48 protein-coding genes (1 of these 48 running past the window's edge) are annotated in these 57,671 nt (G+C 54.8%); 24 read left to right on the top strand and 24 right to left on the bottom strand.

Annotated features, from left to right (window positions below):
- The 3 genes in view from ABIK48_04610 to ABIK48_04600 are tightly spaced (at most 10 nt apart) and all read left to right on the top strand, a layout consistent with a single transcriptional unit that may run on beyond the window.
- On the top strand, positions 1-628 hold the 3' portion of the coding sequence (locus ABIK48_04610; protein MEO0021436.1) for an ABC transporter permease. Its footprint begins 209 nt before the window's first position; the window shows 628 of its 837 coding nt (coding positions 210-837); the start codon falls outside the window, past its left edge; its stop codon occupies positions 626-628.
- A 5-nt stretch (positions 629-633) separates the two neighbouring features.
- A complete protein-coding gene (locus ABIK48_04605) occupies positions 634-1,488 on the top strand; it encodes an ABC transporter permease (GenBank protein MEO0021435.1) in 855 nt (284 codons plus the stop codon).
- 10 nt (positions 1,489-1,498) lie between these two features.
- On the top strand, positions 1,499-2,413 hold the full coding sequence (locus ABIK48_04600) for a 4-hydroxythreonine-4-phosphate dehydrogenase PdxA (GenBank protein MEO0021434.1): 915 nt from the start codon (positions 1,499-1,501) through the stop codon (positions 2,411-2,413).
- A 234-nt stretch (positions 2,414-2,647) separates the two neighbouring features.
- Here ABIK48_04600 and rtcA read toward each other — a convergent pair whose 3' ends face one another.
- Positions 2,648-3,694, bottom strand: coding sequence for an RNA 3'-terminal phosphate cyclase (gene rtcA / locus ABIK48_04595; protein ID MEO0021433.1), 1,047 nt, complete (start codon positions 3,692-3,694; stop codon positions 2,648-2,650).
- The gene (locus ABIK48_04590; protein ID MEO0021432.1) at positions 3,681-4,391 is read right to left on the bottom strand and encodes a DUF72 domain-containing protein; all 711 of its coding nucleotides are present in this window, start codon (positions 4,389-4,391) and stop codon (positions 3,681-3,683) included. Before ABIK48_04590 ends, rtcA begins: the two co-directional genes overlap by 14 nt.
- A 150-nt stretch (positions 4,392-4,541) precedes the next feature.
- Between ABIK48_04590 and ABIK48_04585 the strand changes: the two genes are divergently transcribed.
- On the top strand, positions 4,542-5,786 hold the full coding sequence (locus ABIK48_04585; protein ID MEO0021431.1) for an aspartate--ammonia ligase: 1,245 nt from the start codon (positions 4,542-4,544) through the stop codon (positions 5,784-5,786).
- 174 nt (positions 5,787-5,960) lie between these two features.
- Here the strand turns inward: ABIK48_04585 and ABIK48_04580 are convergent, their stop codons facing one another.
- From ABIK48_04580 to ABIK48_04540, 9 genes are all read right to left on the bottom strand, one after another.
- Positions 5,961-7,262, bottom strand: a complete 1,302-nt coding sequence (locus ABIK48_04580) for a hypothetical protein (GenBank protein ID MEO0021430.1) — start codon at positions 7,260-7,262, stop codon at positions 5,961-5,963.
- 299 nt (positions 7,263-7,561) lie between these two features.
- Positions 7,562-8,890, bottom strand: a complete 1,329-nt coding sequence (gene dnaA, locus ABIK48_04575) for a chromosomal replication initiator protein DnaA (GenBank protein ID MEO0021429.1) — start codon at positions 8,888-8,890, stop codon at positions 7,562-7,564.
- 215 nt (positions 8,891-9,105) lie between these two features.
- On the bottom strand, positions 9,106-11,310 hold the full coding sequence (hypF, locus tag ABIK48_04570) for a carbamoyltransferase HypF (GenBank protein ID MEO0021428.1): 2,205 nt from the start codon (positions 11,308-11,310) through the stop codon (positions 9,106-9,108).
- 89 nt (positions 11,311-11,399) lie between these two features.
- A complete protein-coding gene (locus ABIK48_04565) occupies positions 11,400-12,536 on the bottom strand; it encodes a hypothetical protein (GenBank protein ID MEO0021427.1) in 1,137 nt (378 codons plus the stop codon).
- A 17-nt stretch (positions 12,537-12,553) separates the two neighbouring features.
- On the bottom strand, positions 12,554-12,682 hold the full coding sequence (locus tag ABIK48_04560) for a hypothetical protein (GenBank protein ID MEO0021426.1): 129 nt from the start codon (positions 12,680-12,682) through the stop codon (positions 12,554-12,556).
- 32 nt (positions 12,683-12,714) lie between these two features.
- Positions 12,715-14,277 (bottom strand): M28 family peptidase, encoded by a 1,563-nt coding sequence (locus ABIK48_04555; GenBank protein MEO0021425.1) that lies wholly within the window; start codon positions 14,275-14,277, stop codon positions 12,715-12,717.
- Positions 14,278-14,505: 228 nt separating this feature from the next.
- Complete coding sequence (locus ABIK48_04550; protein MEO0021424.1) at positions 14,506-17,601, bottom strand: N-6 DNA methylase; 3,096 nt, start codon at positions 17,599-17,601, stop codon at positions 14,506-14,508.
- 136 nt (positions 17,602-17,737) lie between these two features.
- Positions 17,738-18,007, bottom strand: a complete 270-nt coding sequence (locus tag ABIK48_04545; protein MEO0021423.1) for a UPF0758 domain-containing protein — start codon at positions 18,005-18,007, stop codon at positions 17,738-17,740.
- A gap of 334 nt (positions 18,008-18,341) precedes the next feature.
- Positions 18,342-19,715 (bottom strand): hypothetical protein, encoded by a 1,374-nt coding sequence (locus ABIK48_04540; protein MEO0021422.1) that lies wholly within the window; start codon positions 19,713-19,715, stop codon positions 18,342-18,344.
- Between the two features lie 124 nt (positions 19,716-19,839).
- Between ABIK48_04540 and ABIK48_04535 the strand changes: the two genes are divergently transcribed.
- The 4 genes from ABIK48_04535 (at position 19,840) to ABIK48_04520 (ending at position 26,961) form a co-directional block, all read left to right on the top strand.
- A complete protein-coding gene (locus ABIK48_04535; protein ID MEO0021421.1) occupies positions 19,840-21,447 on the top strand; it encodes a sigma 54-interacting transcriptional regulator in 1,608 nt (535 codons plus the stop codon).
- Positions 21,448-21,762: 315 nt separating this feature from the next.
- Positions 21,763-23,127, top strand: a complete 1,365-nt coding sequence (locus tag ABIK48_04530; GenBank protein ID MEO0021420.1) for a TldD/PmbA family protein — start codon at positions 21,763-21,765, stop codon at positions 23,125-23,127.
- Positions 23,128-23,147: 20 nt separating this feature from the next.
- A complete protein-coding gene (locus ABIK48_04525) occupies positions 23,148-24,449 on the top strand; it encodes a TldD/PmbA family protein (protein ID MEO0021419.1) in 1,302 nt (433 codons plus the stop codon).
- 10 nt (positions 24,450-24,459) lie between these two features.
- A complete protein-coding gene (locus tag ABIK48_04520) occupies positions 24,460-26,961 on the top strand; it encodes an AAA family ATPase (GenBank protein ID MEO0021418.1) in 2,502 nt (833 codons plus the stop codon).
- On the opposite strand, the gene ABIK48_04515 is transcribed toward ABIK48_04520, so the two are convergent.
- The 4 genes from ABIK48_04515 to ABIK48_04500 are packed head-to-tail and all read right to left on the bottom strand — an operon-like array spanning position 26,869 to position 30,638.
- On the bottom strand, positions 26,869-27,513 hold the full coding sequence (locus ABIK48_04515) for a DUF502 domain-containing protein (protein ID MEO0021417.1): 645 nt from the start codon (positions 27,511-27,513) through the stop codon (positions 26,869-26,871). The genes ABIK48_04520 and ABIK48_04515 overlap by 93 nt on opposite strands.
- Before the next feature lie 12 nt (positions 27,514-27,525).
- Positions 27,526-28,650, bottom strand: coding sequence for a histidinol-phosphate transaminase (gene hisC, locus ABIK48_04510; GenBank protein MEO0021416.1), 1,125 nt, complete (start codon positions 28,648-28,650; stop codon positions 27,526-27,528).
- Positions 28,651-29,682 (bottom strand): lysylphosphatidylglycerol synthase transmembrane domain-containing protein, encoded by a 1,032-nt coding sequence (locus tag ABIK48_04505; protein MEO0021415.1) that lies wholly within the window; start codon positions 29,680-29,682, stop codon positions 28,651-28,653.
- Positions 29,679-30,638, bottom strand: a complete 960-nt coding sequence (locus ABIK48_04500) for a glycosyltransferase family 2 protein (GenBank protein ID MEO0021414.1) — start codon at positions 30,636-30,638, stop codon at positions 29,679-29,681. The genes ABIK48_04505 and ABIK48_04500 overlap by 4 nt, the downstream gene beginning before the upstream one ends.
- A gap of 188 nt (positions 30,639-30,826) precedes the next feature.
- On the opposite strand from ABIK48_04500, the gene ABIK48_04495 reads away from it, so the two are divergent.
- On the top strand, positions 30,827-32,104 hold the full coding sequence (locus ABIK48_04495; GenBank protein ID MEO0021413.1) for a lamin tail domain-containing protein: 1,278 nt from the start codon (positions 30,827-30,829) through the stop codon (positions 32,102-32,104).
- Here the strand turns inward: ABIK48_04495 and ABIK48_04490 are convergent.
- Positions 32,077-32,940: a M23 family metallopeptidase gene (locus tag ABIK48_04490; protein ID MEO0021412.1), complete on the bottom strand. Its 864-nt coding sequence runs from the start codon at positions 32,938-32,940 to the stop codon at positions 32,077-32,079. The two genes, ABIK48_04495 and ABIK48_04490, sit on opposite strands and share 28 nt — an antisense overlap.
- 113 nt (positions 32,941-33,053) lie before the next feature.
- Between ABIK48_04490 and ABIK48_04485 the strand changes: the two genes are divergently transcribed.
- Complete coding sequence (locus ABIK48_04485; protein MEO0021411.1) at positions 33,054-35,783, top strand: S8 family serine peptidase; 2,730 nt, start codon at positions 33,054-33,056, stop codon at positions 35,781-35,783.
- A 51-nt stretch (positions 35,784-35,834) separates the two neighbouring features.
- Here ABIK48_04485 and galE read toward each other — a convergent pair whose 3' ends face one another.
- Positions 35,835-36,809, bottom strand: coding sequence for a UDP-glucose 4-epimerase GalE (gene galE, locus ABIK48_04480; protein MEO0021410.1), 975 nt, complete (start codon positions 36,807-36,809; stop codon positions 35,835-35,837).
- Positions 36,810-37,283: 474 nt separating this feature from the next.
- On the opposite strand from galE, the gene ABIK48_04475 reads away from it, so the two are divergent.
- Positions 37,284-37,928, top strand: a complete 645-nt coding sequence (locus tag ABIK48_04475) for a hypothetical protein (protein ID MEO0021409.1) — start codon at positions 37,284-37,286, stop codon at positions 37,926-37,928.
- A 70-nt stretch (positions 37,929-37,998) separates the two neighbouring features.
- Here ABIK48_04475 and ABIK48_04470 read toward each other — a convergent pair whose 3' ends face one another.
- Positions 37,999-38,478 carry a CHRD domain-containing protein gene (locus ABIK48_04470; GenBank protein MEO0021408.1) on the bottom strand — a complete coding sequence of 160 codons (480 nt, stop codon included), beginning with the start codon at positions 38,476-38,478 and terminating at the stop codon, positions 37,999-38,001.
- 147 nt (positions 38,479-38,625) lie between these two features.
- Between ABIK48_04470 and ABIK48_04465 the strand changes: the two genes are divergently transcribed.
- Together ABIK48_04465 and ABIK48_04460 are read left to right on the top strand one after the other, a co-directional pair.
- Positions 38,626-39,270: a hypothetical protein gene (locus tag ABIK48_04465; GenBank protein MEO0021407.1), complete on the top strand. Its 645-nt coding sequence runs from the start codon at positions 38,626-38,628 to the stop codon at positions 39,268-39,270.
- Between the two features lie 59 nt (positions 39,271-39,329).
- On the top strand, positions 39,330-41,138 hold the full coding sequence (locus ABIK48_04460) for a T9SS type A sorting domain-containing protein (GenBank protein ID MEO0021406.1): 1,809 nt from the start codon (positions 39,330-39,332) through the stop codon (positions 41,136-41,138).
- 43 nt (positions 41,139-41,181) lie between these two features.
- On the opposite strand, the gene recO is transcribed toward ABIK48_04460, so the two are convergent.
- The 5 genes from recO to ABIK48_04435 are packed head-to-tail and all read right to left on the bottom strand — an operon-like array spanning position 41,182 to position 45,532.
- Positions 41,182-41,952 (bottom strand): DNA repair protein RecO, encoded by a 771-nt coding sequence (gene recO, locus ABIK48_04455; protein ID MEO0021405.1) that lies wholly within the window; start codon positions 41,950-41,952, stop codon positions 41,182-41,184.
- Positions 41,953-41,954: 2 nt separating this feature from the next.
- Positions 41,955-42,866 carry a CNNM domain-containing protein gene (locus ABIK48_04450; GenBank protein ID MEO0021404.1) on the bottom strand — a complete coding sequence of 304 codons (912 nt, stop codon included), beginning with the start codon at positions 42,864-42,866 and terminating at the stop codon, positions 41,955-41,957.
- A complete protein-coding gene (locus ABIK48_04445; GenBank protein MEO0021403.1) occupies positions 42,866-44,083 on the bottom strand; it encodes a hemolysin family protein in 1,218 nt (405 codons plus the stop codon). The genes ABIK48_04450 and ABIK48_04445 overlap by 1 nt, the downstream gene beginning before the upstream one ends.
- Before the next feature lie 59 nt (positions 44,084-44,142).
- Entirely contained in the window at positions 44,143-44,559 is a 417-nt protein-coding gene (gene ybeY, locus ABIK48_04440) for an rRNA maturation RNase YbeY (protein ID MEO0021402.1), read from the bottom strand.
- Positions 44,534-45,532: a PhoH family protein gene (locus ABIK48_04435; protein ID MEO0021401.1), complete on the bottom strand. Its 999-nt coding sequence runs from the start codon at positions 45,530-45,532 to the stop codon at positions 44,534-44,536. Before ABIK48_04435 ends, ybeY begins: the two co-directional genes overlap by 26 nt.
- Positions 45,533-45,562: 30 nt before the next feature.
- Between ABIK48_04435 and ABIK48_04430 the strand changes: the two genes are divergently transcribed.
- The 11 genes from ABIK48_04430 (at position 45,563) to ABIK48_04380 (ending at position 57,380) form a co-directional block, all read left to right on the top strand.
- Positions 45,563-46,207 carry a nitroreductase family protein gene (locus tag ABIK48_04430; protein ID MEO0021400.1) on the top strand — a complete coding sequence of 215 codons (645 nt, stop codon included), beginning with the start codon at positions 45,563-45,565 and terminating at the stop codon, positions 46,205-46,207.
- Positions 46,207-46,455 carry a hypothetical protein gene (locus ABIK48_04425; protein MEO0021399.1) on the top strand — a complete coding sequence of 83 codons (249 nt, stop codon included), beginning with the start codon at positions 46,207-46,209 and terminating at the stop codon, positions 46,453-46,455. The genes ABIK48_04430 and ABIK48_04425 overlap by 1 nt, the downstream gene beginning before the upstream one ends.
- A gap of 184 nt (positions 46,456-46,639) precedes the next feature.
- Positions 46,640-48,082 (top strand): ATP-binding protein, encoded by a 1,443-nt coding sequence (locus tag ABIK48_04420; GenBank protein ID MEO0021398.1) that lies wholly within the window; start codon positions 46,640-46,642, stop codon positions 48,080-48,082.
- 108 nt (positions 48,083-48,190) lie between these two features.
- On the top strand, positions 48,191-48,460 hold the full coding sequence (gene rpsO / locus ABIK48_04415; protein MEO0021397.1) for a 30S ribosomal protein S15: 270 nt from the start codon (positions 48,191-48,193) through the stop codon (positions 48,458-48,460).
- Positions 48,461-48,464: 4 nt separating this feature from the next.
- On the top strand, positions 48,465-50,678 hold the full coding sequence (locus ABIK48_04410) for a polyribonucleotide nucleotidyltransferase (GenBank protein MEO0021396.1): 2,214 nt from the start codon (positions 48,465-48,467) through the stop codon (positions 50,676-50,678).
- A 51-nt stretch (positions 50,679-50,729) separates the two neighbouring features.
- Positions 50,730-52,004 carry a pitrilysin family protein gene (locus ABIK48_04405; protein MEO0021395.1) on the top strand — a complete coding sequence of 425 codons (1,275 nt, stop codon included), beginning with the start codon at positions 50,730-50,732 and terminating at the stop codon, positions 52,002-52,004.
- Positions 52,005-52,021: 17 nt separating this feature from the next.
- The gene (locus tag ABIK48_04400; GenBank protein MEO0021394.1) at positions 52,022-53,236 is read left to right on the top strand and encodes a pyridoxal phosphate-dependent aminotransferase; all 1,215 of its coding nucleotides are present in this window, start codon (positions 52,022-52,024) and stop codon (positions 53,234-53,236) included.
- Positions 53,237-53,291: 55 nt separating this feature from the next.
- Positions 53,292-54,452, top strand: coding sequence for a glycosyltransferase family 4 protein (locus tag ABIK48_04395; GenBank protein ID MEO0021393.1), 1,161 nt, complete (start codon positions 53,292-53,294; stop codon positions 54,450-54,452).
- The gene (locus tag ABIK48_04390; GenBank protein ID MEO0021392.1) at positions 54,436-55,806 is read left to right on the top strand and encodes an MFS transporter; all 1,371 of its coding nucleotides are present in this window, start codon (positions 54,436-54,438) and stop codon (positions 55,804-55,806) included. The genes ABIK48_04395 and ABIK48_04390 overlap by 17 nt, the downstream gene beginning before the upstream one ends.
- Before the next feature lie 21 nt (positions 55,807-55,827).
- Positions 55,828-56,934 (top strand): aminopeptidase, encoded by a 1,107-nt coding sequence (locus ABIK48_04385; protein MEO0021391.1) that lies wholly within the window; start codon positions 55,828-55,830, stop codon positions 56,932-56,934.
- On the top strand, positions 56,931-57,380 hold the full coding sequence (locus ABIK48_04380; GenBank protein ID MEO0021390.1) for a GAF domain-containing protein: 450 nt from the start codon (positions 56,931-56,933) through the stop codon (positions 57,378-57,380). The genes ABIK48_04385 and ABIK48_04380 overlap by 4 nt, the downstream gene beginning before the upstream one ends.
- Positions 57,381-57,442: 62 nt before the next feature.
- Here ABIK48_04380 and ABIK48_04375 read toward each other — a convergent pair.
- Positions 57,443-57,671, bottom strand: a 229-nt coding sequence (locus tag ABIK48_04375) for a FlgD immunoglobulin-like domain containing protein (GenBank protein ID MEO0021389.1), incomplete at its 5' end; no start/stop codon positions are given.

The following is a 57,671-nucleotide window of genomic DNA, read 5'->3' as shown; positions in this document are numbered from 1 at the left end:
CCTGGCGTTTGTCCTGATCGGTGCGATGATCTCCACCTTTGTCTTCTCCGCCCTCTGGGGTGTCGGCAACTCGCTCCGCGAAGAAACCTACTGGGGGACGATGGAGTACATCATCGCCTCACCTACCCATCCCCTGGTAATTCTCATCGGCAAGACACTCGCCGAATGGACCTGGTCCACGGTCATGGTCCTGTTTCAGGCCCTGATCATTGCCCTGTTCTTCGGGGTCCAGTTTACACTGGCGAAGATCCTGCCCGTTCTGCTCCTCGTGATTCTGCTGATGATCGGCTTCTACGGATTCGCCATTGCCTTTGCCGGTTTCACGCTGCTGATTAAAGAGGTTCACGGCTGGGTTCATACCCTGGAATGGATTTTCTTCCTCTTTTCTCCCATCCGCTATCCGGTGCAGGTCAACCCGATTACCGCTGCGGTCTCCACGCTGATCCCGCTCACCTGGGCGCTGATCGCCATCCGGGGCATCATCCTGCTCAACCGGTCGGAAGTAAATCTGTATCAGACGGTTCTTGTTCTCACCCTGATGGACATCGCCCTCTTGACCGCCGGGTACTTCCTGTTCATCTATCTGGAGCGCAAGACCCGGCGCGACGGCACCGTCGGGATGCATTAACAGCGATGAACCGGTTGCCCCGCTGGTGGTCAAGGCTGCGTCACTATGCCGGTGCGGTCTGGGCGGAAAACATCAAGGAGTGGAAACTGGAGCTCACTTACAAGGCCGATTTTGCCCGCGGGCTGATCGATCCGGTGGTTTACCTCCTGCCTTACCTGCTTTACGGCGTGGCACTGGTCGGGGGCAGAAGCTCGGAAAATCTCCAGCGTCTGGTCGGCACCTCAGATATCATCACCTTCATTACCCTGGGCTATGTCTTCATCGGTTTTCTGAATATGGCGCTCTGGGCAATGGGGTTCAGCCTGCGCAAGGAGCAGTTCTACGGCACCCTGGAATCGGTTTTTGCCGCACCGGTTCCCCGCTGGGTCTTCACCATGGGCATGTCCCTCCATTCCATCCTCCACCAGCTGCTGATGATTGCGGTCCAGATCATATTCATCCTGGCGATCTTCAGCATCCGGATCAACCCGCTCGGTCTGCTGCCGACCCTGCTGGTGATTGCGCTAATGCTCGTCGCCCTCTACGGCATCGGCATGTTCATGGCCAGCTTCACCCTGATCTTCAAGCAGGGCTGGCTGGTCAGCGAGGCGCTGTCAAGCATCCTGATGATTCTGACCCCGATCGCCTATCCGCTGGCGGTCCTGCCGGCTTTCATGCAGAAGGCGGCCCTCTTTGTTCCGACCACCTACGGGATCCTCACCGCCCGCCACTTTCTCATGGGGGAAAAGATCAGTTTTACCCTGCATGATGCCCTCATCCGGCTGGCGCTGCTTTCCCTGCTCTGGGTGGCATTCGGTCTGGCAGTATTTGCCCTGATTGAGCGCCAGACCCGGCGCGCCGGCACACTGAGCCATTACTGAGGATTTCCTGATGCGGCCGCCGGTCGGTATCACCCTCGGTGACCCTGCGGGGATCGGCCCGGAGATCGTGATCAAGGCGTTGCAGCAGGTTGCTCACCGCCGGCTTTTGCTGATCGGTCCGGCTGAAGTGCTGAAAAGGGAGGCGGCGCGATTGAAGGTTTCGCTCCCTCCGGTTGCACTCTATGATACCGGAGCGGTCGGCGATTATCAGTACGGCCGGGTGCAGAAAAATTGTGGCGTTGCGGCACTGCAGGCGCTGGAGGCGGGCGCGACCCTGCTGAAGCAGAACCGCATCTCCGCACTCGTGACTGCGCCGGTTTCCAAAAGTGCGCTCCGGCTTGCCGGATTCCGGTTTCCGGGCCAGACCGAATTTCTTGCCCACCGGTTGCACGCCCGGCGCTATGCCATGCTTGCCTGGTCACCGCAATTCCGGGTAATCTTTGTCACGATTCATTTGCCACTTGCCCGGGTGGCACGGCAGATTACCCCGGCGCGGGTGCGGGAAAAAATTATCCTGCTGAATGAATACCTTCAGCTGGAAGGAATTGAGCAGCCGGCAATCGGCGTACTCGCCCTCAACCCTCATGCCGACGAGTTTTCGCTGGGAGAGGAACAGCGCATCCGTCAGGCAATAATTCAGGCACGGCGAAAAAAGATCCGGGCTGAAGGGCCTCTGCCCGCCGATTCCATCTTTGTCAATCTTGACCGGTTTCACGGGTTTGTCGCGATGTATCACGATCAGGCAATGATTCCCGCAAAACTGCTCGCCCGCGGTGCGGGGGTCAATGTGACGCTCGGACTGAACAGAATCCGCACCTCTCCCCTGCACGGCGTGGCATTCGATATCGCCGGACAGCACCGGGCTGACCCCGGTTCAATGCTCGCTGCCATCCGCCTGGCGCTGAAACTGAGCGCCCGTTTTTAGGTCCAATTTCAAATTTATCTGAAATTAACGAACCGCAGCCTGAATTAAAAATGTGAGGTGAAGACGGCCAGGGCTGGTTTCAGGCGAGGCTTTTTGGTGGGATTGGAATGCGAGGGCATTCCTTTGGGCTTTTTGAGGAGGTTGAGATGCCGTTCCGTCGCCTGAAACAACCGCCTCCACCTCACCATTATTAATTTAACAAATTTTTTACCCTTGTCAAATAAATTTTTGAGTTCACCTGCTGCATCCTGCCCGCACCACCCCGGTCCGGTCCTGATTAACCTGCAGTTCGATCTTCCGATCCGGCAGAAAACAGTTGAGCAGCCAGATGTTGGTCTCAAGGTGGTCGGTCACCCGGCTCGTCGTGAAGGTGAATGGTAAATTCCGCAGCAGCAGAAAAATCAGGCACTGGTCTGCAAGGTGCGGGTCAAGGGCACAGCCGGTCTGCTCGTGGGCAGCAAACTGCTCATAAACCTCGTCCGCCACCGCCTCAGCCGGCTTTCCCTTTCTGCCCAGCGCCGAAAAACCGACGGTAATCCGTTCGTATTCCGCCTCCAGATACAGATAGGTCCCGGGACTGTCTGCCGGCACCTCCCGCACCTCAGCCTCCAAGGCTGCCTTTTTCAACCGCATGCCCAACCGTTTAAGCTGACGCTCGGCGATGCTTACCGGCAGCCGGCTTACCGCCGAGACAACCCTTAGCCCTTTCAGCCTGCCCGGTTCAGCAAGGACAATACGGTCTGTGCCCGGTGGTTGCGCCGGCATGGTCCTGAGCAGAACCTCGCCACCCCCTGCCGGATAAAATCCGGCCCGGCACAGCCGGGCTTCAGCCCGGTAGCCCAGATTTCCGATAAACGGAATCAACACTCGCGCAAGGTATTCATAAACCGGACTGAACGGAACATGAGTCCCACCCCGCAAAGTTGCTGTGCAGGGTTGGGAAGCAAAAAGCATGATTGGCATAACTGTCTGGGCAACCAGGGTTACTGCACCGGCACTCCCCCTTTCTCCGGCAACATCCACGGCCAGATTCCCCGCCTGAATTGAGCCGGGCTCGAAATCGAGCTCGGTTGAACCGAGCACGCCGCCCCGGACCCGGGCGTTACACAGCCCGGCTGCCGCCCGGACTGAAGCGAGGTGCTGAGGCATCAACCCGGGCCTGGGACGCCGTGCCCGGATATTGCTGATACTGAAACCCCTGCCCAGAATTGCACTCAGGGCGAGTGCGGTCCGCAAAATCTGGCCACCGCCAGAACCATAACTGCCGTCAATCTCGAGCATGGCGCTTAAGGATGCTTAACATCTGCCTTGCATTCGCCAGCATGTGTTGATCGTTATTGAAAAAAACATAAACCGCATCTGGTGCTGCAGACACAATCCGTCCGGCGATCTCCCTCAACTCCGCTGGAGTATAGTTGTGCTGATACCATCCGGTCCGGCCGTGCAGGCGCAGATAAACCGCTCTGCTGGTGCAGAATACTGCCGGCGGCAACCCGCTTGCTGCCGGTGCATCAACTGAAACCAGAGTAATTCCCAGCTCCTGTGCCCATATGCTGGATTCCGAGGTGAACCATTCCCTATTGCGGAACTCCAGCGCCAGCCGGCTGCCGAGGCCGGCCTGCTGAATAAATTTTTCAATCCGGTTTCTTGATCGCGGGGTGAGTGCCGGCGGTAACTGAAACAGATAGAAATCGATCCGCCGGTCCAGCGGTGCAAAAATGTCGGCAAAGCGGTGCCAGACCTCAAGGGCTGCGGCATTGAACTGATGGACATGGGTCACCAGCCGGCTGACCTTGACCGCCCAGCGCAACGCCGCACCCTTCCTTGCCCAGGATTTGATCTGATTGGGAAACGGGAAGCGGTAAAAGGAGGCATTCAGCTCCACCGCATTCAGTCCCGAATTTGCCGCATACCAGTCAAGGGTGCGTTCAGGGTTCCAGCTGTAAAACCAGCCTGATGTGCCCACCCGGATCTGCACAGCAGATTTTAAACCGGTGATCTGCAAGTGTCAAGCCATAAATCGGAATTGCGTCAATGTTTGTTTTCTTGACAGCTTGACCGGTTTGGATAAGATTTAGTCATAGTCATCATACCCGTGTAAACTGCACAAAAACAAAGGAGTTATGCTATGTTGAAGAAAAAGGCAAAAAAGACGGTCAAAAAAGTGGCAAAAAAACCGGCGGCGAAAAAGGCGCCGAAGAAAACCGCCGCCCGAAAAAAACCGGGCCGCAAGGTAAACCTGCTCGACCAGAAGCGGGCAGACCTCGCCGGTCCCGGTGTCGGCACATATGAAGAGGTGGAAAAGGTTCTGCCGAACGACTACCGGCCGCTACTGCCACCGCTGCAGCGGATGGATGCCCTGTTTGCGGTCAAGGAGTATATTGAGAAAAACCTGTGCCGCGAGCTCAATCTTCATATGGTGCAGGTGCCGTTGATTGTGGAGCGGGAGTCCGGGGTCAATGACTACCTGGACCGCGACGGCTCGCGCACTCCGGTTGAATTCCCCTGCGGACTCGGCATCTCACCGCGCATCAACGCCCAGATTGTTCAGGCAGCCACCAAGTGGAAGCGGCTTGCCCTTGCCCAGTTCGGCTGCAGGGTTGGCGAAGGGATCTGCACAGATATGCGGGCGGTACGCAAGGACTACTTCCTTGATCACGATCACTCCTCCTATGTTGACCAGTGGGACTGGGAGAAAGCAATCACCGCCGAAGACCGCAATCTCGAATATCTCAAGGACACCGTAAGAAAAATCTGGAAGGTGATTGTTGGTGCTGCGCACCTGGTGCAGGAAAAATTTCCGGCACTGCGGACTGATAAATATCCGCCAATTCCGGAAGAGCTGATGTTCATCCACGCCGAGGAAATCCTTGAGCGCTATCCGGACCTCCCCCGCAAACAGCGGGAGACCAGACTGCTGCAGGAAGTGGCGCCGGCGGTCTTCATCATCGGTATCGGCTATCCGCTCAAGGATGGTCTGCCCCATGAAATGCGGGCGGCCGATTATGATGACTGGATCACCGACACCTCCCACTGGACCGGCAAGGAGACCCACGGACTGAACGGCGACATCCTTGTCTGGAACCCGGTTACCCGGCGCCGGCATGAACTGACCTCAATGGGCATCAGGGTGACCAAGGAAACGCTGGTCAAGCAGCTGAAAATGGCAGGACAGGAACATTTCCTGAAACTCCCCTATCATCAGGCGATTATGAACGACCGGGTACCGCTTTCAATCGGTGGTGGTATCGGTCAGTCGCGCACCTATATGTATCTGCTGCGCACCGCATCGCTGGGCGAGGTTTCGGTTACCGTCTGGCCCAGGGTGCTCAAGGAGATGTGCGCCAAGCGCAACATCATCTTCCTGGAGTAACACCGACCTAAAAACAGTGAGCCGGCACCTGTGTGCCGGCTTTTCTTTAAATTTGGTGAGGGTCACGGTAGGTCCAGTTACGCGGCAATTCTGTTGACCGAGCCGTTGTAGTGTACCGGGCCTACGTGCCCTCAATAATTAGACTACCAAAAATTTTTCAAGTTTCAAGTAAGTTCAACCGGTTATTATGAGCCGGGAAAACCGGCGGAAGCGACCGGTAGTAATCTCAAGATTGTAAACCCCGGGCTCAACCGGCTTCAGCTCCAGCCGGTGAATGCCGCAATCCATTTGACCGCAGTCCAGCGCCTGAACGACCCGGCCGGCAGGGTCAATAAGCCGGAGCTTAACCGGCGCCGGTCGGACAAGCCTCACCATCAGCCCGGTCCGTCCGGAAGCAAGGATCGGGACGACATTAAAGACCGGCGGTACATCGACCCCGGCCAGCTCATTAACGCCGACGCCATTCCGGGTGTGGACAAGCATGGAGTCAACAGTAATATTACCCGCAACATCGGCCGCCCGCACAATCACCCAGTAGCCGGCATCACCGAGCAGGGCGGTTGACCACCGGCCCGCAGTGTCAGTTGCTTCGATAACTGAATCACCGTCGGTATTGGTAATAATAAAATAGTACTGGCGTGAGGAATAATCACCCCGGGATCGGCAGACATTATCAGTTTTATAAACAACATTGACCAGTCCGCCGTCAAGCAGATTGGAAAACTGCACCGATAAAGTCCAGGGTACAACCACCAGCCCGTCCTCGCGGCGGATCATGTATTCAATCTGATAAGGTGCCAGCCGGTCCCAGATCTGACTGCCTGAAGAAAAACCGGTGCGGTCAAAAATCCGGGCAATGATATCCACATCACCATTGAGCGAATCCGGGTGAAGATAACGGTTGTTCTGATTGTCCCGGCAGAAGGCAAAGCGCCAGCCGGCACGGGCATTTTCAAATACCGGCGGTTCAAGATCGGTATTGGGATTCAACACCAAAAGTGGATTCTGCACAAACCACCAGGTCGGGCTGGGAAACCGCTGCCAGGTCGCTCCGGTATCAGAAATCCGCGCAAAGTGAATGTGGTCAAAAGATGAGTCAACCGGCCAGGCAACCAGATAACCGATAATATCCCCTGCCGCAACCGGATCACCGAGATTCTTGTGGTAACGGTTGGGGTCAATATGAGCATAAAGCCAGCCTTCCGCCCTGCCGGTAAAGGTCAGGGGTGAATCACAAACCGCAATCCGGTAATGCAGTTCCGCCTGAATTGTGCCCCACGCCTTGACCCAGCCCGGAGCCACCGCCCGCACTTCAACCCCGGAGGTGTCCGGTGTCAGGATGTCAATCCCGTTATGAAAATAGGCACCACCGCCATAATCCTGGAACTCACCCCAGTTGTTTCCCAGCGGATGTACCTGATTCTCTGGTGGCACGGGCCAGAATACAGTGATAATGAGCAGAAACAGGTGAGTCATATTATTATATTATACAAAAACAAAATACAGCTGTCAACAAAAAACATCGTAATTTAATGTATATTTAAAAATAGATGTCTTATAAAAAATATACAACAGCTTATTTGTATTTTATTATCTGTTGTATATGTTGTGGTTGTGGATTTCGGGTTCAATGATTTAATATATAATTATTTCAGATAATTAGCTAAATCTGGTTATGTGGATTATATGAGAGTGGAAATGTTGTTTAATGTTAATAGATAGCAGACACTTTCTTTTTCAACCATGTTGTCCACCGGTTTTTCCCCGGTAGGGTTTTAGCTGCTCAGTTCGCGGCAGAGCTTATCAAGAGTTGAGGCAAAGGCGGGATCACGGTTTTTCAGCTCGGTGATTTTTTCCAAGGCGTGCATTACGGTCGTGTGGTCCTTCCCCCCGATGAGGAAACCTATATCCTTAAGCGAGAGGTTCAGAAGATGGCGCAACAGATACATTGTGGTCTGCCGGGCAAGTGCTACCCGCTTGGTGCGGATCGGGCTCTTGATGTCTGCGACCGGCACCTGAAAATGTTCTGCGACGGCGTTGATGATCCGCTGGGCATCAAGCGGCTGTTCAGGCAGGACCAGATCCTTAAGCGCCTCATCGGCAAGCTTGGTGTCCAAGGCTCTGCCGGTCAGTGAATGGAGCGCGATCAGGCGTACGAGCGTTGCCTCAAGGGTGCGGATATTGGAACGGACCCGGGCAGCAATATAAACCGCAATCTCCTCGGACAGGTTGAAGTTCTCCAGTTTTGCCTTCTGCAGCAGAATTGCCACCCGGGTTTCCAGATCCGGTGGCTGGATATCAACAACCAGCCCGCTGCCGAGCCGGGAAATCAGGCGCTCCTGGAGCGTGGGGATGTCCTTGGGCGGTCGGTCACTGGTAAATACAACCTGACTGCCCGCATCCTGAAGCGCATTAAAGGTATAAAAGATTTCTTCCTGGAGACTTTCCTTGCCCACGAGGTAATGGATGTCATCAAGCAGCAGGAGGTCCAGCCCGCGGTATTTGTTCTTAAACTCCACCCGGGTGTTTTTCCCGATCGCCTGAATCAGCTCCAGAAACAGGGCTTCGGCAGGTGTGTAGCAGAACCTGAGGCCCGGATAGATTGTCAGTGCGGCATTGCCGATTGCCTGCAGCAGATGGGTCTTGCCCAGTCCGACTCCGCCGTAAATAAACAGCGGGTTATAAGCCCGCCCCAGGTTCTGGGCAACATTTTTTGCTGCGGCGCAGGCAAGACGGTTGCCCTCGCCCACAATGAAGGTATCAAAGGTGTAGCGCGACCGCAGCCGGTAGGGCGGGGTTTGAACTGGTGACGACAGCTGCTCTGGTGGTTTTGCCGGCGGTTCAGATGCCGGTTGCCCGGTAACGACAAATTCAACCCGGAGGCTTCTGCCGGTAATCTCTTTTAATGCCAGGAGCAGATCAGCGAGGTAATGGTGCTGAAGCCAGTCACAGAAAAAGCTGTTGGGCACGCCAATCCGGACAACCCCATCAGCCCACTCAACAAGGGTCGTCGGTTTCAACCAGGCGTCAAACGCCTCGGGCGCAACCCTTGTTTTCAGCAAATCAAGAACCGATCCCCAAATGGTTTCAACTCCTGCACTCATAGACCAGAAAACCACAAATTTTCTTCATATTTATCCACATGTTTTTCCACACATACCCACTTCGTAAAATGCGGACATAAAATAACATAGAAAGCAGGTGCTCAAAGTTTCCACAGCAATCCGCCAGTTTTACTTCAGATTAGTAAATATACTATCTCTGCTCCTGCTGGTGTCAAGAATTTTAACGCCAAAATTGATAAAATTTTTCAAAAAATTCAATCAAGAGCAACCGCCTGACCCAGGGCAATGCCGCCATCATTTAAGGGAAACTCCTGGTTGTGATATACGCTGAAACCGGAAGCGCGCAATTTGTGCACCAGCTCCTGACGCAACAGCCGGTTTTGAAAACTGCCGCCGGAAAGACAGATCGTCCTGATCTGATTAAGCTTTGCCAGCCGGGTCAGTGCCTGATGAAATGTCCGGACCAGTGTCTGATGGAACCACAGCGACACCTTTCCTGCCGGAATTCCTGAGCAAATCAGCTGAAAGACCGTTCTAATTATAGGACAGGGATCGACCAGCAGCATCTCCTGGTCAAAACTCAGCGGATCAATTTCTCCCAATTTTAATCCGGCTGTAGTGCCTGCAGTTAATGCCTCACTCTCCAGGGCAATTGCCGCCTCACCTTCAAATGTCGCCTGCCGGCAGACACCGGTAATTGCTGCTACCGCATCAAACAGACGCCCCAGACTTGAGGTTATAACCGGTGCATGTGCAGGCGCCGATGAAACTCGCAGCCCCAGGCTCCGGAGCGCACCCATTTCAATTCCGGACTGAAGGAGATAGCTCGCCGCCACCTGAACCGGGTCAGCCAGATAGCCGGCGCCCGCACCATGACGCAGGTAGGCGAGATGGCCCAGCCTTTTCCAGGTCCGGTCCGGGTTTATCAGCAGAAACTCACAACCCCAGATTGCCCGGTCCAGCCCGTAGCCGGTGCCATCAGCTGCCAGCCCAAGCACCGGACCGCGCAGACCATGTTCTGCCATTACCGAAAGGATATGGGCATAATGATGCTGAACCCGTTTGAGCGGGAGCTGGAATCTTCTGCTTAGAGTTTCTGCCAGCCGGACCGAGCTGTAATCCGGATGCAGGTCGCAGACCACCCTTGCCGGTTTGATTCCGGTCCACTCGATGAGCCGTTTCAGTGCCCCGAGAAAAAAATCCTCTGCTGCAGCAGTTCCCAGTTCTCCGATGTGGGGTCCGGCATAAACCCTTTCTCCGGCAGCGAGGACAAAGCTGTTTTTGCTGTCCGCACCTATCGCCAGTGTCGGGTGTTTCACGTGAAACATCCGGCTCAGGTGTAACGGCTTGGGGGTGTACCCGCGCGAACGGCGGACCATGATTGAACCGGCAGTTTCAGCCTGGAGCACTGAATCGTCACACCGGTTGGCAATTTCCCGGTTGTGCGTGAGCACAAAGTCAAACAAGGGTTCGCTGCGACTGAAAAGCTCATCCTCGGATGCGGCAATGGGCTCTTCACTGAAATTGGCGCTGGTCATGATCAGCACCGGCAGTTTAACATGATATTTTTTCAATGATTTAAAGATCAGAAGGTGCAGTGGTGTATAGGGCAGAAACACACCATAGGCTGGGTTATGAGGTGCAATCAGTGGTGAGAGTCTGGTTTTTGTATGCTTGCGCTTTGGTAAAAGGACGATCGGCGCTGCCGGAGAGCGCAGAAGCCTGGCAGCACCGGCCGGGAGATGGCAGATTTTTTTTACTGCGGTCAGGCTTTCCACCATCAAAGCGAATGGTTTTCGGTCTCTGCCCTTCAGCCGGCGCAGGCGCCGGACCGCACGATCGTTTCCAGCGTCACAGCACAGGTGGAATCCGCCTAATCCTTTGATTGCCAATATCTTACCGCTGAGAATCAGACGGGCGGCCTCGTCGATCGGGTCGCCAGCAACCGGTTTTCTCTTTTTGTTCAGGAGTTGAACCGCTGGTCCACATTTCGGGCAGGCGATTGGCTCGGCGTGGAAGCGGCGGTTTTTTAGAGACAGATACTCCTGCCGGCACTCTTCGCACATCTGGAAACTGCGCATCGTGGTGCGTTCGCGGTCATAGGGAAGCTGAAGTATTATCGTATATCTGGGACCGCACTGGGTGCAGTTGATGAATGGGTAGAAGTAGCGGCGGTTATGCGGGTCGGCGAGCTCGCGCTTGCATACTGAGCAGGTTGCAAGGTCGGGCAGGACCTCAACCCCGGGCTTTCCCGGGGTGATTGAACTGGGAACGATGTTAAACCCTGAAAAGGGCGGTTTCCTGACGGTCCGGGCACGGATTTCGGAGATGAGCGCCAGCCGGGGTGGATGTTTTTTAAGGTGTTCGAGGAGCCGAGCTGCCCCTTTTCCCTGAGCAAGGATGGTTACACCGGCGCGGGTGTTGGTGACCGTTCCTCTGATGCCCAGCCTTTTTGCCAGGCGGTAGATATAAGGCCGGAATCCGATACCCTGGACCTGACCGGTTACGGTTATTTCCAGGGTGGCAAAAAGTTGGTTGCCGATAATGCTTACTGGGTTTTATCCTGAGGCTCCAGCAGTTCCGGCTCCTCTTCGCTCAATTCATAAATGTTTTTGTCGTCCTTCTTCTTGATCAGAACGCCGAGAATGATAACATTGCCGGAGAACCAGACCGAGAGCCCGTATGCCAGAACCATCAGCGCAATGCCGTAGATACAGACACTGAAGAGCACCGCACCTAGATAAATACCCCAGCCCGGGCTTTCCCAGAAGAGCGGGCTGAGATAGCTGTTAAGTCCGTACAGAGCTGTTTCCCAGACAATCATCTTGTGGAGCGGAGCAAACACCCCCCATTGCGGAACCGAGATTTGAAAGATGAAACCGGTGCCGTTGAGCATTTCACTCAGGGTTTCGCCCATAAACACCGAAAGGATGAGCGTGCCGATTCGGACTGCGATACTGGATGCCATTCCCAGGAGTAATGAGCCGAGTTTGCCCAGAAAGGCGATCACCGCAGTGAACCAGAAGAGCCGTGCCGGCTGTTCATTGATACAGGAGAACACCTCAAACAGGGTGTCAAAGGTGTCGTTTCCCAGCGCACCAACAATGGCTGGTCCCAGAAACAGGGTCCAGATCAGCACTATCAGCAGATATACGATAAAGAGGGCAGCGAAGAACGCCGGGACCGCAAAGATACCGGTAATCACCGGTCCAATGTAAGGTATTGAGCCTAAAGCACTTAATATCAAACCCGCAATTACCAGTATCAGAATAAAGGCGATGATGAGCAGAGGGCTGCCCAGAATTGCGCCAAGATTCTGGAATGCGAATCTGAAGGCTTCGCCCGCCTCAAAAAATTCATTCCCGCGGAGCTGTTCGTAGGTAACCTTGGCGACCGCACTGCCGGTGACGAGCATGACAATCAGAAACCAGATAACACCCAGGCCATAAATCAGCCAGGAAATCCAGGGAAAGGGGAGATTGGGTGCGGGAAAGGGGAGAAGCCGGTAGGTCTCCCAGATTGACACCCAGTCGTTTCCGGCAATCAGGTGGGCAAGGTAGGTAAGTAATGAATAGCCGGCAAAACCGAATAAAAGACCCAGCATGGTCATGCCGACCTTCTTGGCGGAGAAACCCAGGCGCAATGCCCGGAAGATGTCTTTGTAGTTAAAATTTAACGCCCCCATCTTCAACTCCTCTCTTTTTATTTAAGCCAATGCCGTAAAATCCAGAAAAGAAAAACCAAAAGCCCGCCCCAGAGCAGCCAGAAGAGCCAGCGGAGTGGAAATAGATAACGGCGCTCGGGAAACAGGCGGCGGCGAAATCTGAGCATCAGGTTTTATTTTCCACATGGGTAGTCATTTGTCAAGGGCTGACGAGCAGGCAGCAGGTGGTGCGGCTGCCGGACCGGAGGAAGTAGATTCCGGGCGCAACCGGACTCCCGCGACTGCTGCGACCATCCCAGACCGGGCTCGCGCCGGTTGTTACCAGCGCGCCCCGGGCATCATAAACTGCCCAATGTTGTTCGCCCGCGCGCACCGGCAGGTGAAATGGCGGCTTGCCGAGGAGGGCAGGGCGGACAGTCAGCAGCGCTGACCGGTCAGCGGATTCAGTGTTTCCGGTCGGCTCCATTGCACCGGCGAGCTTGGCAATGGTGGCAACCGCCGCCTTGATCGCCTCAGTTGCCATCAGCCAGTTGTTCGTGCCGCAGTTCACATAATAAAGCGGGCCGATCGTGTCCCCAATCGTATGATACATCGGGGTGAAGTCATGTTCAATCCCGCACAGGGCAGGATAACCCCGCTGCCAGAACGAATGATGGTCCGAATAGGGGGCAGAGGTGACAAGCCGGCGCACCGGCTTGAGCGCGGTATAGGTGCGGGCGCTGGCGATGAATGAGTCCACGAGCCAGGCGCAGGCAGGGTTGGAGGTTTTACCGATCACCTCAAAGGAGTCCAGGTTCTGCCGGCCATAGGAGATCATGTCAAAGTTCAGCGCCGCCTTGATTGAGTCCCCGCGCCGGGCCGCCCGGCGGCAGAAGCTGTCCGAGCCGACAAGACCCTGCTCCTCGCCGGTGAAGCCGATGAAATAGACTGAATAGGCAAAGTTTATGTCCTGAAATACCCGCGCCGCCTCGATTACCGCTGCGGTCCCGGAGGCGTTGTCATCTGAACCCGGGCAGTGTTCAGGTGCATAGTCTGAGGTGTTGTCAATATGCCCGCAGATCACATAGATCGGCCTGGGGTTGACTCTGCCCAGCTTGACGCCGATGACATTCGGGGCGTAACTGGTGCGGTAGGTCTCAAGTGCGGTGGAGTCACAGCCGTAACCGGCAAGCCTTTCCCGCATCCATTCGACCGCCGCCCGGCAGGATTCGGTCGTGGAGTAGCGGGTGTAGAAATCCTGCAGCCGCCGGATATGGGTAAGCACCGAATCGGGATTCACCCGCGCAACCAGTGCGGTAATCAGGCTTTCTGAGACGGAAACCGGTGCGGGCAGCGGACCTGCGGGCTGAAGGTTAACCGGCTCAAGGGGCAGATGGCACAGCTCAACCGGCAGGCGGTTGAGACCGATAATTGCCGTCTCATCGGTTGCCAGCAGAACTCCGCCGGGTGTTTCACCGGCAACGAGGCCGAAGCGGGCAAGCTGCTGCCGGTCAAATCCGGCCGGGGTCTTGACATAGAACAGCTGTTTGTCTGCGGGCAGATTCAGAATGCGCAGCGCGCCGGGCAGGTAGTTCAGTGCGGGCAGTCGGGCTTCGTCCACCCTGAGCAGGTAGCAGTCCTCCAGCTCGGCAACCACCGGAAAATGACTGACCACAGTCAAATCGTAATCAGCCCCGGGACACCACTGGACCAGCAGTTCGCGGGCGCCAAGCGGCAGGATAAAGACACTTACTAAAAACAAAACGGTTACACCCTTTTTCACTTTTTGCTCCTGTTTTGATTATTATAAAATAGCTTAGGCATCTGCCTTGAAAAGTCAAAATCAGTTACTAGAAGCTAAACTTAAATTATAGCAGTTATTTCTGAGTCAAAAACTGTTCAAGCAGCAGGTCGTGGTAGGCTTTAATATCGTCAAGAATTTTTGCGCTCACTGGCGAAAGTTCTGCAATTCCAAGGAAAGCATAAGAAGGCGTCAAAGTTTGCCCTTTAATCAACCCAGCAATTTTTGCACCAGCTGATCGATTTCGGCGAGTTCCGGGGCGAGGAGCTGGCGCACCAATGCCCGCAATCGGCCGATATCCTTGATACCCTTGGCACCACCCTGGTCAAGCCATTGTCTGACCTTCTCAGTGCATTTCTCGCCTAGTTCGGATAGGCGGAGATGAATTGGGTTTCTTTCATCAAATTTAGGAATTGGAAATTCAAGCGGTTTCTTGTGGAGATGCCTTGGCCCCCATAGTCCCCGACTCTGCATCGGTTTTATTAAATGGTCTAGATATGGTGAATTAAGTATTGCCGCAAGCGAATAGGCCGATTGTTTATCATTAGTTTCGTAACAATAGGTTACTGTATCTGCAATAAACCCTTGAGCTCTAACTTCTTGGTTGCCAAATTTAAAAGAAATATTTTCATTTTCAACTACCGCTGCGGTTAAAATTGTTCCAGATGTGTTATATATCACTCTATATCTTGCTTTTGGATTCTGGTTGGTCAGGTTTTTTCGGTAGTCCAGCCATTGTAAGACGGTAAAACTCCTTGCCTTTACCGATCGCCTTTTTTCCCACTCCTTTTCAACTTTCTCCAGCCACTGGGCAAGATGGAGAAACCCCCGTTTGCGGGCTTCGCCAGCATCAATGAGTTTGTAATGGTCGTCTGCCGGTTCAATTGGCAGGACAACAAGGCGATAGTCAAGGTGTCCGAAGGGCAGAAGGTCGGTTGAAAGGAGGCTGGCATAGAGAAACCGGCTTTCTACCGTGCCTTTCAGAACAAGCCCTTTATAAGCATCTTTTGCCTCTTTCTTCGCCCGCTCAGCGGTTTCAAGTGGTGGCAGGTCAGGGTTAAAGCCTAATGGTGAAGGCTTGACTTCTACAAACCAAAAAGGACGCGGATCAAGCTCGGCACCCCTAAGGAATTTCTTTATGTAATAAGATTGTCCCTTTAACTCAACAGCCTTATCAACTGCCCAAAATGAGCGTTTGCCGCGGATATGCAGATAGAACCGGGTTTTTGTTACCTTTAATTCGTATTCAGCCTCTTGGAGTGAGGCGTTTTTGCGGGATAACTCACCCTCAAGAATTTCGCCCGCAAAAGGGGAGGGAGAACTGGGGGTTTTTATCACTTCTCTTTTTTCAGCAATCAGAACACAGGCAGGGACATTAAAAAGGGGTGTGACATTTTCACAGTCCCACACCTCCTGCCAGTAGAGCTTTTCCCCGCTTCCGGTTAATTCAAATGTGCGCCGGCGCAAGCCGTCGTGCTGGTCAGCACTGAAGATGCTTTTTGGCAGGACAAAGGCGATTGTGCCACCGAGCTTAAGATATAGGTCCGAGGCACGAATAAAGAAGAAAGTTCCGACCTCAAGATTAGGAATATTTTCTGGTGCCCCAGTAGTTAATTTGTAGATATTAGTTATACGGGTTTTGAGATATTTTTGGTGATTGGGTTCAAGAGCACGAAAGGCAATCCATGGCGGATTACCGATAACAAAGTCAAATTTATTTAAAAGGAAGTGCGGTTTGTAAATGTTTTTCAGGACGAACGCCCAGATGGTGTCGCGGTCTTTATCAATAAATACCTTGAGGGTTTCAACAAGCTTAAAGATTGAGTTGACAAGAGTTTCATTGTGGGCATAGGGAAAATTCTGGGCGAGGAGGAAGTTATGAAATGCTTCTTCAGAGATATTTTTGCCCTTGTTCTGCCGGGCGAACTCTTTCGCCAGTTCTACGCTCTGGTCGTAAAGGCTGGTATCTTGTAACAACTCCTCCGGTATGGGGAACTCCTGCCCTTCAAGGGGCAGGATGAATAAAGGACTTCCCATCATCCGCTCTGGCAGCCTTAATGTGTTGGCAAGGTATACCGGAATGACGATGTGCCCTTTTCTTTTCTGGAGCAGGTCGCCAAGGGCAAGGATAAAGTTGGTCTTGGCGATGATCACCGCCAGAGGGTGGACATCAACACCGCAGACCGAGTTAAGGATGTGATAAAGCGTCTTCTGGGTGTTGCCCAATCTTCGCCGTTTTTCCTTAATCGTGAGATAGAGAAATGTGCCCGAGCCGCAGGCAGGGTCAAGGACGCTGCCTGCAGGATTTTTATTGAGGAGATAATTGACCATCCGGTGGGCAAGCCAGTCTGGGGTATAGAATTCACCCAAATCGTGGCGGGTTTCAGGATCAACAAGTTCCTGATAGAGCGATTTCAGAACATCTTCAGATAATTCCCTTAAATTGTAGTTCTGTAAAAGGCTGAAGAGCCGGCGGACAACCCCAACCCCGACCTTCTGGGCATTGGGGCGCGCCACCCAGGAGAAGAAGTCCTCTTCAATAAAGTTTTCAATTCCATGCTTTTTGAATAACAGACCTTCGAGCATTTCGATAATCTGGGCATCATCCGGCAGACTGGTGCTTTGGGTTAGGCGCATCCAGGCAAGTAGTTTTGCCAAGGTGGCGAGATAGGTGTGGCGGATAAACAGTTCATCATCGGCTACCGTGCTGCCGTAAACAATTCGCAGGTATTTGTTCCAGGTTTCATATATTACTGCCGATTCGCTCTGAGATTTAATCTTCTGCCAGAGGTTGAGAAGGGCAGTAGTTGCGGTCTGATAGGCATGGCTTTTTATCCCGAAGTCCCGGACGATAAATTCGGTTGTTGGATTGAGATCTTCCTGGCGCAGGAAATGGCGGTCAAGCCAGTAATATATCTCATCAGAATTGAGGCGAGTCCAGTCTACCTCCCCGAGGAGATTGAGACGAACATCCTCCGGTACTATCTCCTGCTGATTTGAGTCCGCTATTGCCGGTGTGTAAGTGAGAAAGCGAATGCCATCAGTGGCAATGCAGAGATAGGGGCGACGAGACTCTGGCTTTTCCTGAGACCAGGCGATGGCAACATATCGCCGCAACTGGCTTTCGGCTTCAGGGCGTTTTTTGGTGATGTCTGACTCAAACTCAATTATCACATTGCCGAATAAATTGTCCGCCTCACCCCTGAGAATTCCGTCCCTCTGTTTGACTCTCAGGTATTTCTCAATTCCGGCAAGGTATTCTTCAATAAAGCCGGGCTGAGTGCCAAGCAGGTCTTTTACCAGCATTATGAAACAATGAGAGCGGGCGGATTCACTTGCCAATTCTTTCACCTGCTGGAGGTATTGATTAATACTTTCATCCCAGCGGGAGGTTTTCCGGATGTCCGGTATTCGCGCCGGCTTTTCGGTTAATTTTGTATTCTTATTTCCTTCTGGGCTCACAGGACTTTCCTTTCTCCATTAACCGTCGGGCTAATTCATATGCCGCAGCGATGCGGATGATTTTCCGATCACCCAGACCTTTAATTTGTAGCAACCCTTCAAGCGGCTGGTTTGCTAAGCCTTCAAGCGAGCCGTATCTCTCAAGAAGCTCATTTGCGATTTTTTCCGCGCTTTTTCCCTTAATTCCTGATGAAATGAGAATCGCCAACAGTTCGGCATCGGTAAGTTTATCAGCCCCAATTTCCCGCAACTTGCCACCCGGATGTCGCCAATAATAATCCTCATACCCTGACCCGCAATTACAGCAGCTCATTTTATAAACCTTACATTAAATATGCTAAGTGCTATAATAAAGTCAAGCTGTAGTAAATTTGTAAGCAACATGCGGGTGTAAACCCCGGAAGACAGGTCAGCCATTTATTATTTGAGCACATGCGGACCGGAGAATTCACCCCTGTTTTAGCCCGCAGTTATAAATTAATTTTTATCAATGTGTTATGTTTATATACCCCTTTTCAGCCTGCTCTGGGGGCAGTTCCCCCGACCGTGGGTTGAGGGGTCTGGTGGGGGCATGGTTGTGTTAACTAACGCAGAATCAGTAGTTTGCGCCAGCGGTCCCCTTCGGATAGAAAATAAACCCCGGCTTTCCGGCGGGAGCCGGTCAGGTTTACCCTTCTGCCGGCAGGATCAAGAATCATGCTGGTGGTTGATGCCGGTTTTGGAGTGCGGGGTTGGAGCGCAAATCGGGGTGTGAGCCGGTAGAAGTAGAGACCACGGGCGGTTGTGCCTGCTCCATAATGGCTGAACAGGGCGCCAGAACCGAGCGCCCGGGGTCGGGCACCAGAGACCGCTGGATTAGCCCGCGAATCGTTAATTTTCAGCGGAGAGCTCAGCAGCTGGGGTGCATAGCAGCGGGCATACCGGTAATAAATCACCGTCGGGTCATTTTCACCGCCGGCACCCGCATTGTAAAGCAGGTTGACCGTGGTGCTGGTGGCGGCAAGGCTGGGCCACCATTCATCAATGAAGGGCTCACCGAGGTTTACCGGCGTCGAAAATGTGCTCCCACCGTCGGTTGAGCAGGTGATGAGCAGGTCCAGCATCTCAGTATCGCGCCGGGCAACGCTCCAGGCGATCCAGACCGGTGCCCGCCAGGGAGGAAGTGTTTCTGCCTGAACCACCACCGGTGTCAGGCACCGTTCGCCAGTGGCATAAAGCACCTGCAGGGGCTCCCACCGGCCGGGCGCACCAAAGTGCCGGTTCCGGGTGTAATGGAGCTGGCGATTGTCAATCGCATAGCACCAGGCGCAGTGGAGGGTGCCGGCACCGAAGTAAAGGCAGGGTTGGGAGCAGTTGTAGAAATCCTGAAACGGTTCCCAGGTGCTGCCGAGATCCAGCGAGCGGGTGAACCGGCCATTGGGTCCGGTCCGGTGTTCCCGGACATAGAGACAGTAGAGACAGGGGCGGCTGTTGTTGTCAACTGTAACGGTAAACCGGTCGATCGTATCCGGACCGACCGCTACCGGCAGCCAGTCCCGGTCTGTGAAATCGGAGGTGGTCCGCATCAGCCAAAGGTCTCCGCCTGCAGCCGTTGTCAGTAAAAATATGAAGATTTTTGCCGGGTCAGTTCCGGCGATCAGGAGTTCTGCCTGGCTGACTGGAGCCGGCACCGGCATTGTCAGCATCACCTCCCAGAAACCGCCGCGATCTGAAGAGCGGTAGATTTTCAGAATTGATTCCGGGGTGACGACGAGCGCATAGATGTTGCCAGCAGAGTCCTGAGCACCCGCAAGCACCACTATGGAGCAGGTGTCAATTACAATCTCGTCCTGATACATATCAAATGAGGCCTGGTTGTCGGTGAAGCGCGGTGCTGCGGTGCAGGCAGTTTGTGTCCTGGTCAGACCAGGACCGGAAATCAGCCCGGTTAGAAGAAAAACCGCAGTAAAAATCGGCATAACACAAATAAATTATCAGCAAGGAGGCAGAAAGTCAATTTCAATCATGAGAAAATTGAAAAATTCGGCAGTGCAGATTTTCTTGAGCGGCAGTTTTCTGCAGATATAATTATCAAAAACAGATATGAGCAGTCGGGGACAGCGTCCAGTTGTGCTTGTGGTCTATGACAGACCGGGCAGGTTTCAAACCCTGGTGGAATATGCCCGTCAGTTTGATAAAGGGAGGCTGGGCCAGGAGTTTGAGTTTGTCTATTGTGACTGTCTGGAGGCGATTAGAAAATGGTACCGGCAGAATGCCGGGGTCCATGTTGCCGGAATCGTACTCGGAGTCGATTTTTCCGCGGTGGACAGCGAGCAGAAGCTGGCGGTTTTTCCTCTGGGGTTGCGTCCTGCCGGTTTGGTAATGGATGTCCGCCGGCTTCAGGGGTTTATCATCTATTACCATCTGCGTCATCTTGACATTGAGCAGATTGCACCGGTGGTCTTTCACCTGAGCGCTGAGGTGCTGCAGTCGCCGGAACGGTATATTGATATCTGTCAGGTCCCCGGTGTGGGGGAATGTCATTTCGCCGGTCCTGCAGGTGAGGAGCCAGAGGAGCTGGCGGTGCTGCAAAAGCTGGATCTGTGTGCGCTCAGACCACTTACCGAGGATAAGCGGTTTTACTGGCGGGAGACGCATCATATGGTGGTCGGCAGGTCCCGGCGGATGGCGGCACTCGTGCGGGAAATTGAGCGCACCGCCCCAACTGACAGTATCGTGCTCGTGATCGGTCCGCCCGGCACCGGCAAGGAGCTTGTCGCCCAGGCGATTCACCGGCTGAGTTACCGTTATTCCGAGCGCGTGCCGGAGAGAAGGAATGTGCTGACGGTGCAGATGACCACGATGGACAAGAATCTGTGCATTGATGAACTTTTCGGCCATGAAACCGGCGCCTTCACCGATGCGCGGACACCGCGTGCCGGAATCTTTGAGACCGCCCGGGGGTCGACCGTGTTTCTGGATGAGATCGGCGAGATTGACCAGGAGCTGCAGAAGAAACTGCTCCGGGTAATTGAGTACCACCGGATTAAGCGGCTGGGGAGTTCAGTGGAGAAGGAGGTTGATGTCCGGATCATAACCGCAACAAACCGGACGATTGAGGAGCTGCAGCAGCGGTTCCGGAGCGACTTCTACACCCGGCTGGTTCACCACTGCATTACGGTGCCTTCGGTTGCCGAGCGCTGGTCCGGGGAAAAGCCGCAGACGGTTGAGGATGATATCGGCGAGTTTTTTGAGTTCTTTGTAACCGAACGGAACAGAAATCCCTATGTCCGGCAGAAGCTGCAGTCTGACCCGACCGCGGTGCGGTTTCTCACGCAGATTGTGCTCCAGCATATTTCCGGAGAAAGACCGCTGTTTGCAGCCGGCAATGTCCGGACCCTGCGGGCAATTATCAATCAGGCGTATGACCGGGCACAGTATGAAAACACGCACATCATCGGCGTCGGACATATCGCTACCGCCATTGCCCAGTTTCAGGCACATGTAACCCCGTCTGCACCCGGACCTAAAGCCCGCACTGTGACCGGCATTGAGCAGATTGTCGGGTCGCTCAAACTGGCAGAGCTGGAAAAGCTGGCAATCCAGGAGGCACTCATAAAATGTAATGGCAACCAGAGCCGGGCAGCAGCGCTTTTGGGAATCCATCGCGATACCCTGAGGAAGAAAATCAGAGAATACGGCATAAGTTAGCCCAGATTTGCTGAAAAAATAAGCAGCACTGGCGTTTTATTAAGCATGGCGTGAGAATTGCCCTGTTCTGCAACTATTTAAAAACAAAGAGTTTAGTTAAATATTTATAAATGGCACATGATTTGCATAAGTATAAGTGCCTTTGACCGAGCCTGAACAGGGAATACAGGGGGTTCGCGCTCTGAGTTTCGGCTGGATTCCGCAGCCGGGACAGATAAATTGGGCGATGCGCCAGTTCCCACGGTGCATCGCCCTTTTTCGTTGTGCCGGTAAAGTTGACATTAGTTTATAATTTTTTATTCTCTGTATGCTGATATGAAGGCGTTTCTTAAAGAGGTGCTTGCCGGGCTGGCGGTGGATTATGCCGATATCCGGATTGAGGAAAGTGAAACCACCAGGATTGTCTACCGCGGCCGGGAGCTTGAGGACATTGGCACCGGTTTTGAGCGGGGCGGGTGTCTGCGGGTTTTTTATCGGGGAAACTGGGTGATTGCCAGTTTTAATACCGTGGATGAGTCGCTGAAGGAGTTGGCAGATGAGCTGGCAATTCAGGCAGCGGAGCTGCCGCCGCGGGATGGCGGTCTGATCTTTCTGCCGGCACTTGACGAGATTATCCGGTTGCCCAGACATGAGGACCCGAGGCTGGTGCCGCTTGCGGAAAAGCAGCAGCTGATTCACGATTACAACCGGCTGCTTCTGGCGCCGAAGCAGATAGTAAGTACGGTAGCATCATATCTGGACAGCCACCGGACCGTTTACTGGTATTCCAGCGAGGACCGTTACATTGAGCAGGAGTTTGTGCGCACCGGGTTTTCCTGTCAGGCGATTGCCCGGGATGGAGCCAACATTCAGCAGTATGGAGAGTCCTTTGGCCGGGCTGCCGGGTTTGAGTCGCTTCGGGGCAGGGAAGGTATGGTTGAACGGGTGGCAAGAATTGCGATTGACCTGCTGAAGGCGGAGCCGGTGACTGCCGGGACATATACGGTGATCATTGATCCGCTGCTCGGCGGGATATTTGCCCATGAGGCGTTCGGCCATCTGAGTGAGGCGGACCATATTGCCGAAAATGACCGGCTGAAGCAGCTGATGCGGATCGGCACCCGGTACGGGGTTGAGGAGCTGACAATTGTTGATGATCCGACCCTGCCGGGTGAAAACGGCAGTTACGGCTATGACGACGAGGGTGTGCCGGCGCAGCGCACCGACCTGATCAAAAACGGGGTGATTGCCAGCCACCTGCACAGCCGGCATACCGCCTATCTGATGGGGGAAGGTGTGACCGGTAATGCCCGGGCGATCAGTTACCGTTTTGCTCCGATTGTGCGGATGAGTAACACCTACATCGTGCCCCAGAACCGGCGATTTGATGAGATGCTGGCTGAGGTCAAAGACGGGCTTTATGTCGTGGGCAGCCGGGGCGGGATGACCGAGCTGGAAACATTCACCTTTTCTTCCCAGTATGCTTACCGGATTGAGAATGGCAGGCTCACGAAGATGGTCCGGGATGCGACCCTTGCCGGCAATGTGTTTGAGACCCTGAGGAATATTGATGCCATCGGTAATGACCTGATGATTCACGGCGGGCTCGGCGGTTGTGGCAAGGATGGACAGTCGCCGCTGCCGGTCACAACCGGTGCCCCGCACATCAGAATCAGGAATGTGGTAATCGGTGGCCGCTAAGTTAACCAGCAGGAGGTGAGATGAGACTTGAGCTCCTGGAGCTGGCAGCCAGCCGGGTGGAGCAGGCGGATGTTTATGAGAGTGAGGTTGACCTGACCGAAGTGGTTTTCCGGCAGGGTAAATTCTTCGCTCAGGAGACCAAGCTGACCCATGGTCTGGGGTTGCGGGTGATTAAAAACGGCAAGGTGGGTTTTGCCGCCAGCACCAATCCCGAGCGTCTGGAAGAGCAGGTCCGGGCTGCGATTGATGCCGCTGCTTTCGGGCAGACCGCCCGTTTTGACCTGCCGCGTCCGGCTGAGCCATCGGCGGTTCCGACCTTTGATAACCGCACCCTGCTCGTCAACATTCAGAAGATGCGGGAGTGGGGTGGGGATCTGATTGAGGCGCTGAATTCCCGGATGCCCGAGCTCAAGGTTGATCTGCATTTCAGCCGCTGTTATCGTGAGATCGGGGTGGCAAACACCCGCGGGGTTGACCTCAGTTTTGAGCGGGTGGAGCTGGAGCTGTCGATTGCCGGACTGCTGGTGCAGGACGGGATTTTCTGGGTTTATGATTATGTCAATCTTTCCGGCGGGCAGAGCTTTCCGCTCGATCAGGTGGCAGAGCGCGTGGTAAATCTCGCCCGGCTGGGCAAGCAGAAGGCAACACTCAAAAGCGGGGATTATCCAGTGGTGGTAATGCCGTTTGCGCTGCCCCAGCTGCTTTTGCCCCTGCTGATAGCGGTCAACGGTAAAAACCGGCAGAAAGGCACTTCGCCCCTGATCAACCGGGAAAATCAGCCGGTTTTGAGTGCAGAGATTACGCTCGCGGACAATCGTCTCCGGCCGTTCGGGACTGCATCCGCTCCATTCGATGGTGAGGGGCTGCCGGCGGTCAGGAATGTGCTGTTTGAGCGTGGGGTATTCAAGGGTTTCATTTATGACCTGGCAACCGCAGCCGCCTGTGGCACAGACTCAACCGGTTCCGCGGTACGGAGCTATTCCAGCCTGCCCGCACCAGGTCTGAGTAATATTGAAATTGAACCCGGGACTGCTGAGCTGGAAAGCGTGATCAAGGATATTCCCGCCGGCATTCTTGTCTACGGTTTTCTGGGCGGCGGGATGTCCAATCTTCTTGCCGGTGAGGTGGCGCTGAATGTCAGCTGTGGCTACAAGATTGAAAAGGGCAATATCACCGGCAGGCTCAAGGATGTAAGCGTTGCCGGCAATGTTTATGAGCTGTTTCAAAGGGTGGAGGCGGTGGGCGCAACACAGCGGGACCTGGGTGATTATTATCTCCCGTTTATAAAATTTTCCAGTTTACGGGTGGCATGCAAGGAGTAAGGGGGCAGTTATGTCAAAAGCAAGGCGTGCAAAGAGAGCGGGCAGGACTTCGGCGCTGACCGATCTCTGCCGGCTGGAGCTGAAGCCAAAAGATCTGCGGTGGTGCTGTCCGGATGACTATCTGAAATTCAAGACCACCGAAGAGCTGAAGATTTCCCGGGAAATTGTCGGGCAGGAGCGGGCACTGGCAGCACTCAGCCTTGGCTTGGAGATCGAAGCGTCGGGCTACAACATATTTGTGACCGGTCCGGCCGGTTCGGGACGAACGAGCACGGTTCAGAGGCTGCTGGAAACGGCGCGGCCCGTCAAGACTCTGACTGACAAGTGTTTTGTGAACAATTTTCAGAATCCGGATGAGCCCCATTTACTGCTGCTGCCTGCGGGCGAGGGCCGGCAGCTGCGCCAGGAGATGGATGAGCTCGTTGCCTATCTGGTAAAAAACATTCCGCGGCAGTTCGAGGGCGAGGCGTACCAGAATTCGCGGCAGGAGATCATCGACCGGTTCAAGGAGCAGGGGGCGGCACGGGTCCGGGATTTTGAGAAGAAGGTGGCAAGTGAGGGGTTTGCACTCGTGCAGACACCGCCGGTGGGCCGGCCGGAGCTGGCGCCGATCGTTGACAAGCAGCCGGTGAGTGTCGATGTGCTTGACCGGCTGGTGGAGGAGGGCAAGCTGACTCCGGAGCGGGCGAATGAGCTGAAGAACCGGCACCGGGAACTGACCGCGGAGCTGATGGCGATCTTCAAGGAACTGCGGGAGTATGAGCGGCAGGCACGGGAACATCTGGCCGAACTGGACAAGCAGATGGTGAGTCCGCTCCTGGAAGAGCGGCTGGCAGAAATCCGTGAGCACCATCAGGACCCCAAAGTATCCGGTTATCTTGATGAGGTGCGGACCGCGGTGTTAGCCGACATTGATCTGTTCCGTCAGCGCAGTGGCGAAGCCGAAGCCGGACCGCCAGCCGGCATTGATCCCTATCTGAAATACCGGGTGAATGTGCTCGTTGATAACTCGGAGCAGAAGACCGCTCCCGTGGTCTTTGAGACCAACCCCAGTTATCGCAATCTCTTCGGTTCGATTGAGCGAATCTGGGACCGCTCCGGGCAGTGGCGGACCGATTTTACCCACATTAAGGCCGGTTCACTGGTGCGGGCGGACGGCGGGTTTCTGGTCGTCAATGCGCTCGATCTGCTGCTTGAGCCCGGGGTGTGGCCCAATCTCAAGCGGACGCTGCGCAACCGGCAGCTGGAGATTTCCGCCTATGATCCGTTTGTCTCGCTGTTTGGTACGACCGCGCTCAAACCGGAACCGATTCCCCTGGATCTGAAGGTAATCATGATCGGTGAGCCCTGGGTTTACAATCTGCTCGCCGCTTATGATGAGGAGTTTGGCAAGGTGTTCAAGGTCCGGGCGGACTTTGACTGGGAGATGGATCTGAACCGGAGTTCGGCAGCTGAATACAGTCAGGTCATCAGGGCGCTGTGTGAAAAGGAGAATCTCCGGCCCTTTGACCGGTCCGCAGTTGCGAGGATGATTGAGTATGGCGCCCGGCTGGCAGGGCGAAGGGACAAGGTGACCACCCGCTTCAATATTATCGCCGATGTGCTCAAGGAGGCAAACTACTGGGCGGGCAAGGCGCAGTCCCGGGTGGTGAAGGCGGAGCATGTGCGGACCGCAATCGAAAAACGCCGGGAGCGGGTCCGGCTGATCGAGGAAAAACTGCAGGAGAGTATCCGCAAAGGGCTTCTCTTTATTGATGTCAGAGGAAAAGTTCAGGGGCAGGTGAACGGACTGGCGGTCTACGATCTGATTGAGCATTCGTTTGCAATCCCGGTCCGAATTACCGCCAAGGTCGGGGTGGGAACTGCCGGGATCATCAGTGTCGAGCGGGAGGCGGAGCTGTCCGGTCCGATCCACGACAAGGGGCTTTATATCATCACCGGTTATCTGCGGAACAAGTATGCGGCGGATATGCCGCTGGTGCTTTCGGCATCGATTACATTTGAACAGTCTTATGGTGGGATTGACGGCGACAGCGCCTCTTCAACCGAGCTCTATGCGCTGCTTTCCGAGCTTGCCGGGCTGCCCCTGCGTCAGGATCTGGCAGTGACCGGCTCGGTGAACCAGAAGGGTGAGATTCAGCCGATCGGCGGGGTTAATGAGAAGATCGAGGGATTTTTTGATATCTGCCGGCAGAAGGGTTTAACCGGTTCCCAGGGGGTTCTGATTCCGAAGGCAAACCTTGGCGACCTGATGCTGAGGGAGGATGTGGTTGAGGCGGTAAGCCAGGGCCGGTTTCACATCTATGCGATTGAGACGATCGACCAGGGGATCGAGCTGCTTACCGGCGTGCCGGCAGGGAGCCCCGGGCACAATGGTGATTATCCGCCGGACACGGTTAACGGCCGGGTGAAGGCACGCTTAAGGGAGCTGGCTGAGCTCTTCCGGCGGTTTCGGGCCGAAGACACGAAAGTCAGCGGGTCGCGCCAGTCCGCCCGAGACGACAAACTTTAATCCTTCTTCAATACTGAGAGGCGTTTCCGCAATATCGGTTTCCGGAACGATTGCCAGCCAGCCGCTGGTAGGGTTGGGTGCGGTCGGGAAAAAAACCAGAAATGCCCGGCGGCCGTCGGCAAGTTCCACCGGTTCTTCACCGGTGAGGAAACCGAGCGCAAGAATCCCCTTCCGGGGGTATTCAACCAGCACCGTCTTGCGCAGTGAGGAGCGTTTGATAAAGACCGCATCGGTAAGCTGGCGGGCTGAGGTGTAAACTGAGCTGGCAAGCGGCAGCTGGCGAAAGAAACGGTCCAGCCAGGTCAAAAAGTGCCGGCCAAGATAGCCGGAGGTCACGGCACCAAGCAGAGTTATTACGCCAATGAGAACTATAAAACCGATAAGGGTTAAAAATACTGAGGGTAGCTGTTGCAGCCAGCGCAGGTGGCGCAGCAGCGGCTGGAGGATGCTGCCGAGGTGGGAGATGATGAACCAGAGGACAAAGACAGTCAGGCCCACCGGCAGTATTGCTGCCAGCCCGGTGATGAAGTAGCGGCGCAGCCGTGGGAGCATACTCAGGCGGTGCTAATCAGCTGACGGTGTGCTGATGCGCAGATAGGCGAGGGTCTCATTCAGCGCTTTGAGGAAGCGCCGGTTATCCGGCTCCCGTCCTACTGAAACCCGCAGGGCGGTAGGGAAACCGTATTCCTTGACGGTGCGGGTTATTACTCCTTTGCGCTGGAGGATGTCGAATATGAGCGAGGAATCAACAGTAAAGTTGACGAAGACAAAGTTGGCATAACTTTCAAGATAAAACAGCTTGAGCCGTTTGAACTCCCGGTAAAACATCGCCTTCCCCGCTTCGTTTACCTGCCGGCTGCGTTTCACATGCCGGGTGTCACTCAGGGCGGCGATGGCGGCGACCTGGGCGGCGCGATTGGCATTGAACGGCAGCCGGACCTTCATCAGTGTCTGAATGATTTCCGGCCGTGCGAATCCATAACCGATGCGCAGACCGGCAAGCCCGTAGATCTTCGAGAAGGTGCGCAGGACGAGAATGTTGTAATTCTGATTGTAAAAGTCCAGTCCCCGCGGGTAGTCACGGCTCGTGATGTATTCAGCATAGGCTTCGTCGAGGACAACCAGGACATGTTCCGGTATCTGCGCCATGAATTCGGCGAGCTCCTTGCGGTTGACAATTGTTCCCAGCGGGTTAATTGGGTTATCAAGATAGATGAGCTTGGTCTTCGGTGTGATACTGGCAAGGATCCGCTCCAGGTCGTGCCGGTAGTCCCGGGTAGGAATCTGAATGATGTTGGCATTCATAATTGTGCCGGCAATCCGGGCGGAAATGAACGAGCCGGCACTGATGATCATCTCGTCACCGGGGTCAAGGTAGGCGAGACAGGCAAGATAAATCAGATCCACCGAGCCATTGCCGACAATGGTCGAATCATAATCAACCTTGTAGAGTTCACTCAGGTGGCGCCGCAGGTAGTAGCAGGTGTCTTCCGGATAATAATGAAGCTGGGGCAGTGCCTTGCGCAGGGCGGCGAGGGCTTTGGGCGATGGTCCAAGCGGATTTTCATTGGAGGCGAGTTTAATCACCGGGCCCTTGAGTTTGAGTTCCCGCACCACCTCTTCAACCGGTTTGCCCGGCTTGTAGGGAACGACCCGCTCCAGATTCGGCCGGGGTAAAGGCAATGCCATTTATTCCTCCTTTTTTTCTTCAGTAATACTTTGCGGGGTGCGTTTCATAAAGGCGAAAAGCACACCCCCGATCAGGGCAAAAAACAGATCCAATGCCAGAAAAAGCAGAGCGGTTGACAACGCCTGCTCCGGGCTCAGGCGGTTGGGAAGCCAGGAGGGGGTGAAGAAGAGGACAAAGGCAGCTTCCCGCACCCCCAGCCCGCCGATCGCCGGAATGTTGACGACGATGTTGAGCACAGGTATGAAAATAAAGTAATAGACGGGCGGTACTCCAGCGCCGACCGCACGGGCGGTGAAAAACCAGGCAAGGGAAAGCGCTGCCTGGACACCGATGCCCGAAAGAAAACTGATGACCAGTGCCCAGGGCTGGTGACGGTAGTTTTTAACCGCCTGGTAAGTCCGTTCAACCAGTCCGCCCAGCCGCCCCAGTGCGGCGAATTTTCTGCCCATAGCATTCAACAGGTAATGCACGGAAAGGTAGACGCGGTCGTTGAAGAAAAGCAGGGTTACCGCCACCAGGAGCAAAAGGATGGCAAAAAGGAGCAGCACAACACCAAAACCGGTAAACCTGCCGGCTCCAAGACTCAGTGCCGATGCCTGACGTAGAGATATAACCGCACCCATAATTATGGCAAGGAAAGTCAGACTCTGAAAGCCGAGCAGCCGGTCCAGCAGGGTGGCGGAAAATGCCTGGGGTCCCATACCCGGTCTGGTGGTGTAGGCAATGCGCATAACATCACCCCCGATTGAGGTGGGCAGGAGTTTGCAGAAGAACAGTCCTAGGGTGAATACCCGGGCAAGATACCAGGTGGTAAAGTAAAGCCGCTGTGCTTGGAGCAGAACCTGCCAGCGCCAGGCAGATATAAGAATAAACAGGAGATAAATCAGGCCGGCAAGGATGAGAAAACGCCAGTCTGCCTCCTGGAGGGTGGAAATAGAGGCACCAAGCTGGTGCCGGAACAGATAACCCAGGAGTCCCAGCAGACCGAATGAAACAAGAAACCGGATGATGTTCTGAAACCGGTGTTTCACCCCGCACGCTCTTCGGTGTCCGGTGGGGTTCGACGGTCCCCGGACTGTCGGAGCTGATGTTCAATATTTTCCAGCCGGTCATTCACCGAGGCGATGGATTCCCCCAGAAAGCCGGCGGCAAAGAAGAGCAGGCCGGAAAGCACAAACAGAATTACGAGATAAAGCAGGGGGCGGAATCCGTGACCTACAAGACGCAGTGCGATCGCCAGTATGCCGGTGATAAACCCGAGAAAAAGGGAGATAAATCCCAAGGTGCCGAAATAAAGCATCGGTTTGCGCATGAATGAAACCTGAAACGCAACCGCCAGCAGGTCGAGAAATCCAATTACAATCCGCCACGGGCTGGAGTACTTCGGTTTACCTGCATATCTGGGTCTGAGTTCGACCGGCACTTCAGCGATTGCGAAACCCCGCACGGCAGCGAGGGGGACGATGTAACGGTGCCAATCCTTGCGCAGGTTCATACCAGCCAGTACTTCCCGGCGGAAGGTTTTGAGCGCATTGATGTCGTGAACCTTGAGTCCGAAAAGCTTGCGGGCAAGGAAATTGTAGATCCGCGATACGGTTTTCTTCTCATATCGGCCGATCTTTCTGCCGGTTACCAGGTCATAGCCCTTTTTCAGCATTTCGACCTGGAGCTTGATATCATCGGGTGAAAACTGAAGGTCGGCATCAAAAATGGAAACAAATTGGCCCCGCGCCCGGGCGAATCCGGCAAGCACCGCACCGGTCTTGCCCTGATTTTTCCCCAGACGGACAACCGATAGAAAAGGATAACGCGCCCGGGCGGCATCGGCGATCGCAAAGGTTGTATCTGTCGAACCATCATCAACGAGAATTACCTCATAATTTTCATCCAGCTTTTCTGCCAGTTCAGCAAGAAGCGGTTCGATGTTTTCCGCCTCATTATAAGCAGGCACAATTACCGATACGAGCGGGTTTTTGGAAAACCCCATTTTATTGAATATACCGGATTTTTAATGATTGTCAAGAGATGCGTTGGCGCCGACAGGCCGGTGGTCCTGTAAAAAAAATAGATTCATTGATCGTAACTTATTGATTTTATGTAAATTGTAAAACGATGCCCGATGGCGGAGATTGTTGATTTGAGATCCGGTTGCGGTTAGTATAGGGGTAAAACGGGATGATAAGCATCACGCTGCTTGCGGCTTTGATATTAAGCCGGGTTGTTGTTACTGAAGTCATGTCCAATCCTGCCGGTGCGGATGGTGCTCGATATCCTGAGGACCGTAATGAGTTTGTTGAGGTTTATAATGCGGGGAGTCGGGCGGTTGACCTTTTTAATTACCGGATTTCTGATGGCGACGCCGAGGATGTTATCCGGGTGTGGACCGATTCCTCAATCCTGATCCGGCATCCTAATGTGCTCATCGGCACCACCTGGCTGAAGCCCGGTGGTTACGCGGTAATCCTGGATCCGGAATATACCGATCCGGAGGGGCAGGGCGGTTTTATTCAGCCATACCGTTTTGCCGACTCAACCCTGATTCTCACTGTGGGTAATACCACGATTGGTAACGGTCTGGCGGTCAATGATCCGGTTTTGATTTACGGGTATGAGGACACCACAACCTTTGGCACACCAGACAATCTCAATGACGGCTTTCCCTTCAACCCGGGTGACGGTTATTCCTGGGAACGGATTGATATCAACGGTCCGGACGCCCCGGATAACTGGGCAGTCTGTCCGGACAGTGCCGGTTGTACTCCTGGCGGGCAGAATGCGGTTGCGATGCGGGTGGATGTGGCGCTGACAAGACTTGAGATTCTGGATACCATTTTCCCCGGGGCTGGAGAGGCTTTCCGTCTTGGTGTCGGTGTATGTAATCAGGGGTATGTTAGCAGTCCGCCCGGGAATTTGCAACTCCTTTATTATCCGGAGGAACCGATTCAGGAGATTACACTGCCGGTAATGAGTCCGCGGCAGGAGTCTCTGTTTGTCTTTGAGATTGAAATGCCCTCAGTGCCTAAGGAGATCTGGGCGAGGGTATTGGTGCCGGGCGACAGGGATACTGCAAACAACATAGCCCGGATTACGGTTAATCCGAACATGGGCACAGCATTGTTGATGCTGCAGAACCCCAGTTTCAGCCCGGATGGTGACGGTTTTGAGGACAGTCTCTTAATCAGATACCGGCTGCCTGAGCCGGGCGGGCGTTTGCGGATGCGGATCTTTACCTTGGGCGCCCGTATGCTCAGGACACTGGTAGATACTAAGGCAGTTTCCGAAACTCTGGGTATAATCTACTGGGATGGCCGGCAGGATAATGGCCAGCTGGCACCTGCCGGAATTTATCTGGTTGTCCTTGATTATTACCGGGGTAATGCGCGGTTGCGGTCAAAACTGCCCGTCGTCCTGATCAGAAGACAGGATCAGCGGAACTTCGGCGTGAGAATGTAATCCGCCGGATTCACCCACCTGCCATTGAGCAAGATTCCATAATGCAGGTGGTTGCCGGTTGCCAGTCCGGTGGCGCCAACAGTAGCGATTACCTCTCCTCTTTTTACCATTTTACCCGGGCTGACCCGGACCGTCTGGCAGTGGGCATAAAACGTGCGGATTCCCCAGCCGTGGTCAATTTCTACGGTCAGGCCATAGCCGGCGCGCCAGCCCGAGGAGATGACCCTGCCGTCAGCAGTGGCAACAATCGGTGTGCCCCGGGGTGCAACAATGTCCATCCCCTCATGGAACTCGTATCTGCCGGAAAACGGGTCTTTCCGGTTACCAAAGCCGGAGGTAACCCAGCCCTGAACGGGCCAGATGGAAGGCAGATGGCGTATCCGTTCCTGCTGGTTGGCTACCGCCCGGTCGATCTCCAGAAGCGACTGACGGGCAAAATTTGCCCGCCTTAACAGCTCATCAACCTCCGGGGCGACAGTTGCAGGCTGATAACCACCTACCCCCATTTTCCGGACATCAGCGGGCACAAGCTGAAGGTTGACCGCGGAGCGGAACCGGTTGTCCATCTGCTCGGTAAAGGCCAGAAACTGGCGGAAACTGTCCATGGCCGCAGTATAGGCAGCCAGTTTCTGGTTCAGGATGTTGTTTTCTGCAATCAGCCGGTTAAGCAGACCCCGCTGGGTAAAACGGGTGATGATAAACCTGGTTACCGCACCACTGAAAAACAAAAAGCCGAAGATTACCGCTACTGTAATATATATATAGTGGAGGGGAATGGAAAGGCTCAATGCCTTGTTCCGGCGGGTCAGGGTAACCAGAACCTGAAGCCTTTCCACAATAGCAGATTAACAATTGGAAATCCGGAGTCAAGTTTTTTAGGAGTTTATTTTGACCGGGGTGAAATGTATAGTAAAATTAATAATAATTGGTAAATTTTTAAGGAGGTAATGTGAAGTTGATTCTGTATTGCGCCCTGAGCATGTTCGTGGCGCTGTCCTCGCTTTTTGCCCGCACCCAGGACCATTACAGTATGGGTCCGGTATACCGGTTTGAACCGGCCGCAGGTGATGAGCAAAACTATATTAGTTTCAGCAACGGGTATGTGATTGACACCCGGCATGGGGAGCCGGTAGTTCCGGCTGAACTGCGTGCCACACCACCGGCAGACGGGCAGGCTTATCATATTATTCAATTCCGGGGTCCGGTCCGGCGGAGCTGGCTTGAGCAGCTGGATCGGCTGGGAATAAAAACCATCGGTTATCTGCCCAATTATGCCACCGTGGCAAAACTCAGTTCTAATGATCGGCGGGTGCTTTCAGAACTGGAGTTTGTTAACTGGATTGGACTTTTCCACCCCGCATACAAGATCCAGGCCGGACTCCTGGACCATTCCGGCACAGCTGACATTGCGATTCTGGTAACACCAGGTGAAAAGCCGGAACCGGTGGTTGAACTGATTACTAATACCGGCGGCAGGGTGGCTTTGGTCAGCACCAGTCCGTTCGGCACCGTGATTCAGGGTACGGTGACCAGCTGGACGATTCCTGCTCTTGCCCGTCTGCCTGAGGTGTTCTGGGTTCAGGAGTGGACCGAGCCCACAACCGCAAATAACAACTGCCAGTGGGTCCTCCAGTCCGGCTGGCGTGCCACCGCGCCACCGGACACATCGCTGGCTGCCAGACCGGTATGGCGCAACGGGGTCCGGGGACAGGGTGTAATCATGTCTACCACTGATACCGGGATTAATCTCGGGCATGATATGTTCCGGGATCCGGCAATGAGCGTAACTCCGCCCGGTGTCTGGCCTGAACACCGGAAGGTTGTTGCCTATAAGCGTTACGGCACCGCAGATGTGACTGAGGGGCAGTATCATGGATCACATGTTAACGGCACGGTCGCAGGCGATGACTCAGTTACGGGTGGCACCAGCTTTTATGACGGGATGTCCATCAAGGGCAGGCTTTACTTTGTTGATTTGACGAACGGCACCAGCTTTGTCCTCGGCAACGATCTCTGGAGCCTGTGGGATACGGTCTATTTTGGTCGGGGTCTGCCTGATTCCCTGCGGCCGATCCGGCAGCATTCCGGCTCTTGGGGATGGTCGAATTCCAGCGGCACATATCTGTTGCAGGATGCTTCAACTGATGCCTTTGCCTGGGCTTACAAGGACTTCCTGAATATCATGGCTGCGGGTAACGAGTATTCAACCCGTCGGATCCGGAACCCGGGGATCGCCAAGAATGTGCTTACAGTAGGAGCGACTCAGAACGGGTCCGCTGCCAATGCGATCGCCAGTTTTTCCAGTCGTGGTCCAACCCAGGATGGCAGGCTCAAGCCGACCGTGATGGCACCGGGCGAAGGTGTGTATTCCGCAACAAGAACCGGCACTAACACCTACCAGTCGATGGACGGCACCTCAATGGCGACACCCGCAGTTTCGGGAACAATCGGGCTTTTACGCTGTTATCTTCAGGAGGGTTATTATCCGACCGGTGAGCCGGTGCCCGAAAACCGGCTAAGCTACATTTCCGCAGCCCTCTTACGCTCGATGGCGATCGTATCCTGCGATCCGAACATCGGTTCCTATACACCACCGGATAACAATATCGGCTGGGGCAGGATTGATGCGGATTCGGTGCTTTACTTTGCCGGCGAAACCAGAAAACTGCTGCTTAAGGACGACACCTCCGGACTGGCGACCGGTGAGTACAAGGAGGAGCAGTTTTTGGTCAACTCAGCAATTCCATTGCGGGTGGCACTGGTCTGGACCGACACCGCGGCTGCTCCGAATGCCAACCCGACCCTGGTAAACAATCTGGATCTGGAGCTGGTCTCACCGACCGGGGTATCCTATCATGGCAATAAATATTCAGGAGGTCAGTCAGTACCTAATCCTACCGGCTGGGACTCGGTTAATGTTGAGGAGTGCTGCCGGGTGAACGCCCCGGACACCGGGCTCTGGACGATCCGGGTCTATGCCCGCAATGTGGCAACTGCTGCCCGACAGCCCTTTGCTTGGACGATCACCGGCGATGTAACCACACCACCGACGGTAATTCACGATGCCGGGGTCAGAACGATTTTTGCACCGGTGGGGGTGATTGACTCGGGCACGACTGTCACCCCGCAGGCGCTCGTGGTCAATATCGGTCCCCAGGCGGAAAGTGTGGCGGTCCGGTTCGAGATCATCCCCGGTTATGCTGATACCCAGGCGCTGGTAATCAATGCCGGCGGTATGGAAACACTCAGCTTTAACCCCTGGCAGGCGCTTACGATCGGGACATTTGTTGTCCGGTGCTCAACGATGCTTGCCGGTGACGTCAATACCGGAAACGACCTCCAGGTTGACTCATTGGAGGTGGTGCCGGTGACCGGTGTCAGGGAAGGCAGGGCTGTGCCGGCACGGCTGACGCTGGGAGCCATTCAGCCCAATCCGTTCTCCGGTGCTACCATGGTCCGCTACGGTCTGCCCGGAGCGGCGCGGGTGCAGATTCAGATTTTCTCAGTGACCGGTGAGCTGGTCCGGACCCTGGTGAGTGGTGAGCAACCGGCCGGCTATCATACTGCACTCTGGGACGGCACCGATGATCATAACCGCAGTCTGGGTTATGGCGTGTTCTATCTGAGGCTGAGTTCGGGGGCGGTATCACTGACAAAAAAGCTGATCCGGACAAGATAAGCTGAATTACGCAATCCGGGCGGAAGGCTGATGTCTTCCGCCCTTTTTTTGTCAGTCCGGATAACCGTGGGGATGTTTCTGGTGCCACTCCCAGGCGTCGCGCAGCATATCTCCAAGGGTCAACTGCGGTTGCCAGCCGAGTTCAGTCCGGATCTTCCGGGCAGAGGCAACCAGGACCGGCACGTCCCCCGGTCTTTTTGGGGCAATCTCATATTTTATCTTTCTTCCCGTTACTTTCTCCGCAGCGCCAAAAACCTCCCGGACGCTGTAACCGTGTTCAGAACCGAGGTTGTAGACGAGGTTGTGCCGATCCAGCGCCTCCAGGGCGAGCAGATGGGCGCGGGCAAGATCATAAACATGGATATAGTCCCGGATGCAGGTCCCGTCCGGAGTAGGGTAGTCGTCGCCGTAAATTCTGAAGGTTTCCCCCGGATTCAGAACTGAACGCAGAATCCTCGGAATCAGATGGGTCTCAGGCCGGTGGTCCTCTCCCAGACCGGCATAGGCGCCCGCAACATTGAAATACCGGAGCGTGCAGTAGCGGAGATTGCTTGCCCGGGAATAGGCTTCAAGCAGCTGCTCAAAAATCCTCTTTGATGCGCCATAGGGGTTTGCCGGGTTCTGGGGCATCTCCTCAGTGAGGGGAACAGTTTCCGGTACACCATAAACTGCTGCGGTGGAGGAGAAAATGAATCTGTTTATCCGGTAACGGAGGCACGAGTTCAGCAGATTGATTCCGCAGGCGACATTGGCATAGAAATAGAGATCCGGCTGGCGCATCGACTCCTCAACCTCAATCCTGCCGGCAAAGTGCATGACCGCATCCGGTTTCTCCTCCATGATGACACGGTCCAGTACTGCCGGATCACCGAGGTCGGCAATAACGAGCCGCGCAGAAGGACTGACCGCAGACCGGTGGCCATGAGACAGATTGTCAATTACAACGACCTCATAACCGGCGTCCACCAGCAGCCGGGTACAGACACTGCCGATATAGCCGGCACCACCGGTTACCAGCACCTTCATCGTTTCAAATATAGCATCGGAAATTGCCAAGGCAAACATAGCTGAAATGGGAATGAAGAGGTTTCAATCATAAAACAGGGGAGAACTGATAAAACCTGCGCAAAATTCAGGGGAAAGCAATACCGGCAAAGCGTAACACCAATAATAAACCGTTACAAAAATCCAGAAAATTGCCCTAAAACTGGAGAGAAATCATATATCACAATAAAATAAATTTCCGCACCTGCTGGCACGGTCCCCTATACTGCCGGGTGGGTAGAGACGAAGTTTGATATAACAACTTAACAGATAAAGACTTAAATAAACAAAACCAAATACAGTTATGTGTTAATATATAATTATAAATAGATATCACAGAAACACCGATTGTTTTGCTTTTGTGGAGGGGGATGGTGTGTTTGCGGATGATGTTTTGTAATTACACTTGACCGGCGGGCAGGAAATGGGTATAATTTGCTAAAGGAAAGGAGTGTTATGAAAAGATGGTGGTTAATAGGTATGATGATTGCCGGGCTGGTGTTGCTCAGCTGTGATATCTTCGGCAGTAAGGTGGATTACTATCCGTTGACAGTAGGTAACAGCTGGAGCTATCGCGGTTATGCCCGGATGCTGACGGTTACTGATGATCAGCCCGATACCATGCAGACAATGACGATACAGGTGGTAGCGACAGGAAAGGATAATCTGAATTCGGGTGAAGAGGTAATTGAGCTGGTGAGCACCAACAGTGTACATCTGTATTTTCCATTTGAAACCACCTACATTGTAGTTGATACCAGCTATGCACGGGAGACGGGCGATTTTTTGCTGACTTATGAAAGCAAAACCGACTCCGCACCGGATACAACACTGGCTCTGCCACTAACAAAGGATAAGACATGGCGGATTAATGAATTTACTGTTGCCAGGGTGCTGCAGCAGGAGGATGTGAGTGTGCCGGCAGGGATATATCGGAGCGCCTGGAAGGTTGAGCAGACGGTTACCTCGGGAGCCCAGACTTTTACTCAGCACTGGTGGTATGGAAATAATGTCGGTCCGGTTAAGGCACACTGGCAGGAGTCCTATGGGACCGCAAATTATGAGTTCAGTCTGGAATTGACTTCGGCAACGATCAAGTGATTATAAAAACATTGAAACGAGATATGGGCAGCATGGAGCTGCCCGTTTTTATTTACAGGGTTTTACCGGGCTACTGAATCTGTCCCCGGATTTCGCCCTCAGGATAACTGCCAGATGAAATATTGATGAAAACCTTGCCCATGCTCATGGCGAAAATCAGCGTTTCAACTTTGTGTCCGGCAAGAGGCCCCTGGAGATCCGCATCGGTGAGCGTGGTCTGTGAGAGGATACCATTATAGATTCCCCGCTTGAGGGAGCGGGTGATCGGCAGGACTGCAACCTTCATATCCGGCTGGGCAGGTTCGCCCGGTTTGCCAAGATAAAGCGCAGCCTCAAGCAGTCCGTCATTATAAAGGTTATTTACTGTCACCCTGCATCTGAGCTCAGTGTTATCACGGTTCGGAGTAAAAACAGCGTCACCGCTGGCACTGCTGGTGGTTGGGGGGACCGCCTGATTACCGGTCAGCTGGGCAGAATAGCTGGCATCAGCACAAGCAGCAGAGAATAAAATTGCCAGCAGAAAAAATACTATGGAACTGATCTTCGGCACCCTGAACCTCCTTTTCTGATTCTTGACCGCTTACCTGCACAGATAGTAGCTCTTCACTGGACATTGTCAAGAAAAATCTGTCAGTTTTGTTGACCGGAAACATAATGGGGTTATCCTGTTGGGCAGACGGCTCAAAAAGGAGGTCATATGAAACCGGTGGTCTGCTGGCTGGCAGCAGGGCTGTTGTGCATGGCAATATCCTGTTCGGTTCCGGTTTATGATCGTGCTGAAATTAACCCCGGGCCCTCGTTTCTGCTGGGTGCGGGAGTCGGGACGGGCATCGCCCCTTCGGGCTATCCCATAGTCTGGGACCCGCCGCTGGGAATGCCTTATCTTGATTACTATCTTGACGGAATTGTGACCGCCCGGCTGGGTTACGGGATCAACCGTCAGGTCGGGCTGGTGCTTGAGGGTTCGCTGGGATATGGCACCTGGCTCTTCGGTCCACCAAATGCACCATATGAGTCACTGGCACTGAATCCTCTGATTTATGACATCAATCTCGGATTGAAAATCAGAACCGGCAGAAGGGGTGCACTTATGCCCAGCATCGGCACCGGGATATTTGACCTGAACTTTCTTTATGATTTTAACCGGTTTTATTCCGGAAACTTCGGGCTTGGGTTGAGGGGGATCGGAGCAGGGCTTACAGGCACGGTTTATCTGAACCGGAACTGGCGGCTGCAGATCGGCGGCCGGGTGAACCTGCCCTGGGGATTCTGGAGTGAACCCGGGGTGAGCATCGGTGGCGGGTTGCAGTACCAACCCCAGACGGGCAGGGTAAATCGTTGACAAACGGCTGAACCGGGTTTATAGTTAAATCAGCAGATTAATTCTAAAAGGAGGTCTTAATGGCGGTAACGATATTCTGTGCGGTGATGATTGCGCTCAGCCCTGCTGGAACCGGTGGTCAGCTGCCACCGGTCTGGGGCGGAGGCGGTCCGGATTCGTTCGGCTACCGGTATCTGGATTCAGATACCACCTGTCCGGGTGCGCCGGTTTACAACTGGATTGAGATCAAGGGTGTTGGCACAAGGGTGACCGGTCTGGGGGATGACAATGTGGTCGGGCCGTTTGACATCGGGTTTGACTTCCCTTATTACTGGTACCGGGTTAACAAGGTTTACATCGGCTCCAACGGGTATATTGCCTTCCACGACAATGCGCTGAATGCCTCGCCCTTCCAGCGGATTCCCAGCCCGACGCGTTCCAACAACACCCTGGCGGTGCTGATGAGTGATATTGACTGTTCGGCTTCGGGTTCGCCGAACGGTTCAGTCTGGGTCTGGACCAGCCCTAATAACGACACTTTTATCGTTGAGTATGACAGTGTACGGTTCTGGAATACCGGCGGGAATAACACCTTCCAGATCATTCTTTCAAAGCCGGATTCCTCAATCACCTTCCAGTATAAGGAGCAGTCGGGTGCGCCGTATAACGGCTGGGTCCCGGATGCGAATCAGTGCGGGATTGAGAATGTGTCGGGCAGGATCGGACTGAACTATCTCTCCGGCAACATTCCACCCGGCAATATGTATCATCCCGGGCTGGCGGTCAGGTTCTTCCCGCCGGAGTCTACCACTCTGCAGGTTCACGATGCCGCGGTGCGCAATGCGATGAATGACCGCTCCGGCGGAATGTTTGCAGTCAACGGTCAGCCGATTACCTTCTGGGGAGTGATTCAGAATACGGGCAATCAGGCAGAACCCCAGTTCCGTGCGGTAGCCCGGGTGCGGAACCAGGCGGGTTCAGTGGTATTCATTGACTCCACGAATGTCCAGGCGCTCAATCCGTCCGAGACCGACTCGGTGGTATTTACCCGCACCTGGACACCGTCGAGCAACGGCGTTTATACAATCCAGGTGATTTCCAAACTGCCGGGCGATGCGGTGCCGGTGAACGATACCGTGACGATTGAACTGAGAGTGGTGACCCTGCCGACAACACTGACCTATGACCGGGGCACACCGACCAACTCAATGTACTGGAACGGTCCGGGTGGATTCGGCAACCGTTTTGTCCCACCGGTTTATCCCTGCTCCATCTCCAGTGCCCGGGTTTATATGCAGGCAACCACCAGCACGCCGGTGGCAATCGGAATTTACGATGACAACGGTCCGGGCGGCAGTCCGGGTGATACGCTCTATATCGCTACGGTCAATGTGCTCAATGCTGACTGGTATACGATCAACCCGCCGAGCCCGATTGTGATCACCGATGGCGCCTTCTTTGTCGGTGCCACCTCTGAAGTTACCGGCTCACCTTCATTCGGCATGGATTCGGTGCCACCGCTTTCCTATCAGGGCTGGGAATATACCGGGGTCTGGGCACCTTCGCGCGATGCGTCAATGCGGGATATCATGGCAAATGCCACCGTTTCCGGACGCGTCGGGGTGATGGAACTGACACCGGAGCCGGTCCGGATGCCGGCACGGCTGGAGGTTACACCCAATCCGGGTAACGGTCTGCTACAGCTGACGCTGAGTGAAAGAAGCGGGGCGCAGGTTGAGGTCTATGATGCCACGGGCAAGCTGGTGAGCACGGTAACCCTGAAGGATGGAACCGGAAGGCTGGATGTGCGCAATCTGGCAGGCGGCATCTACTTTGCCCGCGTGGTGAACAACGGCTCATCGGTTGCCAAGGTGATTGTGTCCAGATAGACACAGGCATCAGTATGGCGGGGGCAGAGTTCTGCCCCCGTTTTTATTTTTGCGGCTGACTGAGGCGCACCAGCAGCGGGAATGTCCGGTGCGGATAGTGATGCGATACGAGCGCTGCCACAAGCTCAGTGAGTGTATTGTCCGGACCGGGGACTGCAAGCCGGGAAATCCCGACCGCCGGGGTATGGAGCAGTGTTCTCAGAAGTTGGAGTTGTTCGGCACCGAGGGACCGAATGGCTGACCTGAGCTGCTGGCGGCAGCGGATACAGACCAGATCGCCGGTTTCCGGATTAAACACCACTGGAGGAGAAAGTTCCTGACCGCACCGGCTGCAGCGGACCAGTTCAGGCCGGTAGCCGAGGAATGCCAGTGCCTTGAGCAGAAAAGAGAGCACCAGGAGACGGATGGTGCCGGGATCAAGTTCCGCCGGTTGCGCCAGCTGATCAAGATAGGTTAAAAGCAGGGCAAAAACCCGTTCCTCAGGATGGCGGGGCGGCAGGGTGCGCAGGAGAAATTCAGCAATAACACTCGCTTCGAGGAGGCGTTCGTATTCGGTATTCAGGCGGGAAAACGGATTGAGCAGATCGGCATCGGTTAGGATATAAAGTTCGCCCGCGCGGGGAGGAAGAAGCAGGGCAGAGCAGTGGGTGAACAGGCCGGTAACCGCACCGAGTCTGCTCCTGGGTCGGCGCGCACCCTTGGCAAGGGCTGAAACCAGTCCCAGCTCGCGGGTGAACAGGGAGAGGATGAGCGAGGTATTGCGCCAGGTGCGGTAGTAGAGACAGACCGCTTCAGTGTTTAACGGTGCGGTCATTTTCAGTCTTCGGAACGGATTTCCCCCACCAGCTCCTCAACCAGGTCTTCGAGGGTGACAATGCCGATTGCTTTCCCGGGAGGGGAGTCGATGACCGCCAAATGTTCACCTTGGCGCTGCATCATCCGCAGCACCTCGAGCGCCCGGGTTTCCGGTGCTACTCTGAGCACCGGCCGGATGCGCAATGCTCCCGGCTCGAGCAGATCCTTGACAACAATTACGCCGATGATGTTTTCCGGCCGGTCCTGATACACCGGGATCCGGGTATAACCGTAATGGCGGAGCAGTTCAAGCAGGTCCTGGCGGTCAGCTGCCACCGGGACCGATTTCACCTGCTCCAGGGGGATAGCCGATTCGCTGACCGCCATCCGGGCAAACTGAAACAGCCGGGCGGTCATCCGGCGCAGGTGCGGACCGCTATCCGGTCTGCCCGGCAGGACTGACAGGTAATCTTCGCGGGTAAGACTGAGCCGCTGAATTTTCGGCAGAACCCGTGCCAGGAGTGCAATTACCGGCAGGAACAGTAACCGGGTGAAATTCAGAAAGAATGCGGTCAGGCGCAGCCAGCGGGTAGGAACCGCCTGAGCCACCGACTTGGGCAGGTAGTCACCCAGCAGCAGGGTAAGGGTAAGCATGAGCCCGATGGCGAGCGGAGTAAAGGCAGGGCCGAGTTCCCGGACAAAGTAATGTTCAAACAGCTGGGTGGCAAACACGCCGGTGAGATTGGTGCCGATCAGCGTTGTAATAATAGAAAGGGAAAGCCGGTCAATGGCACTGAGGGCATCAGCAGCACCCCGGACATTTCTTCTTGACCAGTGAAGCAGACGGACCCAGTTTGCCCGGTAGAGGGCGGTTTCCGTCCCGGCGTAATAACCGGTTAAAAGGATCAGAATAAAGCCGAGCAGCAGATCCATTAACGCTCCAGTTTCCGGATGAATACTTTTTCCAGCCGGTGTTGGGACAATTCGGTGACAGTTATTTCAAGATTGCCGATGCGGACCGTGTCGCCGGTCTTTGCCAGCCTGCCGAGCCGGTCATAAATCAGGGTGGCGAGCCGGTCAAACTCAAATCCGGTAAAGGCATCGTCAAAAAGCCGGTTCAGGGTCACCAGGTCAATCTCACCGTCAACAATATACTCATTTTCCCCAACCCTGCGGTAAGGAAGTTCCTCAGCCCGGTCAAATTCGTCCCTGATTTCCCCAAAAATCGCCTCAAGGATATCTTCGAGTGTAACCATGCCCGCAGTCTGGCCAAATTCGTCAATGACGATGGCGATGTGAGAGTTCTTGCGCCGGAGTTCATCAAGCAGCGGAGCAAGCCGCTTTACTTCCGGAACAAAGTAGGGCGGGCGGGTAATATTAACGACCGGCATTTTGGGGTCGGGAGCGGTTAAAAGTTCCTTGGCATAGACTACACCGGTAATCTTTTCCAGTGTCCCTGAATAAACGGGCAGCCGGGAGAACCCGGACTGCCGGCAGACATCAAGAGCTGCGGCAATGGTTGCCTCTTCCGGCACCGCAACCATATCCTGGCGCGGGGTCATTACTTCCGAAACGGTGCGCCGGTCAAGCTGAATCAGGTTACGCAGAATTTCCTCTTCGCCCGGAAGCAGTACCCCCTGTTCACGACCAAAGGTGATCATGGTCTGCAGTTCCGGCTTGCTCAGCTGGGTGGTTTCTTCCGGAAGCCGACGGGCAAAGGCACTGATTCTGTTCAGCAACCAGGTTACCGGGAAGATCAGGTACTGGACCGCCGCTATGAACGGAGGAAAAATCCGGGCAAATGTATCCGGGTAGCGGGTTGCCAGCAGTTTTGGGGTGATTTCGCCAAATAACAGCAGTATTGCCGTCATCAGGATACCACCGGCAGTAAGCACAATCACCGGAGCGAGCCGGAACCGGCTGCTGAACTGAAGAAGCAGCAGGGTGAAAATGGCGGTGGCGCTGATGTTCACCAGCAGGTTGCTGAAGAGCAGGGTGCCGAGCAGTCTTCCCGGTTCTGCAATCAGACGGCTGAGCTGCCGATGTTCCCGGACCCGCCACTGGGGCAGTGAGAAGAAGGCGGCTTCAGCGCCGGAGAAGATGAAGGAGAGAACGAGAAGGACAACGATGGCGGGGATTTGCCAGAACACTGGGTTCAGCTCCGGTTTTCCGGTTGCGGTTGCATGGCGGGCATCTTTGCAAATTAAAATCAGGGCAGCCGGTTTATCTCCCGATGGGAGAAACCGGCAAGATGAAGCAGGCCGTGGCGCACCAGCTGCAGAAGTTCGGTATGGAGTTTGATGCCGGCAGCCTTTGCCTGCAACCGCGCCTGTTCCCGGGAGATGTAGATTTCTCCCCGTACGCATCCACTTGCGGGTCCGTTACTGACCGGCGGTAAGGGGAAGGACAGGACATCGGTCGGCCGGTTGCGACCCAGAAAGCGGTAGTTGAGTTCGGTGATTTTCCGGTTGCTGACAAAGATGATATTAATCTCACCCGGAAGCAGGCGGGAGTTAATGACCGGCTGCAGCCGGTGCAGAAGCCGGTTGATTTCCCGTTTCAGTCGGCGGTCCCGGGTGCCGAAGATGCAGAGCCGGAGTTTATTTTTGTGATTCGGTCTGCCCATTATCCCCCTTGTTTTCGTAGGCGTGAATAATTCTTGAAACCAGCGGCGGGCGGACAACATCGCTTTTGTCAAAATGAACAATGCAGATGCCCGGGATGCCGGCAAGCAGTTTTTCCGCCTCAACCAGGCCGGACCGGTATTTTTCTGAAAGGTCAATCTGAGTGATGTCGCCAGTGATGATCGCCTTGGAGTTCCAGCCGAGCCGGGTGAGAAACATCTTCATCTGAGTGGAGGTGGTGTTCTGGGCTTCGTCAAGAATGATGTAGGCATCCGAGAGGGTCCGGCCGCGCATAAAGGCGAGCGGGGCAACTTCGATTACCTCCTGCTCAATCAGCCGCTGGGTGCGCTCAAGCGGCAGCATGTCAAAAAGCGCATCGTAGAGCGGGCGGAGGTAAGGGTCAATTTTTTCCTTGAAGGTGCCGGGCAGATAGCCGAGCGACTCGCCGGCTTCAACCGCCGGACGGGTTAGGATTATTCTGCTGGCACGGCCGGCAATCAGAGCGTGAACTGCAACTGCAACCGCAAGGTAGGTTTTCCCGGTTCCTGCCGGTCCGATGGCAAAAACGATGTCGTTCTCACTGATGGCTTCAAGATAGCGGCGCTGGTTGGCACTCTTGGGCACAATGGTTTTGCGCGGGGTATGAATTACTGTCATATCTGCCGGCGCGATGGGCGTTTTTTCCAGGATCGGGCTGGAGGGCTCATTGAGTGTTCCCTTTTCCTCCCGCAGGCGCCGGATTTCCGCTTCAATCAGTTCCGGAGTAATCCGTTCACCCCGGCGGCACCGGGCAATGAGCCGGTCAAAGAGCTGCTGCAGTTCAGTTTTTTCGGCACGGGGACCGGAAAGGCGGAGCAGGCCGTCGCGGTAGACGATATAGGTCCGGTAGTAGCGGGCAATGGTGGTGAGGTTCATGTCGGCGGGACCAAGCAGTTCCACCTGGTCCACATCTTCAGCAGGAATGAGGTATCGCAACCGGTATCATTTTACCCCGGGGTGCCCGGGATGTCAAATAAGCGGCTACCGGTTTTTGACCGATCAGGCAAGACCGGTATAATTTCACTAAGAAAGGAGGCAGAAATGAGCGTTGCCGAGGCAATAGAAAAGAGAAGGGCTTACCGTTCGCTGGCACCGGTGGCGATTAATGAAGAGTTGATCAGAGACCTGACCCGGCATGCCCAGCTGGCGCCAACCTGTTTCAACAATCAGCCGGCACGGTTTGTATTTGTCCATGAACCGCAGCAGCTGGAACGGTTAAAAGAGGTTTTCAGTCCGGGAAATGAGTGGTGTTATGCAGCCTCAATGGTTGTCGCGGTATTCACCAAAAGGGAGCTGGACTGCGTTATCCGTGATCGAGAGTATTACCTGTTTGATACCGGGATGCAAGTGGCATTCCTGATTCTCCGGGCCACCGAGCTGGGGCTGGTGGCACACCCGATCGCCGGTTACAGCCCGAAGAAGGTCCGGGAGATCCTGGGGATTCCGGAGGAGTATAACGTAATCACCCTGATCATTATCGGCCGGCACGCCTCCGAGCTCAGCCCGGTGCTCTCGGATAAACAGATTGCAGCCGAAAGGCAGCGGCCGGAACGGCTGCCCATGGAACAGGTGATGTTTCTCAACCGTTACCTAGCTGGAAAGGAGGGGTGATGAAAAGGCTGCGTCAGCTGCATGTTGTCACCGGAATGATTTTTACCCCATTTCTCGCCATTACCGGAATCACCGGCGTCCTGATTCTGGTTTTTGACCGCTTCTGGGAAATGCTGCCGGTTCATTCCTGGTTCCGGTGGGGTGGGGTTTTTGTCGGGTTGGGCCTGATACTACTGATCATTACCGGAGCGGCGGTCAGGATTAAAGGTGTTATTGACAGCAGAAAGCGGAAGTTAACACGCGGGTGATTTTAACGCAAGAATAAATAATTCAAATAATTAGAAATCAATTAATCTACCGATCCCCGGGGTTTATTTCTAAGTACAATTTTCTCCAATAGTTATCAGAATTAAATCAAATTAAAAATATTTCTGCTTTTGGGGGGTGAAAATTACTATTTATTATAGAGAAAAGTGCTGAAAAGGAGGTTTTGTGGAGCAGTACAATGTTGAGTATCTCGAGGCAGCAAGAAGTCTGCTCGCATCGCTCATCAGTTCTCAGCCGTACCCTTTCCGGTTGAATTCAAGCCGAGTGGTGAACTGGCTGATGGCGGGGTTGGAATCTGAGGAGGGGTGTTTACAGAAATACCAGCATAAAAAGCGCAACAGCGAAGAGGTTCAGGGTAGCAGAACTCCTGAGAAGGTTTCTAATACCCCTGAGCCGGCAGAGTTGCGCCGTCGGCTGGAGGAGATCGTTGAGCGGGCGCAGAAAAACGGTTACCAGATTCCGCTGGAGGCACTGTGTGCGGAGTTCGGTCTTTCCCACCAGGAGAAGCTGATCCTGCTTCTGCTTTTCTTTGCCTGGCTGAACGGTGATGCCCTTTCCGGAAGAGATCTGGTGCTAATGCTGGGAGGCGGGTTCTCGGATCTGATTGCGAACTTGACCCTTCTGAGTCCTGAGGGCAGGCTGGTGAGCAACGGGCTGATAAAAATGGACTGGCATTGGTTAAGGGCCCTTGATGACAATCCTCTGTCAGCGGAATACGAAATCACCGAAGAGGCGTTCTGGAGGATCTGCGGACAGGACAATCCGGGGAAAAAGAAAAGCGATAAGGAGAGGGTTTTAAAGTCCCCGGATCAGCAGCGACTGATCTGGATCAAGGAGCCGGAGGTGAGCCTTGAACAGCTGATACTGCCGCAGACTCACCTCAGCCGGATTGAGGATGCGCTCTGGCAGTTTGAGCACCTGGCGTGTGCGCTCCGGAATTATGGGGTTGACGATATGATTCCCTACGGCCGGGCGACAACAATGCTCTTCTATGGACCGCCCGGAACGGGCAAGACCGCAACCGCCGAGGCGATCGCACGGCGGTTGAAAAGACCGCTGGGTTATGTGCGGTATGACCAGCTTTACAGTAAATGGTTTGGTGATTCGGAAAAAAATGTCCGGATGGTATTTGAGGAGGCGAGGAAGGCGGGGTGTGTGCTGGTGTTTGATGAGGCGGACGCATGCTTCGCCCGGCGGCTGGATGAAAGCCACTCTTCCGACCGCGGGCACAACCTGATGACCAATATCCTGATGCAGGAGCTGGAGCGTTATGAAGGGCTGATGATCCTGACTACCAATCGCGACTTTGCGCTCGATCCCGCATTTGAGCGCCGGCTCCTGCTCCGGCTGAAGTTTGAACTCCCGGATGTAGCTGCACGGGAACGAATCTGGCAGAAGTTTCTTGCCGGCTGTCCCAAACTTGCCCCTGATGTCTCATTTGCTCAGCTGGCAGTCCGTTTTGCCCTGTCCGGAGGCAAAATCAAGAATGTGGTGCTGAAGGCGGTAACCGCAGCTGCCCGGGAGCAGCGTCCGATTACGATGGCGGACCTGGAATCGGCAGCCGGCGAGGAGATCAGAAAACAGGAATCAATGCCCATCGGTTTTTAGGTGCTGGTGCGGGTAACGGAGATGACATCCCGGATTGGAGGGGATGTTCCACTTGTTGACATCGCAAACGGTTTGGTTATGGTATAGAATAATAAAGAAGAGGAGTATATGGCTTTAAGCAAGGAAAAGAAGCAGAAGCTGGTAACCACCTTCCGGTTGCACGAACGGGATACCGGTTCACCCGAGGTGCAGATTGCAATTCTGACCGAACGGATTAATCAGCTGACCGAGCATCTCAAGGTGCACAAGAAGGACAAGCATTCCCGGCGGGGGCTGATCAAGCTGGTGAATGAACGGCGCCGGCATCTGCAGTATCTGGCAAAGCATCATCAGGACCGTTACGAGAAAATAGTTGCCAGTCTCGGATTGCGGGGTTAGGTTTATGCACCGCGTCGAGACCGAGGTCTGCGGCCGGACCCTGTCTTTGGAGTTTGGCCGTGTTGCCCGCCAAGCAGATGGCGGGGTTCTGGCCCGTTACGGCGATTCGGTGGTGCTGGCAAGTGCGGTTTATAACAAGCAGCCACTTGAGAGCTATCAGGATTTCTTCCCGCTGGTAGTGGATTACCGGGAGCTGGCTTATGCTGCCGGCAAGATTCCGGGCGGATTTTTCAAGCGGGAGGGGAAGCCGCGCGACAAGGAAACGCTGACCTGCCGGCTGATTGACCGTCCGATCCGTCCTCTGTTCCCGGATGACTTCCGGAATGAAACTCAGATTATCGCTTACCTCCTATCCACTGATATGGAGAATGAAAGTGAATTTCTGAGTCTGATTGCGGCGTCGGCAGCGCTGACCGTTTCTGAGATTCCGTTTCTGGGCCCGATTGGTGCCTGCCGGGTAGGAAAGATTAACGGACAGCTGGTGTGTAATCCTCCGATGAGCCAGCTGGATGAGGCGGAAATGTCAATGCTGTTTGTCGGGATTGAGGGCGATCTGATCATGACCATTGCCGGACAGGCGCGCGAGGTAACGATCAGTGATATTGACCGGGCATGTGAGCTGGCATTGCCTGTGATCCGGCAGACGATCGAACTGCAGAAGGAGTTGCAGGCGGCGGTGGGCAAGCCGAAGGTCAGGCCGGCAGCACCGATGATGAGTGACGAGCTCCGGGCAGCGGTTCAGGAACTGGCGGCAGAACGGGCACGGGCAACCAATGACATCAAGGATAAGCGCAGCCGGAGTCAGGCGCGCCAGGAGCTCGCTAAAGAGGTGGTGGAGAAACTGAGTGAAAAGTTCCCGGATGCGGAGCTGGCGATCCAGGCGGTCCTGGAGGAAATCATTGCCGCTGATGTGCGGCACCGTATCCTGGACAAGAGCGAGCGGCTCGATGGCCGGGCGCTGGATGAGCTCCGGCCGATTGAGTGCGCGGTCGGCGTTCTGCCCCGAGCACACGGCTCAGCACTGTTCACCCGCGGACAGACGCAGTCACTGGCAACCACGACTCTGGGGACAAAGTCGGATGAGCAGATCATTGATGATGTCGAGCTGGCGATGGAGGAGAAGAAGTCCTTCATGCTTCATTACAACTTTCCACCGTTTTCTGTTGGTGAGGTGCGGATGCTGCGCGGTCCTGGCCGCCGGGAGATCGGGCACGGCGATCTGGCAGAGCGGGCATTGCAGGCGGTGGTGCCGAAGGAAGAGGAGTTTCCCTATACGATCAGGATTGTGTCGGATATTCTTGAATCCAACGGCAGTTCTTCAATGGCGTCGGTCTGCTCGGGATCGCTGTCAATGATGGATGCGGGAGTGCCGGTAAAGGCGGCGGTTGCCGGTATTGCCATGGGGCTGGTGAAGGAGGACAGCCGGTACCGGATTCTGACCGATATCATCGGTGATGAGGATCATTATGGTGACATGGATTTCAAGGTGGCGGGCACCAGTGCCGGCATAACTGCCATTCAGCTGGATCTTAAGCTCCGCGGTGTGCCCTATTCCATCCTCCATGAGGCGCTGGAACAGGCGACCCGGGCGCGGCTGAAGGTGCTGGAGGTGATGAACGCCTGCATTGACCGGCCGCGGCCGGAAATCTCAAAGTATGCGCCGAGAATTGTTTCGTTTGTTATTGACAAGGACAAAATCGGCACCGTGATTGGCCCGGGCGGTAAGACCATCCGGAAGATCATTGACCAGACGAATACCACTATTGATATCGAGGATGATGGGACGGTTACCATTGCCGCTACCAATCCGGATAATTTAAGAAAGGCGAAGGAGTGGATTGAGTCGCTGGTGGCAGAGGTGGAGGTGGGCAAGATTTACCAGGGAACGGTGACGAGGATCATGAACTTCGGAGCGTTTGTGGAAATTCTGCCCGGCAAGGAGGGAATGATTCACATTTCCCAGCTGGGACCGGAGCGCTACCGCCAGGTGACCGATGCGGTGAAGGTCGGCGACCGGGTATGGGTAAAAGTGGTGGAGATTGACGAGCAGGGGAGGATAAATCTGTCCCGGAAAAAGGCAATGGAGGAGCGGGGAGAGATTCCGGTTTCAGATGATACAGGGAAAAGCGACCGGCGCCCCCGGCCTGGGAGGGCACAGCAGCAGACCCGAACCGGCAGTTCACGGGGTCAGACACATCAGCACCGGCCCAGGCATTGACAGGTGGGAAGAGGAATAATTGACCGGACAGTGTTAAAGTGAAGTGGAAAGATGAAGCGGGGTGAGAGGGAAATTCCGGAGATCCATGCCACCCGGCTGCCGGGTGGCATGTTTGTTATTACCGAAAAACTGCCCCATTTCCATTCAGTGTCGCTGGGGCTTGCCTATCGTGTCGGGGCGCGGGATGACCCGCCAGACCGGGCAGGGATCGCCCATCTGATTGAGCATATGATCTTCAAGGGAACCGAGGAGCTGGATGCCAAAACGATTAATATCATTGCCGAATCCCATGGTGCGGAGCTCAACGGGTTTACCGATAAAGAGGGGACCTGCTTTTATGCCCGGTTTCCCAAAGATCAGAGCAGGGTGGTTGTAGGCCTGATGCGCCAGATTCTCACCGCCCCTGCCTTTGCCGGACCGGAGCTTGTCAAGGAAAAGGAGGTGGTCCGGGAGGAAATCAGAGCCGGGGATGAGGATCCCGAGTCCTGTGCGCTGAATCTACTGTTTACAGCCCTGTTCGGTGACGGTCCGCTCGGTCGGCCGGCTATAGGCACTCTTGATTCCATCGCTCCGATTACGAGCCGGGATCTGAGTGAGTTCTATCAGAGTCATTACTGCGCTGAGAACGGGGTTGTAGTGGCGGTGGGCGCGGTTGATCACACGGAACTGGTGGCGTTGCTTTCTGATTTTGGCAATCAAAAATGCGGCCAGTCGGTGCGTCAATCCAGTCTGCCCGGTCAGCGGAGTTTTCTTGTCCGTCACCGGCCGGATATTTCTCAGGTCCATTTATGTCTGGCGGTCCCGGTGTTCTCCTATGCGGATTCCAGACGCTATGCCCTTGCGGTGCTGAATACCGCGCTCGGCGGTGGCGTCTCATCCCGGTTGTTTCAGCGGCTGCGGGAGGAGGAGGGGCTGGTATATTCAGTGGGCAGTTTTATCGAGCTTTATCAGGATACCGGATTGCTGGCAGTTTACCTTTCTGCAGAACAGCAGAAACTGGCAAGGTGTATCGGTGTGCTGAAGGAGGAGCTGCGCCGACTCAGAACGGACAAGATCAGCCGCGATGAGTTCGAACGGGCGCTGGTTATGACCCGGAGTGCGGTGCTTATGGGAATGGAAAGCCCGATTAACCGGATGCTCCGGCTGAGCCGTGCCTATCTGATCCTGGGGCGGGTTCAGACCTGGGAGGAGATCATCGCTGCATATAATCAGGTGACCTGGGAACAGGTCAACAGCCTGATTGAGGAGCTGGTGATTGAAGAACGGTTTTATGGCAGTGCGGTTGGTCCGGTGCCGGAAGCAGAGATGAAAAAGGTTATATTCTGAGCAAAGGAGAGGAAAGTATGATAAACCCAACACAGGAGTTACGGTTATCAGCGCGAGCCCGGGTCATGCCGGCTTCACCAATCCGGCGTCTGGTGCCATACGCTGAGCAGGCGAAAGCCCGGGGAATCAAGGTTTATCATCTGAACATCGGACAGCCGGATATCGAGACCCCGGCCCAAATTATCAATGGCTACCGGCAGATTGATATCAAGATTCTCGAGTACGGTCACTCTGCCGGCTTGAAGAGCTATATCAGGACGCTGGTAGACTATTACCACCGGGCGGGAATTGCGGTTGAAGAGGGGAATATTCTGGTAACCACCGGTGGCAGTGAGGCAATTGCATTTGCTTTGCAGGCGGTATGCGATCCCGGCGATGAGGTTCTGGTGCCAGAGCCGTTCTACACCAACTATCTCGGATTCGCAATCATGGCGGGAGTAAAGGTTGTGCCGATTACGACCCTCCGAACCAGGGGTTTTGCTCTCCCGGGAAAGGATGAAATTGTCCGACTGATCACCCCCAGGACCCGGGCGATTCTCTTTTCCAACCCCGGTAATCCGACCGGGGTAGTATATACAGAACCGGAGATGATGCTATTGAAGGAACTGGCGCTGGAGTATAATCTGTTTCTGATCGGCGATGAGGTCTACCGTGAATTTGTTTATGAAGAAGTTAAGCCGATAAGTGTACTTAACCTGCAGGGGGTGGAGGACCGGACGGTAATGGTCGATTCCATTTCCAAGCGATACAGCGCCTGCGGGGCGCGCATCGGCTGTGTGGTTTCGAGAAACCGCGAGTTCATGACCGCAATGCTGAAGTTCGGACAGGCACGGCTCTGTCCGCCGACTATCGACCAGCTGGCGGCACAGGAGGCGGCAAAAATTCCGCCCGAGTATTTTGAGCAGGTGCGTAATGAGTACCGCCGCCGGCGCGATGTGCTCTGTGCCGAGCTGGCGAAGATTCCGGGGGTTGAATTTACGACACCCCGGGGGGCATTTTATCTGATTGCGGGACTGCCGGTAGATGACGCCGAGCGGTTCGCCATCTTCATGCTGGAGCGGTTTCATGTGAACAATGAAACGGTAATGGTGGCACCGGGGAACGGCTTTTACGCCACCCCCGGACTGGGCAGAAATGAGGTGCGTATTGCCTATGTGCTGGAGTGTGAAGCTCTGGTCCGGGCGGTTGAAATTCTTAAGGCCGGGCTTGCAGCCTATCTGCAGGGGGGATAAAATAGAGTGGCGACAGCTCAGGAATCCGGCGTAAAGGTTTGATATGCGGATCTGCATGGTATCGGATAATTATTACCCGTATATTGGTGGAATTGCGGAACATATTCATCATCTCGCGGTTGAACTTCGACGCCGGGGGCATACGGTGAAAATTCTCACTACCCGGGTGGGGGGAAAGAGTCTTGCCTGTCTGGATAAAGTGCCGGATGAGGATCAGGTTTTCCGGGTGGGACGGGGACTGGTGATCCGTTCCAATAAATCATTTGCCCGGGTACCGGTGGCGTTCCGTCCCTTTGCCCGGGTGAAGCGTTTTTTTGAGCAGGAGCGGTTTGATGTGATTCATCTCCATGGCTCACTGGCGCCGACCCTGCCGCTGGTGGCGCTGCGGGTTTCCCGGGCGATCAATGTTTTTACCTTTCATGCCAGCCATGACAAGAGCATCGGCTATGCGCTGTGCCGCTCGCTGCTTCTGCCCTATTTCCGGGCAATTCATGGTCTGATTGCGGTCTCAACCGCCGCCCGGGATTCAACAGCCAAATATTTCCCGGGTAATTACCGGATTATTCCCAATGGTGTTGATGTGGATTTTTTCAAGCCTGATGTCGAGCCGATTCCGGAGCTCAATAACGGCCGGCCGAAGATACTTTTTTTAGGAAGGTTTGAACCCCGCAAGGGGCTGAAGTATCTGCTGATGGCACTGCCGAAGATAGTCCGGGAAATTCCCGATGTCCAGCTGGTTGTAGTCGGCACCGGTCTTTTCGGTTATGCCTACAAGGATTATCTGGACCGTGAGGTTGAGTCTCATGTTTACTGGGCAGGTCTGATTCCCGGAGAGCTGCGGCCGAGATACTACCGGACCTGCGATGTGTTCTGCTCCCCGGCAATCGGTTATGAAAGTTTCGGGATTGTGCTTCTGGAAGCGATGGCAACCGCAAGGCCGGTGGTGGCATCTGACATTACCGGTTACCGGACGGTAATGACCGACGGACGGGAGGGGTTTCTGGTTCCGCCGCGCGATCCGGAGGCGATTGCCCTGGCGATTATAAAACTGCTCAAGGAACCGGAGCTGGCGCGGCAGATGGGGGAAAATGGCAGAAGACACGCGCAGGAGTTTTCCTGGGCAAATATCGCCTTACAGGTGGAAAGGTTTTATCAGGAGCTCGCTGAGCGGTATCCGGTGCCAAGAGTTCATCTGAAAAGTGTCCAGTACAAATAAAATTAAAATTACAGCCGAGATTTCACCAGAAGCGGTGCTGGACCCGAAGCGCCGGAGTCAGCTCGTGCCGGTGCTAAAGATTCCGGAGTTTGTCATCTTTGCAGTTTCGCAGGCATTCTCGCTGTTTGGCGACAAACTTGACTACATGGCGCTCTTGGCAATGATTGCCTTTTTTTCCAGCAGATTCGGCTGGGACAGTGCCCGGGCGATCTCCTATCTTTCAGTAGTGGTGGCACTGCCCGTAGTGTTGTTCGGACCGCTCGCCGGAGTCCTTGTTGACCGCTGGGACCGAAGAAAGGTGATGATTGTGTGTGACTCGTTCCGCACGGTACTGGTACTGCTGATTCCATTTCTGGCACTACTGACCGGACAGTTCCTGCTCGTTTATTTTCTCGCTTTTCTCGTTTTTCTGTTCGGGCTTTTTTTTAATACCGCCCGGATGGCAATTATTCCCAATCTTGTGGGCCAGGACAAGGTGCTGGGTGCAAACTCCTTTCTCAACATCATCGGCCGGGTGGCAACCTTTGCCGGGATGGTGCTCGGTGGGCTGATCGTCGACTGGTCGGGCTGGCTGCGGCTGGGGATCAGGCCGGTCTGGACCGCGGGGTTCTACATTGACGCCCTGACCTATTTTGTTTCGGTCCTGGCGCTGCTTTTTATTTTCAAGCGGCTGGCAGCGGGCGAAAAAAAGGCAGGTTTGCAACCGGCGGAGGTGGAGCTTTTTATCAAGCAGCAGTCGAAAATGATCCAGAGCGTAAAGGAACTGCTGCTGGTGGTGAGAAATCAGCCGGCAGTGCTTTTTGTCTACTCCTCAATTATTCTGATGGTGTTACTGGGAGCAGCGGTGGTGGTTCTGTATGTACCGGTGATCCAGTCCAGCCGGGAGCTGGGAGGTGTCGGGCTGGGGACAAAGGGGGTGGGTTATGTGGCGGCAATTGGGTCGATCGGATTGCTGATTTCCTCGCTGGTGTTCGGAGCGTTCGGACACCGGGTGAAAAAGCACAAGGTGATACTTTTGTGTTTTCTGGTAATGGGACTGGTAGCAGCTGGGCTGGCAGTATCCAAGACATTTGCACCGGTGGCGCCACTGGTTTTTATCGCCGGGCTGGCGCTTTCACCGGTTTATATCGGGATGGATACCCTGCTCCATGAATCGGTTGGCGAGGAGGTACGGGGACGGATATTTTCAACCCGGGACTGGCTGCTGCATATGCTTTTTGCGCTGTCCGCCCTGATTATCGGTCAGCTGACCAATTTCTTTTCCAGCCGGCGGCTGCTCTTCGGGTTTGGAATTCTGGTGGTTGTGGGAAGCATCGCCGGTTTTATTCTGACCCGGCGGCGGCAGATCGGATAATAATGAAAAGGAGGAGTTGCGATGTTTGATCCCAGAGTTGAGAAACTGGCGCAGGTGCTGATTCATTACAGTCTGCGTCTGAAAAGGGATGAGTGGCTGGTGATGATCGGACCAGCTAATGCTGAGGAGCTATACAAGGCGGCGCTGGTAGAAGCGCTCAAGACCGGTGCCTATGTTACGATGCGGGTGGGGATTGCGGATGCGGCATTTCTTTTCTACCGTTATGCCAGTGAAAGGCAGTTGAGTTTTGTCAGTCCGACCGAAAGGCTGGAGGTGGAAAAGGCGGATGCCCTGCTTTATGTCTGGAGCGGCTGGAACACGAAGGAGTTTACCAATATCGATCCGAAGCGGCTGGCAATTGCTCAGCGTGCCCGCAAGCCGCTGTTTGAAACCCGGCTCCGGCGCGAAGCGGCGGGAAAACTGCGCTGGGTCGGCACGCTCTATCCGACACCCTCCTCAGCTCAGGATGCGGAGATGGCGCTGATTGAGTATCAGGAGTTTGTCTATGGCGCGGGCAAGCTGGAGCAGCGCGATCCGATCCGGGAGTGGCAGGAGGTTTCCCGGCGTCAAGCCCGGCTGATCCGGAAGCTGAGCCGGTTCAAGACCATCCGGATTGTCGGTGATGGTACCGATATCACCTTCGGAGTCCGGGGCAGAAAATGGATCAATTGTGATGGCCGGGTGAACTTCCCGGACGGCGAGGTGTTCACCGGACCGGAAGAGGACCGGACCGAGGGGAAGATTCATTTTCATTTTCCGGCAGTTTATATGGGGAAGGAGGTAAACGGCGTGCGGCTGGTCTTTGAGCGGGGCCGGGTGGTTGAGGCAAAGGCAGATAAAGGTGAGGACCTGCTGAAGGCGATGATTGCGACCGATGAGGGGGCAGCGCGGGTCGGTGAGCTGGCGTTCGGTACCAACTACTCAATTCAGCGGTTTACCAAAAACACGCTGTTTGATGAGAAAATCGGCGGCACGATCCATATGGCACTGGGCGCCTCACTCCCCGAATCCGGCGGGAAAAACAAATCGGCAATTCACTGGGACATGATCTGCGACACCCGCCAGCCGGGATATGCGGTCTACGGTGACGGGAAACTGATTATGAAAGAGGGGGTGTTTGTAATATGAAATATCAGGCGCAGCTAGATGAGATTCAGACACTGCTCCGTTCGAGCCAGCGCAGTGAAGATGCTCAAGCCCGGGTGGTGATGGCGCTGAAGAAGCACTTCCCCCAGTTCAGCTGGGTCGGTATATTCAGACTGATCGGCAAGGAGCTAGTGCTCGGTCCGTTTCAGGGGAAATTTCCCTCCGGTTATGAGAAGATTCCGGTGGGCAGGGGAATCTGCGGCACCGTGGCGGTGACCATGCGGACCGAGGTGGTGCCGGATGTCCGTGCTGATGCCCGGTATCTGACCTGCTTTGCTGAGACGCGCTCCGAACTGGTGGTGCCGATTATCCGGGATGAAAAACTTTGGGGTGAAATTACAATCGACGCCAGCGCTCCCGATGCCTTTACCCGGGATGAGATTGAGCTGGTGGAAAAGGTGGCAAAACTGCTGGCAGAGCATGTCTGATCAAGCCGGTTAAAATCAAAGGGGGCGGCATTTCTACCGCCCCCTTTACTGTTAAAGCCGGCTCAGTGCAGCAGCACCGCTCTGGTAGTAACGCTGTGGTCTGCCGTCTCCAGCCGGCAGAGGTACAGCCCGTTTGCCACTCTCCGGCCCTGCTCATCGGTCAAGTCCCAGTATGCCTGATACCTGCCCGCTGCCAGCTCACCACTCAGAATAGTGCGCACCAGCCGCCCGCTCGCATCATAGACGGTCAGCCGGACCCTGCCTCCTGCCGGCAGCTGCCAGGCAAGCCGG

This window comes from candidate division WOR-3 bacterium (genome assembly GCA_039801085.1).
In the GTDB taxonomy this organism is placed as follows: domain Bacteria; phylum Hydrothermota; class Tepidihabitantia; order Tepidihabitantales; family Tepidihabitantaceae; genus JAOABP01.
Note: the sequence above shows the minus strand (reverse complement) of the source record. Positions and strands in the feature narration are given on the sequence as shown.

Excerpts from the sequence above, each read along its gene's own strand:
- ybeY (MEO0021402.1), bottom strand. The coding sequence starts at position 44,559 with ATGGGCAGACCGAATCACAAAAATAAACTCCGGCTCTGCATCTTCGGC.
- ABIK48_04425 (MEO0021399.1), top strand. The coding sequence starts at position 46,207 with ATGAAAAGGCTGCGTCAGCTGCATGTTGTCACCGGAATGATTTTTACC.
- ABIK48_04495 (MEO0021413.1), top strand. The coding sequence starts at position 30,827 with ATGATAAGCATCACGCTGCTTGCGGCTTTGATATTAAGCCGGGTTGTT.
- ABIK48_04565 (MEO0021427.1), bottom strand. The coding sequence starts at position 12,536 with ATGGGGGCGTTAAATTTTAACTACAAAGACATCTTCCGGGCATTGCGC.
- hisC (MEO0021416.1), bottom strand. The coding sequence starts at position 28,650 with ATGGCATTGCCTTTACCCCGGCCGAATCTGGAGCGGGTCGTTCCCTAC.
- ABIK48_04430 (MEO0021400.1), top strand. The coding sequence starts at position 45,563 with ATGTCAAATAAGCGGCTACCGGTTTTTGACCGATCAGGCAAGACCGGT.
- galE (MEO0021410.1), bottom strand. The coding sequence starts at position 36,809 with ATGAAGGTGCTGGTAACCGGTGGTGCCGGCTATATCGGCAGTGTCTGT.
- ABIK48_04535 (MEO0021421.1), top strand. The coding sequence starts at position 19,840 with ATGAGCAGTCGGGGACAGCGTCCAGTTGTGCTTGTGGTCTATGACAGA.
- ABIK48_04585 (MEO0021431.1), top strand. The coding sequence starts at position 4,542 with ATGTTGAAGAAAAAGGCAAAAAAGACGGTCAAAAAAGTGGCAAAAAAA.
- ABIK48_04460 (MEO0021406.1), top strand. The coding sequence starts at position 39,330 with ATGGCGGTAACGATATTCTGTGCGGTGATGATTGCGCTCAGCCCTGCT.
- ABIK48_04515 (MEO0021417.1), bottom strand. The coding sequence starts at position 27,513 with ATGCTCCCACGGCTGCGCCGCTACTTCATCACCGGGCTGGCAGCAATA.
- dnaA (MEO0021429.1), bottom strand. The coding sequence starts at position 8,890 with ATGAGTGCAGGAGTTGAAACCATTTGGGGATCGGTTCTTGATTTGCTG.
- ABIK48_04600 (MEO0021434.1), top strand. The coding sequence starts at position 1,499 with ATGCGGCCGCCGGTCGGTATCACCCTCGGTGACCCTGCGGGGATCGGC.
- ABIK48_04465 (MEO0021407.1), top strand. The coding sequence starts at position 38,626 with ATGAAACCGGTGGTCTGCTGGCTGGCAGCAGGGCTGTTGTGCATGGCA.
- ABIK48_04525 (MEO0021419.1), top strand. The coding sequence starts at position 23,148 with ATGAGACTTGAGCTCCTGGAGCTGGCAGCCAGCCGGGTGGAGCAGGCG.
- ABIK48_04560 (MEO0021426.1), bottom strand. The coding sequence starts at position 12,682 with ATGCTCAGATTTCGCCGCCGCCTGTTTCCCGAGCGCCGTTATCTATTT.
- ABIK48_04450 (MEO0021404.1), bottom strand. The coding sequence starts at position 42,866 with ATGGATCTGCTGCTCGGCTTTATTCTGATCCTTTTAACCGGTTATTAC.
- ABIK48_04405 (MEO0021395.1), top strand. The coding sequence starts at position 50,730 with ATGAAGCGGGGTGAGAGGGAAATTCCGGAGATCCATGCCACCCGGCTG.
- ABIK48_04520 (MEO0021418.1), top strand. The coding sequence starts at position 24,460 with ATGTCAAAAGCAAGGCGTGCAAAGAGAGCGGGCAGGACTTCGGCGCTG.
- ABIK48_04380 (MEO0021390.1), top strand. The coding sequence starts at position 56,931 with ATGAAATATCAGGCGCAGCTAGATGAGATTCAGACACTGCTCCGTTCG.
- ABIK48_04410 (MEO0021396.1), top strand. The coding sequence starts at position 48,465 with ATGCACCGCGTCGAGACCGAGGTCTGCGGCCGGACCCTGTCTTTGGAG.
- ABIK48_04475 (MEO0021409.1), top strand. The coding sequence starts at position 37,284 with ATGAAAAGATGGTGGTTAATAGGTATGATGATTGCCGGGCTGGTGTTG.
- ABIK48_04385 (MEO0021391.1), top strand. The coding sequence starts at position 55,828 with ATGTTTGATCCCAGAGTTGAGAAACTGGCGCAGGTGCTGATTCATTAC.
- rpsO (MEO0021397.1), top strand. The coding sequence starts at position 48,191 with ATGGCTTTAAGCAAGGAAAAGAAGCAGAAGCTGGTAACCACCTTCCGG.
- rtcA (MEO0021433.1), bottom strand. The coding sequence starts at position 3,694 with ATGCTCGAGATTGACGGCAGTTATGGTTCTGGCGGTGGCCAGATTTTG.
- recO (MEO0021405.1), bottom strand. The coding sequence starts at position 41,952 with ATGACCGCACCGTTAAACACTGAAGCGGTCTGTCTCTACTACCGCACC.
- ABIK48_04395 (MEO0021393.1), top strand. The coding sequence starts at position 53,292 with ATGGTATCGGATAATTATTACCCGTATATTGGTGGAATTGCGGAACAT.
- ABIK48_04605 (MEO0021435.1), top strand. The coding sequence starts at position 634 with ATGAACCGGTTGCCCCGCTGGTGGTCAAGGCTGCGTCACTATGCCGGT.
- ABIK48_04540 (MEO0021422.1), bottom strand. The coding sequence starts at position 19,715 with ATGCCGATTTTTACTGCGGTTTTTCTTCTAACCGGGCTGATTTCCGGT.
- ABIK48_04550 (MEO0021424.1), bottom strand. The coding sequence starts at position 17,601 with ATGCTGGTAAAAGACCTGCTTGGCACTCAGCCCGGCTTTATTGAAGAA.
- ABIK48_04580 (MEO0021430.1), bottom strand. The coding sequence starts at position 7,262 with ATGACTCACCTGTTTCTGCTCATTATCACTGTATTCTGGCCCGTGCCA.
- ABIK48_04530 (MEO0021420.1), top strand. The coding sequence starts at position 21,763 with ATGAAGGCGTTTCTTAAAGAGGTGCTTGCCGGGCTGGCGGTGGATTAT.
- ABIK48_04400 (MEO0021394.1), top strand. The coding sequence starts at position 52,022 with ATGATAAACCCAACACAGGAGTTACGGTTATCAGCGCGAGCCCGGGTC.
- ABIK48_04500 (MEO0021414.1), bottom strand. The coding sequence starts at position 30,638 with ATGGGGTTTTCCAAAAACCCGCTCGTATCGGTAATTGTGCCTGCTTAT.